Source organism: Alteromonas sp. 1_MG-2023, from assembly GCF_030547075.1.
Taxonomy (GTDB): Bacteria; Pseudomonadota; Gammaproteobacteria; order Enterobacterales; family Alteromonadaceae; genus Alteromonas.
In genome coordinates this window covers 230,686-288,356 of the sequence record NZ_JAUOQH010000005.1, presented here as the reverse complement: position 1 = coordinate 288,356, position 57,671 = coordinate 230,686, and the positions used below count along the sequence as shown (strand labels likewise).

General features: G+C 42.9%; 54 protein-coding genes (2 of these 54 only partly in view). 32 read left to right on the top strand and 22 right to left on the bottom strand.

Annotated elements, in window-relative coordinates; genetic code table 11:
* The 5 genes from Q4561_RS07910 to Q4561_RS07890 all read right to left on the bottom strand — a co-directional run.
* Positions 1 to 775 carry the 5' portion of a GTP-binding protein gene (locus Q4561_RS07910; RefSeq protein WP_303458939.1) on the bottom strand. 386 nt of this gene lie to the left of the window's left edge, so 775 of the gene's 1,161 nt are visible here — the first part of the coding sequence; the start codon lies at positions 773 to 775; its stop codon lies off the left edge, out of view.
* A 33-nt stretch (positions 776 to 808) separates the two neighbouring features.
* On the bottom strand, positions 809 to 1,228 hold the full coding sequence (locus Q4561_RS07905) for a MerC domain-containing protein (RefSeq protein WP_303458937.1): 420 nt from the start codon (positions 1,226 to 1,228) through the stop codon (positions 809 to 811).
* Positions 1,229 to 1,252: 24 nt separating this feature from the next.
* Positions 1,253 to 1,852, bottom strand: coding sequence for a DUF2796 domain-containing protein (locus tag Q4561_RS07900; RefSeq protein WP_303458934.1), 600 nt, complete (start codon positions 1,850 to 1,852; stop codon positions 1,253 to 1,255).
* A gap of 284 nt (positions 1,853 to 2,136) precedes the next feature.
* Positions 2,137 to 2,781, bottom strand: coding sequence for a 4'-phosphopantetheinyl transferase superfamily protein (locus Q4561_RS07895; protein WP_303458931.1), 645 nt, complete (start codon positions 2,779 to 2,781; stop codon positions 2,137 to 2,139).
* Complete coding sequence (locus tag Q4561_RS07890) at positions 2,771 to 3,211, bottom strand: excinuclease ATPase subunit (RefSeq protein ID WP_303458929.1); 441 nt, start codon at positions 3,209 to 3,211, stop codon at positions 2,771 to 2,773. Before Q4561_RS07890 ends, Q4561_RS07895 begins: the two co-directional genes overlap by 11 nt.
* 215 nt (positions 3,212 to 3,426) lie before the next feature.
* Between Q4561_RS07890 and Q4561_RS07885 the strand changes: the two genes are divergently transcribed.
* From Q4561_RS07885 to Q4561_RS07805, 17 genes are read left to right on the top strand one after another with little or no spacing between them, the layout of a single operon-like run.
* Positions 3,427 to 4,170 carry a beta-ketoacyl synthase chain length factor gene (locus tag Q4561_RS07885; RefSeq protein ID WP_303458928.1) on the top strand — a complete coding sequence of 248 codons (744 nt, stop codon included), beginning with the start codon at positions 3,427 to 3,429 and terminating at the stop codon, positions 4,168 to 4,170.
* Complete coding sequence (locus Q4561_RS07880; RefSeq protein ID WP_303458926.1) at positions 4,160 to 4,939, top strand: 1-acyl-sn-glycerol-3-phosphate acyltransferase; 780 nt, start codon at positions 4,160 to 4,162, stop codon at positions 4,937 to 4,939. Before Q4561_RS07885 ends, Q4561_RS07880 begins: the two co-directional genes overlap by 11 nt.
* Complete coding sequence (locus Q4561_RS07875) at positions 4,920 to 5,180, top strand: phosphopantetheine-binding protein (protein ID WP_303458924.1); 261 nt, start codon at positions 4,920 to 4,922, stop codon at positions 5,178 to 5,180. Before Q4561_RS07880 ends, Q4561_RS07875 begins: the two co-directional genes overlap by 20 nt.
* A gap of 15 nt (positions 5,181 to 5,195) precedes the next feature.
* Entirely contained in the window at positions 5,196 to 5,444 is a 249-nt protein-coding gene (locus Q4561_RS07870) for an acyl carrier protein (protein ID WP_303458921.1), read from the top strand.
* A 3-nt stretch (positions 5,445 to 5,447) separates the two neighbouring features.
* Entirely contained in the window at positions 5,448 to 5,990 is a 543-nt protein-coding gene (locus tag Q4561_RS07865; RefSeq protein ID WP_303458919.1) for a hypothetical protein, read from the top strand.
* A 1-nt stretch (position 5,991) separates the two neighbouring features.
* Positions 5,992 to 7,716: an AMP-binding protein gene (locus tag Q4561_RS07860; protein ID WP_303458916.1), complete on the top strand. Its 1,725-nt coding sequence runs from the start codon at positions 5,992 to 5,994 to the stop codon at positions 7,714 to 7,716.
* Positions 7,694 to 8,455 (top strand): glycosyltransferase family 2 protein, encoded by a 762-nt coding sequence (locus Q4561_RS07855; protein ID WP_303458913.1) that lies wholly within the window; start codon positions 7,694 to 7,696, stop codon positions 8,453 to 8,455. Before Q4561_RS07860 ends, Q4561_RS07855 begins: the two co-directional genes overlap by 23 nt.
* A complete protein-coding gene (locus tag Q4561_RS07850; protein ID WP_303458911.1) occupies positions 8,456 to 9,424 on the top strand; it encodes a lipid A biosynthesis acyltransferase in 969 nt (322 codons plus the stop codon).
* 38 nt (positions 9,425 to 9,462) lie between these two features.
* Positions 9,463 to 9,870, top strand: coding sequence for a thioesterase family protein (locus Q4561_RS07845; RefSeq protein ID WP_303458910.1), 408 nt, complete (start codon positions 9,463 to 9,465; stop codon positions 9,868 to 9,870).
* Positions 9,867 to 10,550, top strand: a complete 684-nt coding sequence (locus Q4561_RS07840; protein ID WP_303458907.1) for an outer membrane lipoprotein carrier protein LolA — start codon at positions 9,867 to 9,869, stop codon at positions 10,548 to 10,550. Before Q4561_RS07845 ends, Q4561_RS07840 begins: the two co-directional genes overlap by 4 nt.
* Positions 10,547 to 12,868, top strand: a complete 2,322-nt coding sequence (locus Q4561_RS07835) for an MMPL family transporter (RefSeq protein WP_303458905.1) — start codon at positions 10,547 to 10,549, stop codon at positions 12,866 to 12,868. The genes Q4561_RS07840 and Q4561_RS07835 overlap by 4 nt, the downstream gene beginning before the upstream one ends.
* A 52-nt stretch (positions 12,869 to 12,920) precedes the next feature.
* On the top strand, positions 12,921 to 14,156 hold the full coding sequence (locus tag Q4561_RS07830; RefSeq protein WP_303458903.1) for an NAD(P)/FAD-dependent oxidoreductase: 1,236 nt from the start codon (positions 12,921 to 12,923) through the stop codon (positions 14,154 to 14,156).
* Positions 14,141 to 14,689, top strand: a complete 549-nt coding sequence (locus tag Q4561_RS07825) for a DUF3261 domain-containing protein (protein WP_303458900.1) — start codon at positions 14,141 to 14,143, stop codon at positions 14,687 to 14,689. Before Q4561_RS07830 ends, Q4561_RS07825 begins: the two co-directional genes overlap by 16 nt.
* Positions 14,686 to 15,882, top strand: a complete 1,197-nt coding sequence (locus tag Q4561_RS07820) for a beta-ketoacyl-[acyl-carrier-protein] synthase family protein (RefSeq protein WP_303458898.1) — start codon at positions 14,686 to 14,688, stop codon at positions 15,880 to 15,882. The genes Q4561_RS07825 and Q4561_RS07820 overlap by 4 nt, the downstream gene beginning before the upstream one ends.
* A gap of 2 nt (positions 15,883 to 15,884) precedes the next feature.
* Positions 15,885 to 16,334, top strand: coding sequence for a hypothetical protein (locus tag Q4561_RS07815; RefSeq protein ID WP_303458896.1), 450 nt, complete (start codon positions 15,885 to 15,887; stop codon positions 16,332 to 16,334).
* Complete coding sequence (locus Q4561_RS07810) at positions 16,331 to 17,056, top strand: 3-ketoacyl-ACP reductase FabG2 (protein WP_303458895.1); 726 nt, start codon at positions 16,331 to 16,333, stop codon at positions 17,054 to 17,056. The genes Q4561_RS07815 and Q4561_RS07810 overlap by 4 nt, the downstream gene beginning before the upstream one ends.
* On the top strand, positions 17,056 to 18,282 hold the full coding sequence (locus Q4561_RS07805; protein ID WP_303458893.1) for a beta-ketoacyl-ACP synthase: 1,227 nt from the start codon (positions 17,056 to 17,058) through the stop codon (positions 18,280 to 18,282). Before Q4561_RS07810 ends, Q4561_RS07805 begins: the two co-directional genes overlap by 1 nt.
* A gap of 178 nt (positions 18,283 to 18,460) precedes the next feature.
* Here Q4561_RS07805 and Q4561_RS07800 read toward each other — a convergent pair whose 3' ends face one another.
* Positions 18,461 to 18,886, bottom strand: coding sequence for a TraR/DksA C4-type zinc finger protein (locus Q4561_RS07800; protein WP_303458892.1), 426 nt, complete (start codon positions 18,884 to 18,886; stop codon positions 18,461 to 18,463).
* Positions 18,883 to 19,101 carry a hypothetical protein gene (locus Q4561_RS07795; protein WP_303458890.1) on the bottom strand — a complete coding sequence of 73 codons (219 nt, stop codon included), beginning with the start codon at positions 19,099 to 19,101 and terminating at the stop codon, positions 18,883 to 18,885. The genes Q4561_RS07800 and Q4561_RS07795 overlap by 4 nt, the downstream gene beginning before the upstream one ends.
* Positions 19,102 to 19,441: 340 nt before the next feature.
* Here Q4561_RS07795 and Q4561_RS07790 point away from each other — a divergent pair, with 340 nt between their 5' ends.
* The 5 genes from Q4561_RS07790 (at position 19,442) to Q4561_RS07770 (ending at position 26,446) form a co-directional block, all read left to right on the top strand.
* A complete protein-coding gene (locus tag Q4561_RS07790; RefSeq protein ID WP_303458888.1) occupies positions 19,442 to 21,082 on the top strand; it encodes a methyl-accepting chemotaxis protein in 1,641 nt (546 codons plus the stop codon).
* A 264-nt stretch (positions 21,083 to 21,346) separates the two neighbouring features.
* Complete coding sequence (locus Q4561_RS07785; protein WP_303458885.1) at positions 21,347 to 22,888, top strand: S10 family peptidase; 1,542 nt, start codon at positions 21,347 to 21,349, stop codon at positions 22,886 to 22,888.
* Positions 22,889 to 23,617: 729 nt separating this feature from the next.
* The gene (locus Q4561_RS07780) at positions 23,618 to 24,031 is read left to right on the top strand and encodes a phosphate ABC transporter substrate-binding protein (protein ID WP_303458884.1); all 414 of its coding nucleotides are present in this window, start codon (positions 23,618 to 23,620) and stop codon (positions 24,029 to 24,031) included.
* A gap of 10 nt (positions 24,032 to 24,041) precedes the next feature.
* Complete coding sequence (locus Q4561_RS07775) at positions 24,042 to 25,184, top strand: topoisomerase IV (protein ID WP_303458882.1); 1,143 nt, start codon at positions 24,042 to 24,044, stop codon at positions 25,182 to 25,184.
* A 155-nt stretch (positions 25,185 to 25,339) separates the two neighbouring features.
* Entirely contained in the window at positions 25,340 to 26,446 is a 1,107-nt protein-coding gene (locus tag Q4561_RS07770) for a hypothetical protein (RefSeq protein ID WP_303458880.1), read from the top strand.
* Between the two features lie 635 nt (positions 26,447 to 27,081).
* On the opposite strand, the gene Q4561_RS07765 is transcribed toward Q4561_RS07770, so the two are convergent.
* Entirely contained in the window at positions 27,082 to 30,363 is a 3,282-nt protein-coding gene (locus tag Q4561_RS07765) for a hypothetical protein (protein WP_303458878.1), read from the bottom strand.
* 684 nt (positions 30,364 to 31,047) lie between these two features.
* Here Q4561_RS07765 and Q4561_RS07760 point away from each other — a divergent pair.
* A complete protein-coding gene (locus Q4561_RS07760) occupies positions 31,048 to 33,024 on the top strand; it encodes a S9 family peptidase (RefSeq protein WP_303458875.1) in 1,977 nt (658 codons plus the stop codon).
* Between the two features lie 240 nt (positions 33,025 to 33,264).
* The gene (locus Q4561_RS07755; RefSeq protein WP_303458872.1) at positions 33,265 to 33,945 is read left to right on the top strand and encodes a spermidine synthase; all 681 of its coding nucleotides are present in this window, start codon (positions 33,265 to 33,267) and stop codon (positions 33,943 to 33,945) included.
* Between the two features lie 63 nt (positions 33,946 to 34,008).
* Here the strand turns inward: Q4561_RS07755 and Q4561_RS07750 are convergent, their stop codons facing one another.
* Complete coding sequence (locus Q4561_RS07750) at positions 34,009 to 34,644, bottom strand: hypothetical protein (RefSeq protein WP_303458869.1); 636 nt, start codon at positions 34,642 to 34,644, stop codon at positions 34,009 to 34,011.
* Positions 34,645 to 34,948: 304 nt separating this feature from the next.
* Between Q4561_RS07750 and Q4561_RS07745 the strand changes: the two genes are divergently transcribed.
* Positions 34,949 to 35,551 carry a hypothetical protein gene (locus Q4561_RS07745; RefSeq protein ID WP_303458866.1) on the top strand — a complete coding sequence of 201 codons (603 nt, stop codon included), beginning with the start codon at positions 34,949 to 34,951 and terminating at the stop codon, positions 35,549 to 35,551.
* A 63-nt stretch (positions 35,552 to 35,614) separates the two neighbouring features.
* On the opposite strand, the gene glmS is transcribed toward Q4561_RS07745, so the two are convergent.
* The 3 genes from glmS to glmU all read right to left on the bottom strand — a co-directional run bounded on the left by glmS (position 35,615) and on the right by glmU (position 39,826).
* On the bottom strand, positions 35,615 to 37,447 hold the full coding sequence (gene glmS, locus Q4561_RS07740; RefSeq protein ID WP_211070192.1) for a glutamine--fructose-6-phosphate transaminase (isomerizing): 1,833 nt from the start codon (positions 37,445 to 37,447) through the stop codon (positions 35,615 to 35,617).
* A 2-nt stretch (positions 37,448 to 37,449) separates the two neighbouring features.
* Complete coding sequence (locus tag Q4561_RS07735) at positions 37,450 to 38,229, bottom strand: DeoR/GlpR family DNA-binding transcription regulator (RefSeq protein ID WP_303458863.1); 780 nt, start codon at positions 38,227 to 38,229, stop codon at positions 37,450 to 37,452.
* Between the two features lie 238 nt (positions 38,230 to 38,467).
* Positions 38,468 to 39,826, bottom strand: coding sequence for a bifunctional UDP-N-acetylglucosamine diphosphorylase/glucosamine-1-phosphate N-acetyltransferase GlmU (gene glmU, locus Q4561_RS07730; RefSeq protein ID WP_303458861.1), 1,359 nt, complete (start codon positions 39,824 to 39,826; stop codon positions 38,468 to 38,470).
* A gap of 199 nt (positions 39,827 to 40,025) precedes the next feature.
* Between glmU and Q4561_RS07725 the strand changes: the two genes are divergently transcribed.
* Positions 40,026 to 41,447 carry a diguanylate cyclase gene (locus Q4561_RS07725; protein WP_303458859.1) on the top strand — a complete coding sequence of 474 codons (1,422 nt, stop codon included), beginning with the start codon at positions 40,026 to 40,028 and terminating at the stop codon, positions 41,445 to 41,447.
* Between the two features lie 145 nt (positions 41,448 to 41,592).
* On the opposite strand, the gene Q4561_RS07720 is transcribed toward Q4561_RS07725, so the two are convergent.
* From Q4561_RS07720 to Q4561_RS07710, 3 genes are read right to left on the bottom strand one after another with little or no spacing between them, the layout of a single operon-like run.
* A complete protein-coding gene (locus Q4561_RS07720) occupies positions 41,593 to 42,483 on the bottom strand; it encodes a DMT family transporter (protein WP_303458857.1) in 891 nt (296 codons plus the stop codon).
* Complete coding sequence (locus Q4561_RS07715) at positions 42,474 to 42,950, bottom strand: methylated-DNA--[protein]-cysteine S-methyltransferase (protein WP_303458855.1); 477 nt, start codon at positions 42,948 to 42,950, stop codon at positions 42,474 to 42,476. Before Q4561_RS07715 ends, Q4561_RS07720 begins: the two co-directional genes overlap by 10 nt.
* A 31-nt stretch (positions 42,951 to 42,981) precedes the next feature.
* A complete protein-coding gene (locus tag Q4561_RS07710) occupies positions 42,982 to 44,505 on the bottom strand; it encodes an Ada metal-binding domain-containing protein (protein ID WP_303458852.1) in 1,524 nt (507 codons plus the stop codon).
* Positions 44,506 to 44,760: 255 nt separating this feature from the next.
* On the opposite strand from Q4561_RS07710, the gene Q4561_RS07705 reads away from it, so the two are divergent.
* Entirely contained in the window at positions 44,761 to 45,909 is a 1,149-nt protein-coding gene (locus Q4561_RS07705) for a serine hydrolase (protein WP_303458850.1), read from the top strand.
* 62 nt (positions 45,910 to 45,971) lie between these two features.
* Here the strand turns inward: Q4561_RS07705 and speA are convergent, their stop codons facing one another.
* From speA to Q4561_RS07680, 5 genes are all read right to left on the bottom strand, one after another.
* Positions 45,972 to 47,882 carry a biosynthetic arginine decarboxylase gene (gene speA / locus Q4561_RS07700; RefSeq protein ID WP_303458846.1) on the bottom strand — a complete coding sequence of 637 codons (1,911 nt, stop codon included), beginning with the start codon at positions 47,880 to 47,882 and terminating at the stop codon, positions 45,972 to 45,974.
* 116 nt (positions 47,883 to 47,998) lie between these two features.
* The gene (locus Q4561_RS07695) at positions 47,999 to 48,454 is read right to left on the bottom strand and encodes an arginine decarboxylase (RefSeq protein WP_303458844.1); all 456 of its coding nucleotides are present in this window, start codon (positions 48,452 to 48,454) and stop codon (positions 47,999 to 48,001) included.
* 243 nt (positions 48,455 to 48,697) lie between these two features.
* The gene (locus tag Q4561_RS07690; RefSeq protein ID WP_303458841.1) at positions 48,698 to 50,086 is read right to left on the bottom strand and encodes an NAD(P)(+) transhydrogenase (Re/Si-specific) subunit beta; all 1,389 of its coding nucleotides are present in this window, start codon (positions 50,084 to 50,086) and stop codon (positions 48,698 to 48,700) included.
* A gap of 11 nt (positions 50,087 to 50,097) precedes the next feature.
* Positions 50,098 to 50,382: an NAD(P) transhydrogenase subunit alpha gene (locus Q4561_RS07685; protein ID WP_013786518.1), complete on the bottom strand. Its 285-nt coding sequence runs from the start codon at positions 50,380 to 50,382 to the stop codon at positions 50,098 to 50,100.
* 2 nt (positions 50,383 to 50,384) lie between these two features.
* Entirely contained in the window at positions 50,385 to 51,542 is a 1,158-nt protein-coding gene (locus tag Q4561_RS07680; protein WP_303458837.1) for an NAD(P) transhydrogenase subunit alpha, read from the bottom strand.
* A 431-nt stretch (positions 51,543 to 51,973) separates the two neighbouring features.
* Here Q4561_RS07680 and Q4561_RS07675 point away from each other — a divergent pair, with 431 nt between their 5' ends.
* Positions 51,974 to 52,147: a DUF6435 family protein gene (locus Q4561_RS07675; RefSeq protein ID WP_303458835.1), complete on the top strand. Its 174-nt coding sequence runs from the start codon at positions 51,974 to 51,976 to the stop codon at positions 52,145 to 52,147.
* 146 nt (positions 52,148 to 52,293) lie between these two features.
* The gene (locus tag Q4561_RS07670; protein ID WP_303458832.1) at positions 52,294 to 52,992 is read left to right on the top strand and encodes a hypothetical protein; all 699 of its coding nucleotides are present in this window, start codon (positions 52,294 to 52,296) and stop codon (positions 52,990 to 52,992) included.
* Positions 52,993 to 53,136: 144 nt separating this feature from the next.
* Here Q4561_RS07670 and ppiC read toward each other — a convergent pair whose 3' ends face one another.
* Complete coding sequence (gene ppiC / locus Q4561_RS07665; protein WP_303458829.1) at positions 53,137 to 53,415, bottom strand: peptidylprolyl isomerase PpiC; 279 nt, start codon at positions 53,413 to 53,415, stop codon at positions 53,137 to 53,139.
* 240 nt (positions 53,416 to 53,655) lie between these two features.
* On the opposite strand from ppiC, the gene Q4561_RS07660 reads away from it, so the two are divergent.
* The 3 genes from Q4561_RS07660 (at position 53,656) to Q4561_RS07650 (ending at position 56,075) form a co-directional block, all read left to right on the top strand.
* Positions 53,656 to 53,976 (top strand): hypothetical protein, encoded by a 321-nt coding sequence (locus Q4561_RS07660; RefSeq protein WP_303458827.1) that lies wholly within the window; start codon positions 53,656 to 53,658, stop codon positions 53,974 to 53,976.
* A gap of 168 nt (positions 53,977 to 54,144) precedes the next feature.
* On the top strand, positions 54,145 to 55,347 hold the full coding sequence (zigA, locus tag Q4561_RS07655; RefSeq protein WP_303458826.1) for a zinc metallochaperone GTPase ZigA: 1,203 nt from the start codon (positions 54,145 to 54,147) through the stop codon (positions 55,345 to 55,347).
* Positions 55,347 to 56,075, top strand: a complete 729-nt coding sequence (locus tag Q4561_RS07650; protein WP_303458823.1) for a DUF1826 domain-containing protein — start codon at positions 55,347 to 55,349, stop codon at positions 56,073 to 56,075. Before zigA ends, Q4561_RS07650 begins: the two co-directional genes overlap by 1 nt.
* Positions 56,076 to 56,132: 57 nt before the next feature.
* On the opposite strand, the gene Q4561_RS07645 is transcribed toward Q4561_RS07650, so the two are convergent.
* Positions 56,133 to 57,671, bottom strand: partial view of a bifunctional diguanylate cyclase/phosphodiesterase gene (locus Q4561_RS07645; protein ID WP_303458820.1) — the 3' portion only. It continues 396 nt past the right edge of the window; the window shows 1,539 of its 1,935 coding nt (coding positions 397–1,935); its start codon lies beyond the right edge, outside the window; its stop codon occupies positions 56,133 to 56,135.

Sequence of the window (57,671 nt, the reverse complement as noted above, 5' to 3'; positions counted from 1 at the left end):
TATCATCATGGAAATGGCTATGATGAACGTGATGCTCGCCTCCAGTATGAACGTGATGCTCACTATCATCGGTTGCATGAGTATTTTCATGAGCATTTGCATGAGCATGGTGGGTTACAGGTTGTTTCATCGCTTTAACTACATCAGACGCACCTTCTAACAACGCTGGCGCTAGCTTCCCATGCTGCGCAAAAACAATATCAGGCATGGGGTTGCGACGGTTACTCACATAATCAACGAGCAACTGTTTTGAATTAACATCATATAAATCTACTTTATTTCCTACTACGATATCCGCAACATCAATTTGCTGATTGAATGTTTCATGAAGGGTATAGCGAATATCAGTAAGCTTTCTGGCATCTACCAAGGTGATATTCTTTTGAATATTGAGCACTTCCTCGTAATGCTCGGCAGATAACACCTCTAAAACTTCTCTAGGGTGCCCAAGCCCCGTAGGCTCTATTAGCAAACGGTGTGGTCGAGACTTGGCCAGTAATTGGTTAAGGGCAATTTGCATCGATAAGCCTGATGAGCAGCACATGCAGCCACCCGGCACTTCGCGTACGAACACCCCGCTATTCTCGGTGTGCACGCCTTTAAAAAAGCCACCATCAATACCAATTTCACCAAACTCATTAACTAAAACCGCCCACCGTTCATTCTCGGGTTTAGCCTCTAGCAAAGATAGAATGGCGCTTGTTTTACCCACACCTAAAAATCCACTGATGATATTGGTAGGGATAGCGCTTAGTTTTTCAGGCTTACCTTTCATACGAGAACATCCTGCATGCCACTATTTATGCGACTATTTATGCGTAATAATGTGAGGATAATCAGAGTCACTTTCAGTTTGTCGACGCAGTCTAAGATTGCGAATGTGGCTAAATGCTATAAAGCTTGACCCTATTACGGTCAATACTACTTCTCCGTATTCGCCCAATATATCGTGCCCTAACACTACAGCAAGAATAAGTAAGGATAGCCCTACTCCGCCGATTAGTAGCATAGTGTGATTTCGATGATAAAAATAACCCATCATTAGCGCGACAACGCTGATAGGTACCACAAAGAAAAGCAGCGTTTTATGAAATAACGCATCGTCAAAGGCTAACGCGCCCGCTAGCGCAGGAAGTAGAAGGAGTAAAACAGGCAATAATAAGCAATGCACTACACATAACATAGACAGTGCTATGGCAGCTTTATCGCTTATTTTTTGAAGGTTCATTCAGTATGTTTCCTTATTTTTTACCTACCAACTTACAGAAGGGCGACTGGCAGACAACTCAGTAAGACCTTGCCCATTCTCGGTTACCCACTGTGCTTGAATTGAACTTAACGAAGGCATTGATTCAAATAGCGACACAGAAATGCGTGATACAGCTTCATCGCAATGAAACTGATACTCTACTTCGATATTTTGGTGATTTTCTTCTTCATGTTCATCATGATCGCCATGCTTTTCATGCGAAGCAAGCTCACTATCATGGTCATCATCTTCGTGGTCTTTGTCATGTTCTTCATGGCGTCCGTAGTCGCTGGCATGTTCGTCATGCGCTTCTAGCGTATGTTCCACTCCAACTAATTCACATTGCCCTTCTACATCAATCACATCCGTGTTTGTTTCAAACCTTTCAGCAAGCTGATCATGAATTTTATGTTGCTCGCTAGTTTCTGGTTCGTGCTCAAAACCAAGAGCATCCGCGGCAGGAAGTACAAGTTGTACATTGAGTTCGCTTCCCTCTTGCACGATTAATAGCTCACCTTGACCATGCACGTGCTGTTGGGCATTCACAGTAAGACCTAAGCTAAAAAAAAGAAGTGAAGAGACCGCTAAATAGGGCTTATTCATGAATCTACCTTTTTATAAATTCTTTAATCATGATTGAAGTTGCGTGAAAACACTAAAAACGAATTAACACAGATCGCTATTCGAACCAGATATCAATTTGCACTAACATCACTACCAATCTTAAATATGATACATTATAACATAACAGCAAGGCGGTTTAAATTTTAACTTTTCACAGTCAGATATTCGGTTGGGTAAACATAGTAGGCACCCATAATTACCTAAAGTATCGATAACAAGCGGACTAATGGGGGCAAATTCATTAACTCGATACAACAATATGGCTAATTTGGGGTATTTAAAGCAATAACTCGAGAAAATTCTGTATCGCTTTTATTAATAAAACGCCAACCCTTCTGATTTTTTCCTGTTTCTAGCGTATCGAACTCATCGTATTTAAATACCTGCTGGGTTTCTGCGTCTAGTGCTTTGAAGTACGCTTCTTTTTCGCTCCATGTTTGGTAAAAGTAAGAAAGCCTATTTTTAGTCTGCATCGACTCAAAACCGCTATATTCTTTTTCAGTCATAAAAAGCTTAGCCAGTTTTTGCATGTTAGCTCTGTGCTTTATTTTTTCTACGTCTACGCCGACTGGAAACAAAGAAGTGGCAAACGTGATTAACTTATTGCTGTGTGACAAACTAAATTTTAGGGATGATGGTAAGTTTTCTACCATAGGAGAGGAATTAGGTACTTCTCGTATTACCCAAAACTTAGTGGGTAAATCGTAAATTTGACTTAGCGCGTGGCGAATTAAGGCACGACTGTATACATATTCTCGTCGTTTGTTTTCGTGCCCAATCGTATTAAGCTTTTGATGCTCAACCTTAGATAATAAGGCACTAAGCGCTACTTCAACATGCTGTGCATCATTTTCAACTTTGGTTTCCCAAAGTTGAAAATCAACATAGTTGTTGTGGTTAATCTGCAAGCTTTACTACTTCGCCCATTAAAGCAACGCCTGCAACAAAAGCACCCGCGTGGCACTCATATTCAGTGTCGCTAACCACGGTATTCTTTTTATAATAGCTAGCGATATTAATAACCGCATTGCCACCTTCTTTCACTGCGCGCTCTTGTAATGTTAGCAATGCAGACAACAATACCCACTCGCACGCTTCTTCATCAGTTTTATTAAAGGCATTGGTTTTTTTATTTGTTGGGTAGCTTCCTAAGCGTTTTTCTACTTCACCATGGGTTTGTTCACCGAAAAACAATGGAATGTTGGGATCTAATCTATCCTGAAAATTGGCCGATGCTAATGCATCTTCAATTGAATACATGTATTTAGTGTCACGTGCAAAAGTGTTTGATGCCATTAGTATTAATGACAAACCAACTATTATTTTTATTGCCTTCATACTGCCCTTTTCTCCCTATGAGTCTGCGTGGGTTACGCCTTTACTATCACTGTAATTATCGCCATTTACCGCCAAGAGATTAATTAGAAAGGATTTCTTCGTCAACCATTTCAGGGTAACAAACTTCCTTCATTACATTGCCAACAATAGGTCAGTAAAGTAAAGTACGTGTAAAAATTACAATTTCATTAAATTGAAAGGATACGGAGTTTTCATTGGCGAGTTTTATGTTAGAAGCATGGACAGCACTAGCACCCTCACTAAACCAAAAAGAAGATTGGTCTACGTGGCTAACTGAACCTAGTGAAATTTCCGAACAACCGTTAAACGTTAGCTTAAAGCATGTACCTATGATGCTAAGAAGACGCTTTAATGTATTAGGAAAATGCGCAATGGGCGCAATAAGCCAATTGGCGATAGAAGAGCCTAATATCCCCTGCATTTTTGCTTCACAGCATGGCGACACCACTCTCACTTTATCCTTATTAGAATCTATAGGTAGACAAGAAGATATGTCGCCTACAGGGTTTAGTTTGGCTGTTCATAATGCGGTAAGTGGCTTGTATTCTATTGCCACTAAGAATACCTCTGAAATTACGGCAATTGCCGCAATGGAAGGCACTATTGCCAGTGCAATATTTGAGTCGGTTGGACAGCTACAATGTGCTGAAAAAGTACTATGCGTTATTTACGACACCCCTCTTCCTTCGGTGTATCAACCTTATACACAGGGAAATGAATTTCCTTACGCCATTGCGATGGTGTTGAGCCGGACTAATGGTGAGGAAATATCGCTGAGTTACCAATCACCCGAAAGCCAAACTGTAAACGTAGACACAAGCTCTGAGAATGAGTTACACCAATTTCTAGCGTTCCTGTTAGGTAGAAGTAACACCTATACATGCCAATCTAACGGCTCATCATGGACACTAGAAAAGACAACTCAACATGTTAGCTAAAATTGCCTTTGCGTGGCGTTGGTTTGCCACCGCCTTTAGTTTTTTCATCTTTGGTGTGGGCGGTATGACCATTCCGCTTATTGTTGTACCCATCTTATATCTATTACCGGGTACAAAATTACAGCGTGAGGCTCGTGGGCAAAAGTTTATTCACCTTGCATTTAAGTGCTTTATTGAATTAATGCGAGTGATGGGCGTGCTAACCTATGAAATCCATGGCGAGAAAGCACTGCGAGATGCAAAATTAGTGTTAGCCAATCACCCCACCTTGCTTGATGTAGTGTTTTTAATCGCACTTATTCCTAATGCAAATTGTGTGGTGAAAGGTGCCTTATTGCGAAACCCATTTATGCGTGGCGCGATAAAAGCGGCGGGTTACACCATCAATAACGGTGCCGCCAGTGACGTTCTGGTTGCCGCTAATGATGTATTTAATAAAGACCAAATTATGATTGTGTTTCCGGAAGGTACAAGAAGTGTTCCTGGGAAATGCCATCAATTAAAGCGCGGTGCTGCAAATATTGCGCTTAGAACCGGGGTTGATATCACACCAGTCATAATAAGCTGTGAGCCTATATCGCTCACCAAACAAGGTAAGTGGCATCACATCCCTGCAAGTCCAATGCACTTTACTATATCGGCAAACCCGGTAATTGAAGTGAATACCTTTCAATCATCAAATAGCACAAAAAATGCAAGATTGCTGACTGATTATTTAACTAAGTATTTTAATACTGAGGTCGGAGTTAATGACAGCGTTACAGAATGAACTAAAATTAATGATTATTGAGTGTCTTGACCTTGAAGACATAGATGCAACAGAAATTGACGATGCAGATCCATTGTTTGTTGATGGTCTTGGCTTAGATTCTATTGACGCATTAGAAATAGGGCTAGCGTTGCAGAAGCGGTATGGGATCAAACTTGATTCTAATTCCGACGAGACACGCGCTCATTTTGCCAGCATTAATGCGTTGGCAGACTTAGTAAAAAACCATAAATCAATATAACAATAAGCCACTATTATGAATAAACAAGAAGATACTTTTCAAAAAGTTGTCTCACTTTTTGAAGAATTATTTGAGATTGACCCAGCGAAGGTCACACCAGAATCGAACCTTTATGAAGACCTTGATATTGACAGTATTGACGCTGTCGATCTCGTGGTTGAATTACGCAAAATGACTGGTATTAAAATTAAGCCTGAAGAGTTTAAATCAGTAAGAACCGTAAACGATATCGTTGTACAGGTTGATGAGTTAGTCGCTAAGTAACTAATGAAGAAATTTTTAACGCTGTTGGTCTTACTGTTAAGTGTGGGCTACCCCTTTATTGTCTATTTCGGTTTACAGAATATTGATGCTAAATGGTTAATCCCGCTTTTGATTTCTATACTTGCCTTGCGTTGGTATGTGTCGGAGCAAGCTGAACAGCGTACTATCATTGTTATAACCCTCGTCATTTTAGTTTGTATTTTGACGTTTTCAGGTTATCAGTTTGGCTTAAAATTCTATCCCGTTATGATGAATTTTAGTTTCTTTATCTTGTTTGCTGGTAGCTTGCTAACACCTACCAGCATTGTTGAAAAATTCGCACGTTTAAAAGAGCCTGACCTTCCCGTTGAAGCGAAAATCTACACACGAAAAGTCACTATGGTTTGGAGTGTCTTCTTTATCTTCAATGGTTCAATTGCCTGTTTCACCGCCCTGTACGCCTCTGACGAAACTTGGATGCTCTACAACGGGTTCATTGCTTATATTTTGATGGGCGTGCTTGGTGCTACAGAATGGGTCGTTAGGCAAAGAGTAGTAAAGGCTTAACATGTTACACCAATATTCTTTGGCAAACTGGATGGATACCCGTCCAAGCACGGCTGTCGCTATTCGCGCTGGGGTTACTTTAACCGCCGACGAATTTATAGTGAACGTGTGCCAATGGAAGCACACATTATCGCAACACAGTGGCCAGCGATGGGTGGTGTATCATAGCGATCCCTACGAGTTTTTATCTATCCTCTATGCACTATGGTATTTAGGTAGAACTGCGTGTATTCCAGGTGATAATCGCCCAGCGACTATTACCCGGTTGATCAGTGAAGCAGATGGCGGCGTAGGTGAAATGGATGCAGGCATTACCTTAGATTTATCAAAGCCAAATACCGACTTTGCCCATACCTACTGTACTAATGCCGAGCTGGCCAATTTACCCCCTATCGATAGCCAACGAGTTGCTATTGAATTGTATACTTCCGGCTCAAGCGGAAAACCTAAATCATTTGCGAAAACACTCGCCCAATTCGACAGCGAACTGCACAGTTTGCACACTCAGTTTCCGGTAGCCGAGGGGGCTACCGTGCTATCAACGGTAAGTCATCAACATTTATATGGCTTAACCTTTCGATTACTGCGCCCCTTTAGTTATGGGCAGCCATTCTTATGTGAACTGTGTGAATACACCGAAGATATTTACCATTTCGCTCAGCAGCAATCACAGTACGTATTGGTGTCTAGCCCATCTCACATTACCCGAGTAAATGAATTACTTTCGTGGTCATCGTTAGAAGCAGATTGTCTCAATATATTTTCAGCGGCAGCACCGTTAAACAAAGCTGACGCCTTGTGTATGAGCAAGCTATTAGATGCGCCACTGTGGGAAATATATGGTAGCTCAGAAACCGGTGTTATTGCTTGGCGTAAACAGGTTAACAACAACCAAGATGCTCGCTGGCGGCGCCTGCCAAACGTTACTTTTGAAATAGATAACCAGGGTAAGGTCAAAGTTTGCTCTTTGTTTGTAGATAAACATTCACCTTTTCTTAGTGACACCTTAAACATTCACAGCGATGGTAGTTTCGAGCTTCAGGGCCGGTCAGACAACATTGTAAAAATAGAAGGTAAACGGGTTTCACTAAACGCGATAGCGCAAGTATTGATGTCTCACGAGTGGGTGTTAGAGGCAAAAGCCTTTGCTATTACTCGAAAGCGCACAGAAGTCGCTAGCGTGATAATGCTAAGCAAAGAAGGCGAAAAACAATTGATGTTGGCGGGGCGCGCGGGCGTCATCAAAACCCTTCGTACGTTGTTATTGTCAAATTTTGAAACAATCGTTGTGCCTCGGCGTTGGCGATTTGTTGATACTATGCCTTATAACCAACAAAGCAAAGTCACCTTAACGGCTTTGCAAGCTTTAGTGGAGCAGCCTGCGTTGTTGAAATGGCCAGCAATTAAACACATATCAAAAGACACACTAAACGTTACCATTAGCTGCACCATTCCCCGAGATTTAGTGTACTTAGACGGACACTTTGACCAAGCCCCAATTTTACCGGGTGTAGCTCAGGTTCATTGGGCACAAAAATACGCTGATGAGTATTTTGATATTTCAGGCAAATTTAGCCACTTAGAAGTGGTTAAATTTGCCAATGTTATTCAGCCAGATGAAGATATTGATCTTTTATTAGCGTTTTCTCCTGAAAAACAAAAAGTCACATTTTCTTACCGCTCAGAAAAAGGAGTTCACTCTAGTGGACGAATTTGCTTTGCCTAATTCAGCATTTAAACCTGCGATTTTAATCCCTGTTTACAATCATGAGCATGCTATTGGCGAAACTGTGAAAGCGCTGCGGGCCTTTGGCTACCCCATTTTACTGGTAGACGATGGCAGTTACCAAGCATGTGCAGTTGTGCTAGAGGAATTAGCCCGTGTTCACAACCCTCAAGTTAGCTTACTTACATTGCCAAGCAATGGTGGTAAAGGGCACGCTGTAAAATCAGGACTACGCCATTTAGCGAAAACAGGATTCACACACGGCTTGCAAGTAGATGCAGACGGGCAACATAACCTTTCTGACATTCCGCATTTCATCAGCGCAGGAGTGCAACACCAAGACACCCTTATTGCTGGCTATCCGCAATACGATGACAGTATTTCAAAAGGTCGCTTTTATGGCCGCTACCTTACCCACGTTTGGGTATGGATAAATACGCTGTCTTTTACCATTAAAGACAGCATGTGTGGCTTCAGACTTTACCCCGTAACGGCCTTCAACCAAATGCTAGACAAAGCCCCTTGTGGCAATCGTATGGACTTTGATACAGAAGTGATTGTTCGCTGGCATTGGCGCAACGGTAGTATCATTAATATACCCACTAAGGTGAACTACCCTACCGACGGAGTTTCGCACTTTAAATTACTCCATGACAACGTGTTGATTAGTTGGATGCATACTCGGCTTTTCTTCGGCATGTTACTGCGTTTACCTAAGTTACTGTGGCGGAAGTTTTAGATGCCAAAAGACACTAAACATTGGACCCAAGTGCAAGAAGGCGGCACGGTGTTGGGCATTAAAATATTGCTGTTTATCTACCAAGTATTTGGACGAGCGGTGTTTAGCATTATTCTTATGCCTGTTATGGCTTACTATTTTGTGACTAACACAATGGCACGGCAGTCATCGAAACAATATTTGGAGAATTTAGCCCCGTTTTTACCTGCACAGCGGCAGTCTGAACTTAATTCATTCAAGCATTTTGTGGCCTTTGGCAATATGCTGCTAGATAAACTGCTGGCATGGATGGGGAAAATTGATACTAAGGCTATTGTTTTTGAGACCCCCTCAGTAGTAGATAAAATCAAAGCGTCGGGGCAAGGCGCGTTAGTGGTGGTTTCACATTTAGGCAATATTGAAGTGTGTAATGCGTTGCGGCAAAAACTAGATGAAGTGAAACTAACGATTTTAGTGAACACCGAGCACGCAGAAAAGCTAAATTCACTCATGAAGCAACTCGATAGCAATACCCACGCCGAACTCGTGCAGGTAAACGACTTATCTCCCGCTACGGCCATGATGTTGGCTGAACGGGTAACCCAAGGCGAGCTTATTATTATTGCCGGTGATAGAACCCCTGAACATGCAGGCCGAGTATCAGAAGTTGAATTTTTGGGAGAGCAAGCATTATTCCCTCAGGGCGCGTTCATATTAGCTAGCTTACTCAAGTGCCCTGTGTATTTGTTGTTTTGCTTAAAGCAAAAGAAAAATTACCATATTTACGTAGAGACGTTTTCCGAACAGCTACGGTTTGCGCGCAAAACACGCCAACAAGAACTAGACGTGGTGGTGCAAAATTATGCTTATCGGTTACAGCATTATTGTATAAAAGCCCCTTTGCAGTGGTTTAACTTTTTCCCCTTTTGGCTTTCTGATGCGCAAAAGCGTACTAAGCAAAATGATGCAGGCAATATTGATCGCCATTAATATCGATCACCACTAATGCGACACATAGGAAGATGTAAATGAGAGAAGCTCAATCAACCATTACGATCCCTTTTCATGATATTGACGTGATGCGCATTGCTTGGCATGGCCATTATGTGAAGTATTTAGAAATTGCGCGCTGCGCTTTATTTGATGACATTGGTTATAACTTTCCAGAGATGGAAGCGTCAGGCTACGCTTGGCCGGTCATCGACCTGCATATTCGCTATGCGTACCCCCTCAATTTCCAGCAAAAGATCATAGTGAAAGCGAAAGTGGTGGAGTGGGAAAACCGGTTGAAAATTAAATATGAAATTCTTGATGAAGCATCAGGAAAGCGCCTGACGAAAGCCTCGACTGTGCAAGTGGCGGTAAACATTGAAAGTAAGGAGATGCTGTTTGAATCGCCGCCTATCTTGCTTGAGAAATTAGGGGTGCTTGAATGAGAGTATTATCCTTGCCATCAGTGCTAGCGATGCCAATAGTGCTAGCGTTATCTTTAGTGCTATTACTGTTTCTACCCAGGCAAGCGTTTGCGGAATTCTCAATTCAGCAGCTAAATGCGATTACCCATTCTCCTGAATATTTACGCGGTGAGTTTACACAGAAAAAATACCTAAAAGACTTTGATGTAGACATAGTATCAACCGGAAAGTTTGATTACTCGCAAGGCCAGTATGTGCATTGGCAAACCGTAGCGCCCATTCAAAACTTAGTGACGATGACACCATCTAGCATTGTCAGTAGCCAAGGCGATGTTGAGCTAATGAGTTTACACGCTGATACCAACCCAGTAGTTACTCTATTAAGCGAAGTATTCTTTTCGGTGTTAACCGCTAAATGGCAGGAGTTAGAAACGTACTTCAGCCTATCTGGAGAAATAAGCGCGGGTGACATGAGCATAAAAGAAGCGAACTCAGAAGAAACAAGCTCAGATGAAATAAGTTCTAGTGATAAAAATCAGAAACAATGGCAGGTATCTTTGGTGCCTAATGATGCCGCCTTGGCTCAAACCATTACCCACGTTGAACTTAAAGGCGATGAGTACTTACGTTACCTTAAGTTTTATGAAGACAATGGCGACTACACTGAAATTCAATTTTCTCAATTAAGTCAGCAAAAATGAAAGGGGCTTGGTTCAGACCCGTTGGGATAGCTTGGCTACTAACCGTGGCGGCGTTAGCCTTATTCGCTGTTAGTCGGCCAGCAACGTTTGACTCCAGCATCATGTCGCTGCTACCCACATCTGAACAAGAACCTCTTGCGCAACAAGCCATTCAGCAAACCTCAGAACGGTTTTCAAAGCGTTTACTTTTATTAGTAAGCGGTAGCGATGAGAACGCAGTTAAACAATCAGTACAGGCGTTAGCAACCCGAGCACAGCAGGTATTAGCTAACGCCGATGTGCGCTGGCAAGTAGAAGCTAACCAACGAGACAGTCAACGCGAGGCCCTTTTTCCTTATCGATTTGCACTGCTTGATGATAGTAGTCGAGAGGCCTTAATATCAGGCAACTACCAAGGGTTTGAAAATAGAACTATCGCTAGCCTATTTAGCCCTATCGCAGCAGGCAAAGTAGAGCTTGTTGACGATCCTTTTGGTTTTTATGCACAGCGCAGCCAGGCTCAAACTAGCGATATTAATATTCATATCAATCATTCTTTATTAAAAGTAAACGAGAGTGAACTACCCACTTATGTACTGCTTATTACCCTAAAACAAGAGCCTTATTCGCTGGAAATCCAACGTGTGGTGATGGAATTTTTAGCCAATCAAACCCAGCTGTTAGCAGAGCAAGGTATTACCCTAAGAAGCTCTGGCATGATATTACATGCTGCCGCGGGTGCGGATCAGGCAAGAGCCGAAATATCCACTATCGGCATAGGCTCTCTGGTGGGCATTATCATTCTTTTGCTAATCGTATTTCGCCGTTTAAAACCTATTTTTCTTATGTTATTTCCTATTTCGGTAGGCTGCTTAACTGCTGTATCTGCCACCCTGCTTATCTTCGGAAAAGTGCATCTAATTACGTTAGCATTTGGCGCAGGACTTGTGGGCGTATCGATAGATTATGCCTTGCATTTTGTTTGTGAAAGGCAGCAGTCAGACAATGAAAAAGTACTGCCAAATATTCTGCCTGGTCTAATACTTGGCCTATTCTCAAGCGTATTAGCCTATGCGGTGCAAGCTTTCGCACCCTTTCCGGGGTTACAGCAGATGGCTGTGTTTTCTGTTGTCGGGCTACTGGCATCATGGTTAACCGTGGTACTAACCTTACCGCTCATCACAGCAAACGACGCTAAAATTAAACTGCCTTTGGCTGAAAAACTGTTTAGGTTACGCAATAAAATTCCACGTATTGTAGGCCGCCCTGTTCCGATTATTGCCATAATGGGAATAACCGTTGGTGCCGCCACTCTTGTTTACACTGGTACTGCGCAAGATGATATTCGCCTACTACAAACGTCACCTGAAAGGTTGTTGCAGCAAGAAAAATCAATCCAAACTCTGCTTGGCACTCAAAGCAGTACCCAGTTCATACTGGTTAAAGGCGATACCATTGAGGATGCGTTACTAAAAGAGCAGGCGCTACTTACTCAGCTTAAACCACTGCAAAAAGACAACACTATTCCACCAGCTCAGGCTGTCTCTATGCAGGTTCCAGCGCAAGCACGGCAAGCAGACAATTATGCGTTAGTTGCACGCTTATACAAGGCAAAGCTTGAAGGGCTATTTACAACGCTAAACCTGCCTGAACACAAGCGTATTGAAGCCCAAAATGTATTTTCTGAAACCCGAGGTAATACCCTAACTATTGATGAATGGCTAGGGTCAGAAAATAGCGAGGCATGGAGAGATTTAGTGGTCAGCACAAAGCTTGGTGCGAGTGCCACTACTGTGCGCTTTAAAGGCCACCTCAATCAAGACGCTAAATCGGCGATTGAGCAGCTTATTGAGGATGACTCTCAGCTGGTTTTGATAGACCAAGTAAGCAATATCTCTGCGCTAATGAAAACCTATCGAATTCAAGTAAGCCAGCTTATCGCGCTAGCCTACGCTGTAGTTTTTCTTGTATTAGCATGGCGTTACCGTCAGCAAGTCTTGCGGGTAATATTACCGCCTTTTCTAGCCTCTATTATTACCTTAGCCAGCATAAGCTTTCTTGAAGGTGGCATGAATATGTTTCACCTACTGGCTCTTATTTTAGTGTTAGGTATAGGGCTAGATATGGGTATTTTCATGGCTGAATCTGGTGAGAGTAAAAACACCTGGTTGGCCGTGTCGATGTCGACCTTCACCAGTTTATTGGCCTTTGGATTGTTGGCGTGGAGTCAAACCCCGGTGCTACACCACTTCGGCATGACAGTATTAATTGGTTTAACCTTGGTATGGGTAATGACCCCAGCCATACGATACAAAAGCAGCGATAAAACACAAAAATAAATAAAAAAGCATAAAACACAAGATAGATTTAAGGGAATGGAGATAGCTAGTAGTGCATAACACAACGGAAATTTTCGATATTGTAGTGATAGGAGCCGGCCCAGCAGGCGCAGTTTCATCTGCCCTGTTAAACAAAAAAGGGTATCGGGTCTTAGTGATAGAAAAACAGCACTTCCCGCGATTTTCGATCGGCGAAAGTATGTTGCCACAATGCATGACATACTTGGAACAAGCAGGCATGTTAGATGCCGTTGAAAAGGCGCAATTTCAATATAAAAATGGCGCCGCTTTTTGCCGAGGAAACGAGTACGAGCACTTTGACTTTAGAGAAAAATTTTCACCAGGTTGGGGCACCACGTTTCAGGTGCAACGCGATTCGTTTGATAAAATTTTAGCAGATGAATCAGCAAAACAAGGGGTAACCTTTCGCTATGGTCACACCCTGACAGACTGTGTAATGAACGATACATTGCGTGAGCTCACCGTACAAACAGAACAGCACGATACCTACAAGGTGCAAGCCCGTTTTGTATTGGATGCAAGCGGTTTTGGGCGCGTATTGCCGAAACTACTCAACCTAGAAAAGCCTTCTACCCTTGGCTCACGTAAGTCTGTTTTCACCCATGTGAAAGACAACATGGATGCCCCAGACTTCGATAGAAATAAAATACTCATAACGGTACACCCGAAAATAAGTGAAGTATGGTTTTGGTTAATTCCTTTTAGTAATGGCCGGTCATCAGTGGGCGTTGTGGCTCCACCAGCGGTATTAGAGTCGATGCAGGGTTCCCCTATAGAATGCCTTCAGCAGTTAATTACAGAAGGGGGCAAACTAGCTACCTTTTTAAAAAACGCCGAATTTGACACCCAGTGTCGCACCTTGGGAAGTTACTCTTGCGACGTGACCAGCTTGTACGGGGACGGGTACGCGCTGCTCGGTAACGCTGGCGAATTTTTAGATCCTATCTTTTCGTCAGGCGTGACCATTGCCCTCACCTCCGCGAGTTTAGCGTCTGAAGTGGTAGACAAACAGCTTTCAGGCTTACAACCCGATTGGAACGCAGAGTATGCCCAAAAGCTCAAAGTTGGGGTTAACACCTTTAAGGAATTTGTTGAAGGTTGGTATGATGAGCGCTTTCAAAACGTGGTGTTTTCGAAACAGAAAAGCGAGAATATAACCCGCATGATAAGCTCTATTTTAGCGGGCTACGCATGGGATACCGAAAACCCATATGTGCGTAATCCCAGTAGATTAACTACGTTGGCGCAACTATGTCAAAACGACTAGCTATTGGCCTTTGCTTTGGCCTTGTACTCAGCGCTTGCAGTGCATTAAATAGTGCGCGCTACCAAGCATTTCCACTGTTATTGCTGCCGCCAGTAGAGGGCCCAGCCCCAGCGGTTTACCAACAGCGTTTAGACATTGTATCTCAACGTGCTAGTCATCAGTTTTTAGTGGTGTTAAAAATTGATGAGTCTGAGATTAAATTACGGGGCCTGCTACCAACAGGGCAGTCTGCATACACCATTAATTATGACGGCAAGCAGATTGAACAGCAAAGCTTAGGCGCAGAAGCACTGCCAGCAGAAGAAATTCTAACCATGTTGCAGTTCGCACTGTGGCCGGAAGAAAGCCTACGTAAATTTTACGAGGTTGACGATGGTTGGCTAATAGAAACAGGCCCTAATTTTCGATTACTATCGTTAGATGGGCAGTCTAAGTTAAAAATTAATTATTTAGAAAACGAGCAAGTGGTTCTAGATAACCTTGCTCGTCAGTATAAAGTGAAAATTGAAACCTTGGAGTACAAGAGGTTGTGATACAAGAAAGCTGTTACCTAAACGCACTGGGCATAGTGTGTGCTGCCGGAAACAACGGGGAGCAGGTAAAAAATAACATTCAATCAGGCAATGTGAACTTGGTGCAAACTGATCAATACCACACAGGCTTTAACGTGCCGCTAGGTTTGATCAACGCGGAACTCCCCTTATTACCGCTTGAACATAAGAAATGGCAAAGCCGGAATAACCAGTGTGCCATGGCGGCTTTGCAACAAATCCGCGCAGAAGTTGATACTGCCATAGCCCAATATGGCGCGCATCGCGTGGCCGTTATCATAGGCACCAGCACCTCTGGTATTGCAGAAAGTGAGCAAGCTATTAGGCAGTGGGTGAATGATGGTACTGTGCCAGACTCCTACGATTATGGCCTTCAAGAAATGGGGGCACCTGCTCAATTTATTGCTGAAGTGGTGGGTGCGAAAGGCCCGGCATACGGTATATCAACCGCCTGTTCATCGGGTGCAAAAGCGTTGGCTACTGCCCGAAGATTGATATCTGCCGACTTGTGCGACGCCGTTATTGCTGGGGGTGTAGACACTATGTGCCAGCTTACCGTACAAGGTTTTCAATCACTACAAGCGGTAAGCGACAGTATTTGTAATCCGTTTAGCGTTAATCGCAAAGGGATTAATATTGGTGAAGGCGCTGCGCTCTTTTTAGTCAGCAAGCAAAAGCACGGAGTGAAGCTGGTAGGTACCGGGGAAAGCAGCGATGCCCATCACATATCAGCCCCTGATCCCGAGGGAAAAGGCGCCATTAAGTGTATTGAAAATGCCCTTCAAGATGGGCAATTGCAACCACATCAAATTGATTACATTAACCTGCACGGCACAGCCACAGAGTTAAATGACCAGATGGAATCTACCGCCGTAAACACGGTATTTGGTGCTGACGTATTATGCAGTTCCACCAAACCTTTTACTGGGCATACCCTTGGTGCAGCCGGCGCGGTTGAAGCGGGCATATGTTGGTTGATGTTAGTCGATGATACTACGCAACCTTTCATGCCTTTGCATATATGGGATAGTCAGAGTGACCCTGCGTTGGCACCACTCAATTTCGTTGACACTGTTGAATCGAGTAGGGCGACGAATAGCGCGCCTAATTATGTGTTAAGCAACTCTTTCGCGTTTGGTGGTAACAACATTTCATTGATATTAGGGCGAATTTAGCTATGGAAAACGTTAATATCGACGAATTTGTTCCCCATTCAGGTAAAATGAGCTTACTGGATGAAGTAGTTGATTATGGTGATGACTGGTTAAAAGCCCTAGTGTTAATTAGGCCAGACTCCATGTTCGTTGAGAAGCAGGGCGTGTCAGCCATAGTGGGCATCGAATACTTAGCCCAAGCGGTAGCCGCCTATGCAGGCACAAAAGAAAGAAAGTCTGGGCACAAACCTAAATTAGGTTTTTTGCTAGGGTGCCGAAAATATCAATCTAATGTCGATTATTTTCCAGTAGGCAGCGTAATTACGGTTGAAGTGCATTTAGAAATGGAAGCCGAAAATGGCTTGAATGTGTTTAACACCACTCTAACTGGAAATGGTGTTGAGGCATCGGCAAAGCTCAATGTTTTTCAACCCACCGATGCTGAAGCGTTTTTAAAAGGAGTAAGCCAATGACCGGCACCATATTAGTAACAGGTTCAAGTCGTGGTATTGGAAAAGCGATAGCGCTAAGGCTAGCAAAGCAAGGTTTCGACATTGTTGTACATTGCAGAAGCAACCAACAGCTTGGCGAAGAAGTGGTTGATGAGATTAAAGCAATAGGGCGCAATGCTAGGCTGATTAGCTTTGATATAGCAGATAGACAACAAGCCCAACAAGCATTAGAACACGACGTTGAAACCCACGGCGCTTATTATGGCGTTGTGTGTAACGCGTCTATCGCTATGGACAATGCCTTTCCTGCCATTCCTGGGGAGGAGTGGGACTTAGTGGTACACACCAATTTAGATGGTTTCTACAACGTACTACACCCCATTATTATGCCTATGATACGTCGTCGTAAACCAGGTCGTATTGTCACCTTATCCTCAGTGTCAGGAGAAATGGGAAATCGTGGGCAGGTTAACTATAGCGCGTCGAAGGCAGGTATTATCGGCGCCACTAAAGCCTTGGCTGTAGAATTAGCGAAAAGAAAGATAACCGTAAACTGCGTAGCCCCTGGTGTTATTGATACAGAAATGACCGAAGGCTTAGCTATGGAAGAAGCAATGAAATTAATCCCAATGCAACGCATGGGAAAAGTGGAAGAAGTAGCCGCAACGGTCGGATTTTTAATGTCTGAAGATGCCGGTTATGTCACAAGACAGGTTATTTCTGTCAATGGTGGAATGTATTAATGAATCGAGTAGTCGTTACAGGGATCGCAGGTTTTTCTCCTATTGGAAATGATTGGGAAAGCATTTTTAGTCGATTAAAATCAGGCCAAACTGGCATCGTCCAAATGCCTGAATGGGATAAATATGAAGGGTTAAATACCCGACTTGGCGCTAAAGTAGATTTCTCAGTGCCCGCACATTATTCAAGAAAAGATCTCCGCAGTATGGGCAGGGTTGCCCAACTTGCCGTAGTCAGTGCCGAAAATGCGTTAATTGATGCCGATTTGCTTGGCGCAGATATCTTAAAGAGCGGCCAAGCCGGAGTTGCTTTCGGTTCTTCTGCCGGTGATACCGGTGCTATTGCAGACTTTGGCAATATGTTGCTACATGACAACTGTGACGGTTTGAACGCCAACACCTATATCAAAATGATGTCGCACACTGCGCCCGTGAATATTGGTATTTATTTTGGGCTTAAAGGCCGCGTTTATACTACCTCCAGCGCATGTACCTCGGCCAGTATGGGAATAGGTCAAGGATACGAAGCCATTAAGTGTGGACAGCAAAAAGTGATGTTAGCCGGTGGTTGTGAGCACTTATGTGCCACGGAAGCCGCCGTATTCGACACCCTCTATGCTACAAGCACGAAAAACGATAGCCCGAATCTAACACCGAAACCTTTCGATGAAGGCCGCGACGGTTTAGTGATAGGCGAAGGTGCCTGTACATTAGTGCTAGAAGAATACGAACACGCCGTTGAGCGTGGCGCTAAGATTTATGCAGAATTAGTGGGCTTCGGTACAAACTCCGATGGCCGACACATTACTCAGCCCTCAGCTGAAACAATGGAACAAGTTATCCGCTTGTCGCTGAAAGATGCTGGCCTGTCACATGAACAAATTGGTTATGTAAGTGCCCATGGCACGGCTACTGATCGTGGAGATATTGCTGAAACTCAAGCTACGTCTGCCGTTTTCGGCGAGCAAATGCCGATAAGCTCATTGAAAAGTTATACTGGCCACACACTAGGTGCTTGCGGTGCCTTAGAAGCTTGGGTAGCCATTGAGATGATGCGTAATAATTGGTTCCACCCCACGGCAAACCTAACCCACGTTGATAGCAAATGCGGCCAGCTAGATTATATTATTCAGCAAGGTCGCGAGTTAGAAACCGATTATATTATGAGTAATAACTTTGCCTTTGGCGGCATTAATACTTCACTAATATTTAAACGCTGGGATAGTTAATTCGACGCCCCCTTAAGATGGCTGTATTCAACTTACAGCCCATATTTAAGGCTAGCGCGCGAGTTATACCGTACAACTCATACCCTACTTACCCACAGCGTGTTTCACTGCGCACATTCACCACTTGATCAACTATGGGTTAATGTGCGCACTTACATCTATTGCCAATCGGCACTTTTTAATATTTACGCTCTGATTGAAAGTGACGCTCTTTCCCTTCATTAACTTGTTTAACGTCTGCACAATATTCTGAAATTGGCCTAATTAAAAGTCGAGGTATACCGATGGGTTCGCCTGTTTCTTTGCAGTAGCCAAAATCACCCTCCGTGATACGCCTAAGTGACTTGTCTATTTTAAGTATAAGCTTGCGTTCTCTATCAAGAATACGTAAGCGAATACGTGAATCTTCTTCGTATTGCGCCCTATCTACATCATCGTTTATCTCTGGGGGATTACTAAGCTGCACTTTCTTTTCTTCAATGTGCAACATGGTTTTTGTTTTTAAGTCCGTTAATAAGGTTTTAAAAAATTCGAGCTGGGCATCACTCATGTAGTCTTCAGCTGGAGCGTCCAGAAGCTGTTGCTTGTCGAGTATTTGGTTCATAACAAACTTTCCTTAGCTTGTTCCATCCAGCCCATCGTCTTCTGATAATGGCTTTTGCCGTAACAATTCAAAAATTGTCGCGTGTATTCATTATTTACGTTACTCATCGCCTCTATTCGAGCTTCGATAAAAGACACCGTCAGAGAAATACCACACTCTTTTACGATGCAATGTTTCCACTCATCGTAATTTGTTGGAATGATCGGAATTTTCATTCGATTACCTTATTCGCATTAACATTTAGCATGTAAAAAATTCAAAAGGTGAAATCACGCCGGTAAGAATATGTTATAACATCACTGCAACAAGCTTTACAAGGAGGCTATGAATTAACTGTTTTTTTGATGAAACAGTTAATAGCGACTACATTAAAATTTAACTTTCACTAAAATTAGATTTTCTTTATATATTTCATTTTAATGAAATATGTTTTAGCTATCTCGGGTCTTTTCCAGATTAACAGAGATGACGTAGTATTTGTTCATGTTAGCGCATTCTGTTCAACCGCTAACATTTACTCAAAATCAAACACTTACATACTTTTATAGGCGTTACATGCAAAACATGACGATTCGACACAAATTATTTGTGGGCTTTGGTTTGGTCTTATTGATGATGGTAACGTTAGTCATAATCGGCATCCAAAAAGTTAACTTTATCGATGCTACGTTAACGGAAATATCTGATGTTAATTCAGTCAAACAACGCTATGCCATAAACTATCGCGGAAGTGTGCACGACCGAGCAATTGATATCCGTGATATTGTATTGGCAACCAATAATGCCGAGATAGCAGCATTGGAAAATAATGTAAAAAAGCTGGAGTCTTTTTATCGTGAGTCTGAACAAGCGATGGAAGATATGATTGACTCAGGTGTGATATTTACTGCTGAAGAAACCCGTATTTTAAATAGAATTGCGGCCATTCAAGAAACAACGAGCCCGCTGATGCAGCACATTATTTCGTTAATGCAGCAAGGAAACACAATACAGGCTAAGTCTCTTTTGTCCAGCGACGTTGGGGGTAATATAAAACAATGGTTAGCTGCAATTAATGCATTTATAGATTATCAAGAAGAGGCGAATAAAATTGCCACACCAAAAGCAAGAGATGTAGCAGGCGATTTTCAGTACCTTATGATCGTTATTACCAGCATCGCTGGTATCATCGGAATCAGTGTTACCTTATTTATTAGCCGTAATTTAACCAATCAGCTAGGCGCTGAACCCTCCTTAGCCGCTAGTACGTTGGTAAATATGACTTCAGGTGATTTAACGACCCCTATTAACAATTGTTTCCCCGATAGTTTGATGGGTTCGGTGGTTACTATGCGTGAAAAGCTACGGGCTATTGTGACCAGCATTTTTAGTAGCGCGACTGAACTGGCTAAGCAGGCTAACCGATTATCCACAGATTCAAAACAAGCATATGACGCTGCTCAAGTACAAGCTGCATTGACAAACGAAACGACTGATAGCCTGAATACTATGCGTCAAGGGATGACCTCAATGTCTGAATCTATGTCCCAGTCAGAAGTCAATTCTGCGAAAACCTCAGAATTAACCAAATTGGGCAAAGACAAAATAGAAGAAAGTGCGCGGGAAATGAATTTGATCTCAAGCACCGTCAGTAAAACGGTTGGCCAGATAAAACAGCTTCAAGACCGAACAAAAGAAATCGGCAGTATTGTTAGTGTTATTGGCAGTATCTCAGATCAAACTAACCTGTTGGCGCTAAATGCGGCTATAGAAGCTGCAAGAGCAGGGGAAAGCGGTCGTGGGTTCGCGGTTGTGGCAGATGAAGTAAGAAATCTATCACTGCGTACAGGTGAAGCTACTCAACAAATTGCAAAAATGATAAACGAAGTACAATCGGAAACTGCGGCTTCGGTTTTAGCCATGGAAGAAACACAACCGCTTGTTGAAAATGGCCATGCTTTGACAATTGAAACCATTGCCCTACTCCTGAATATCGAACAACAAGCCAATGACACACTACTTAACGTTCAAGAGGTTGCCAGTGCGACCATTCGACAAGTTGAGCTTATTGAAAAAATATCAAATTCAATGTCAGAAATTAACACGATGACAGTAGAATCAATTTCCGCTCTACAGAGAAATAACGAAGCAACCCAATCACTGGATGCCTTATCACAAGAACTAAAATCCACGGTAAGTTTCTTTAAAATTAGCTAAACAGCATTTCTCAAAACCGATTACTCCTACCCTATCTACAATATAAACAAAGATAGGGCAAAGTAATAATAGCAGTATCATCATAACGCCGCGTTTCGCCACATCCAGTAATACCAAAGCCCACAATTTCGCTAAACTAACTTCAGACCGACATAAGTCGAAAATATTGGTTGTTCCGTCGTGCAAAGTTATATGAATCGGTAAGGCGGGGTATAGTTAAGTAGACGACTGTTATTCAATTCAAAACAACGAAAAGAAAACCCGATGAATACAATAAACTCAACATTTAAAAGCAAGGCGTTATGGTTTGTTTTAGTGGCGCTGTTCACTGTAACTCCCCAGGCGGAAGAAACCCATAGACGCACTATTGATATCGATAGCAATGTAGTGACAGAGCACGAAACCAAAATACTCGGCAAGCGCGTAAAGTACAGCGCAACCACAGGCACGCAGCCAGTATGGAATAGCAAAGACGACGCTATCGCTACGTTATTTTACACCTATTACCAACGCACTGACTTGAAAGACAACGCTTCACGCCCGTTGGTTATTTCTTTTAATGGAGGCCCTGGCTCAGCATCGGTTTGGATGCATGTGGCCTATACAGGCCCACGCATTTTAAACATCGACGATGAAGGCTACCCCGTGCAGCCGTATGGGGTTCAAACAAACCCTTATTCAATATTAGATGTGGCAGATATTGTATTCGTTAACCCAGTAAATACGGGTTACAGCCGCATACTTGAAAACGAAGAAGGCGAAATGCCTTCACAAAAAGAACAGCAGGATATGTTTTTCGGCGTTAATGCCGATATTAGCTATCTAGCAGATTGGGTGAATACCTTTGTCACTCGCCATAATCGCTGGCGCTCACCTAAGTACTTAATTGGCGAAAGCTATGGCACCACTCGCGTATCAGGTTTGGCGCTTGAACTGCAAAACCGCCAGTGGATGTATTTAAATGGTGTGGTACTGGTATCACCCACCGACATTGGTATTGAACGTAATGGCCCAGTAAAAGCCGCCAATCGCCTACCTTACTTTGCCGCGACTGCCTGGTACCATAAAAAGCTAGATACAGAGCTTCAAAACAAAGATTTGACCGAGCTACTACCTGAAGTAGAAGACTTTACCATTAATAAACTTATTCCAGCCTTAGCCAAGGGCGGGTTTATTAGCGCCGCAGAAAAACGTGAGGTGCTGACACAAATGGCGCGCTACTCAGGGTTGTCGGAAGAAGCAATATCACAAAACAACCTTGACGTTAGCACAGCCTATTTTTGGAAATCGCTACTTCGTGATGAAGGTAAAACCCTTGGCCGGTTAGACAGTCGCTATTTGGGCATAGATGAAAAACAAACTGGCGATCGCCCAGATTATTGGGCAGAACTTACCTCTTGGCTGCATTCGTTTACGCCCGCTATCAACTACTACATACACGAAGAACTGAACTACAAAACGGACACTAAATACAACATGTTTGGTAATGTTCATCCGTGGGATAGAAGTGATAATAAAACGGGTGAAAACCTTCGCCTTGCTATGGCACAAAACCCCTATTTAAATGTGATGATCCAGTCGGGCTATTACGACGGCGCAACCAACTATTTTGACGCAAAATATACTATGTGGCAGCTCGACGTAAGTGGCAATATGCAAGACCGCTTAAGCTTTAAGGGCTATAGAAGTGGGCATATGATGTATTTACGACGAGATGACTTAAAACAGTCTAATCAAGACTTGCGAGAGTTTATTAATAGCAGCACGCCTAAAAAAGGTGAACCAGCGATGTACCGCCGCAAATAACAAAAAACGTGGGGGTGAGTGACTTTTTGTTGAAGAAAGTCTTCGCCCTCGTTTTTAACCTTTCCTTCCCTTATTGTTTAAAAGCTTTTCCTTAAATTTTTTAACCTGACTATTTACCTTCTTTTTTAGCTTCTTTTTTACCTTAAATCGCTCTCTTACAAACTTACCTTAATTTTTGATCTTGATTTTGACCCTAATTTTGGCCTTAAAGATCTGGTTTCGGCTGCTTATTTAGCTTTCAAAAATCTGAACCGCGCCGTTAACAGACCCGCACAAACCCTACATAAACTCCGCATAAAGCTTCAATAGGACGGGACATAAGAACTTGCATAGTTATGCAAAAATATAACGAGTGATAAATTCACAAATCGCCTTTTTAAGTATTTCATCGTAGTTTTTTGTACCTTCACCTACGTCCTAATTTAGTAAGGAGCTACGACTTAGGTATAAAAATAACTAAGTTATATGTAAATTGGATACGCTAACCATCTATTAAATATTGACATTTTTTATACAACGAGACACTCTAACACTGTTTTTGGGAAGCCTGTTCCGAAAGGCAAAGTAAACCTAGTAGGTCCACATACCTATTAGGCAAAAACGCTGACTAAAAATAAGAATAAATCGAATACTAGATTAATTATGCTGTTTACACACTACAACACGGTTCTTTGAATCGGGTTGATGCACATCTGTATTTGATAATAACGATTCAAGGAAACGATCATAATGAAACGCACAATTGGCGCAACTTTAATTGGCGCCTTATTTAGCTTGCAAGCCCTTGCAGATGTGGTTGTTGTAGTTAATCCAGACAATCAAGCAACCATTACGAAGCAAGATGTTCAACGGATTTTCTTAGGTAAAAAAACTGAGTTCTCTTCTGGTGAAGAGGCAACGGTCATTACACAAACACCTACCAATAAATTACGCTCAGAATTCGACCGTGACGTACTAGGACGCAGCACTGCCCAAGTTTCAGCAATGTGGGCAAAGTTAGTGTTCACAGGGCGCGCTATCGCACCTCAGGAAATTGAAACTGACGCTAATGTAATCGAGTTTATCAAGGGCGAGAAAAACGCCATTGGATTTATCGACTCGGCCTCAGTAACCGGTGACGTAAAAGTCGTAAACTTAGACTAAGGAATTTGTCATGAAAAAAGCACTATTAGCAGCGGCATTGACTGTAGCCCTTGTCAATACAGCACAGGCCGACATAAGAATAAACGGTTTCGCTAACTTCATTGGCGGTATGACAAGTGATGACAGAGCGGTAGCAGAGACGCAAGACCCGCTTTATGGATATGATGATACGATTAGCTTCCGTGAAGAAAGCTTGTTCGCACTTCAAGCAAGTGGCGATGTTAACGACCGTATGTCGGCAACAGTTCAAGTATTAGCACGTGGCGAGAACGACTTTGAAGTTGACTTCGAATGGGCATACTTAACTTATCGTGCTACGAACAACATGGCGATTTCTGCAGGGCGCTTCCGTCTGCCGTTATTCCGTCTTTCTGACTCATTGGATGTTGGTTACTCGCACCACTGGATTTCAGCACCACAGAGTGTTTACGATGTACCGTTCAACAACTTAGACGGTTTCCGTATAGATTACTCTGACTTTGCTGGTGACTGGGAATATAAACTAGGTGCAGCTGTTGGTACTTTCGAAAACGAAATTTCTGACGGTACCATCGAAGGTGATAACACTTACATGGTAAGTGCTGAGATTGCTAACGATTGGTTAAGTCTTCGTAGTGTTTACGGTTCGGCTAAAACCACCTTCGACCAGCCTGAACTTAACAGTCAGATTGAGGCAACATTACGTGCCCCTGCTCCTGAGTTAGCAGACTTCCTTCTAATGGAAGAAGATACTGCCCGCTTCTTAGGTATAGGCATTGAAGTTGATACCTTCGATTGGTTCATTGGTGGTGAATACACCACTATCGACATCGAAGAATCATACACGCCAGAAGATATCGCATGGTACGTAACTGCTGGTATGCGTATTGGCAAATGGACGCCTTCTGTCACTTATCAGTCATTTGAAGGTGATGAAGTAAAAGGTTTGGATGAAGTAGCAGCATTGGGTGAACCTTTGCAGTCTGCCATCACGCCAAGTTTGTATTTAATTAGTGATGTATTCGCACAGAACTACACCGTAGCTTCAGCGACAATTCGTTACGACTACGATGCAAACATTGCGATTAAAGCCGAAATTAGCCGTTACTCAGACGACCTAAACGAAGATGCAGATGCGACAATGGGTCGTATTGCAATCAACTACGTTTTCTAAGCTAAGTTCTATGTAAAGGCCCACTTTTACGTGGGCTTTTTTATGCAAACAACAGATAAGACCTGTTAGAATAACTAAATCAGATCAGATACATAGGCATAAGGTGTTATTTACACTTTGCATCTATCCAAACGTAGCGAGGATTGATTAACTATATGGAAAGAGTAGTGCAACATGCAGCAAAATACCTTGCCGCCGCGATTGGATTCTTGGTGATATTGGCGATTTATTTTTTCTTTAAAATGAATCAGTCTCTTTCAGCCGACCAATCCTATATTGATAATATTATTGAAGAAAACGAAGCACTGACTGTTCAGTCGGCGGAACTAGAATCAAAACTATCTACGTTTTCAGAAAAAGTCGCTCAACTTGAAGAAAATATAACTGAGAAACAGTCTACCATCGAGCGTATTCAGCAAGAAGGCGATGGCGAAGATTTGTTTGCCAAGTGTGAAGCCCTTCCCCCTTCTAATGAGCTTGTTTCCGCACAAGAAAAACTTCAGAAAATGCGCGAAAGACAGCAATCTTGTAGCATCGCATTAGATAAACGAAACGATGATATTCGTTCTTTAGAAACCACGGTTAAAAACCTGCGTAACTCGAGTTCTGATTTAGAAGATGCTGAATCGGCAACCCAAGAACTTAGAGATCAACTCGCAGAAGTTCGAGAAGAAAATGAGCGTTTATTAGCATTAAGTGAACAAGGCTCTGCCGATGATGAAGCCGACTCTGAACTTCAGGCCCAAATTGCGCAAACTCAAACCCGCAACGAAGAGCTAACAGCGCAGCTAAATCAGCTAGAAACTGAAATCAGCCGACTGCAAAATAGTAATACATCGAGTATGCAAGCGTTGGAATCTGAGCTAGCCCAAGCGAATACTGACAACTCTCGTCTTAAATCTTTACTAGAAGAGCTTCAAGGAGAGTCTGAAGGCTCAAGCACTATCTCAGGCGAGCTGAAAATTGTTGAGTTCAAGCCTAAAATTAACTACTGCAGTGACAGCCCAATGTGCGTTGACACTGTAGATATCTCGGTGAAATTTAATTTCCGTCCTGGTGGTTTTATCACTATTCGCGTTGTTGGCCCTGCTGGCAATACTATTGATAGACAATCAATTTCTGGCCGCGTTGAAACGCAAATTACTGTGGACTTCGATTCAGAAGATGCAGTGGTGGGAGATTACACTATGGAGTTTTCGACAAACGATGTACTTAATCCACTTAAGGTAAACGAAACTTTCGTTATTACCCCAGGCAATTAAGTACACGGTTTAAAAAACCGTTAAAAGCCGCTTATTCATTGTGAATAAGCGGCTTTTTTGTTTGTGTTCACACCGTCTCCCTTACCAGATGCAATATTCCACACAAGTAATGCTAGGTTCATGAAGACTAATCAAAGCTGCCGAGCTTATCTTTTTAAACTTGGCTTTCTAATTTGGCTTTCTAGCTTAACTTCCTAGAATAGTTACGCCAGCTTAGAAATGTGAGTTATTTAAGACTGCTTGGTTAGAGGGTCTTAATTAAGGCAGTTGATTAACGAAGAATGCTTAACGTAAGCAGGCGCGAGTGCAATTCCCTTCTCCCCCGCTAAAAGACTTCTCTAATAAGCGCTTTTAGGTACTTCACAATAAGCACGACTGAAAGCACACTGCGTGTCGATTTACCTAGGCCTACGCTAGCGCTGTGAAGCCTACAAATTCGAACGATAGTTGTAACACTGGGTTTGCGCACTGTATTCACGCAATGTGTTTAAGGGGTTTGTTTGAGCGGTGTGATTAAGCGATATGATTGCGCAATACATTTACACAAGATAGTAAAACATTAAAAAAGCCGGAAATTGGCATTTCCGGCTTGTTAAGCGTGAAGGTAAATTTTAGCCGTTGTGTTATAACAGCTGTTATATACGCTGCAAATGGTCGTAAACCACTCTCAAGCTCTTCTGAAGGCCTAATTTTGTGGGATATAAACGTATCAACGCATTATCCACAAGACCTTGCCTACAATCGCTATCTAAGCTTTGCGCTAAATCAGTTAATGGCGCAGCATTCATCGATTGTGATAACAATAACAGCTTATGAGACATACTGATCAAGTCGCCTACTTTCTCTGTCTCTCCAGCGTTATCACTTAGTTCGATAACCTTCTCAATTTTCACTAGCAAATCTTGAAGAGATGAGGTCAGTGTGACGCCCTCTTTTTGAATAGACCAATAGTGATTTAGGTCAAAGAAAGTCGTCGGTTTATCAGGAACCGGTAACTTCTCTATATCGGGTCTAGGCGCAATACTCGTAGCAACCGGGGCAGCGGGTACTTTTGATTGCTCTGACGCTTGCTTTAACTTCTCTTCTACCAATTTCTCAGCAGCGGCAAGCTTATCTTGTAGCGCTTGTTGCTGTTGGCTAGCCTGTTCAAACTTGGACATATAGTCTTGCGCTTTTTGCTTATGCTCTAACAATTCCGACTCAACTGACTGCTTTTCATCTGCAACCTGTTTCAACGCATTCAAGTTCGACTGTGTTTCTTCTAACTTTTTCTCTAGCTCAGCTTTATCGGTTTCAATTTGCTTTACCATAGACTCAGCATCTGTCATGGCATCAGAGTCATTTTTAAGCTTATCTTGTAAAGAAGCGTTTTCCTTCCTAAGGTGCTTAAGCTCACTTTCTAGCTGACCCAATTTAGCTTTTGCAGCAGTGCTAAGCTCAGCTAATTTAGATTCATTGCTACTCAATGCCGACTGCTTTTGCTCAGACTCTGATTGTAGCTGCGCTATTTTTTCCTGTAGTTCAGAAATTTGCTCACCAAACTGCTTGTTCTCAGCCTCTTTCTCTTCTGTGGCTTGCTTTAAGGCAAACAACGATGCTTCCGTATTTTCTAATTCAACCTGAAGCTTGGCTTTTGAGCGCTCAATTTCTTTTACTTGAGAATCGGCTTCAGTGTTAGCACTCGATTCGTTCTTAAGCCTTTCTTGCAAGGTTACATTTTCAACTTTCACTTCATTAAGCTCTTGCTCTAAAGTGCGAAGTTTCGCGGCAGTCTCAGATTGCGTAGACGATAATGTCGTTTCTTTATCTTCCAATGCTGCTTTGTGTTGGCTTAGGGCTTGTTGTTGTTCGTTTATGACTTCTTTTTGCTGATTGAAGGCTTTTGCTTGCTGGCTAAAGGCTTCTTCTTTCTGGCTAAGCGTTTTTGCTTGCTGGCTAAAGGCTTCTTTCTGCTCGCTTAAAGCTTCTTCCTGTTCGCTTAAGGCTTTTTGTTGTTTGCTAAAGGCCTCTTCTTGCTCACTTAACGCTGCTTGCAACTGTTTTAGCTCGTCTTGAAGAGTAGTGATTTGTTGATTGTGCGCTTCGTTCTTAGCGTCTTTAGACTCAGCGAGTTGTGACGTTTCTTGTAAACGAGACTCTAGCTCGCTTAACTCCATTTGGGTAAGTTCAAGCTCTTCTTCAATTGACGTTTGCGCTTCAAGCAAACGTGCTTTTTCAGCAGACGACTCAGACTCCAAAGCGTCTATTTTAGCTTGTAACTTGGTAATGACGTCGGCTTGTTCTTTCTCTACTTCAGCCAGTTGATTGCGCTGCGCCTCTTTCATTTCTTGTGCTTGAAGCTCAATCAAAGCTTCATATTCCGCTATGGCTTCTTTCGACTTCCCTTGCTGCGCTTCAAGCTCTGCAACCTTACTTTCCACGTCTGAAATTAAAGCTTCTTTTTCGCTAATGCTTGTTTTCAACGAAGCAACTTCAGTGTCTTTATCTGACATTTCAGCTTGTAGTGCGTTAAGTGCAGAATCTTTTTCTGCAATATCAGTTCTAAGTGAAGACACTTCTGTATCTTTACCTGTCATACCAGATTTCAACGCGTTAAGTTCGCCGTCTTTATCTGCTATGTCGGTTCTAAGCGCAACGAGCTCTTTTTCTTTATCGTCTATCAAAGTTTCCAGCGACTGTAGTTCGCTTTCCTTCTCATCTAAGCGTGATTTGATAGCCGCCGCTTCGCTTTCGTTCTCACCTAAGCTTGATTTAACAGCATCCAGCTCTTTTGAAATACTCGAAGCATTATCTTTATGTAATTGAAATTCCTGTTTAAGCGACGCGAGTTCGCTATCTGCGTTTTCCAGTTTGCTTTGGTAACTTTCCACTTCACGCTGAGCGCTACTCAGTTCATCGTTAAGTGTTTGTTTCTGAGTTGATAGTTCAGACACTTTACTGTCTAAAGAAGTTATCTCATCACGAAGCTTCGCTTCTTTTTCTTTAACATCACTTAAAGCATCTTGCTGTTGTTTCAGTGCCACTTGGAGATCGCTTGCTTCCCCCTGTGTGCTTTGTTGCTGTTCAGAAAGACGCTTCACCTCTGCTTCTTTCTCGGCGATGTCATCTTTAGCTTTTTTAAGGGAGGTTTGTGTCTCGTCTAGGCTAGCTGATGTTGATTTCAACTCGCTTTGCACTTTATCCCACTCAGTCTGCTTCTGTTCATACTCACCGGTAACTTTATCAAGCTCTGCGCGCAGGCCACTTATCTCTGCATCGAACTGTGCTTCTTTATGCTCAATTAACTTTTCAGAGGCTTTCAGTGCTTTTTTGGTAAGAGATAGTTCTGATGACAGCTGAACATTTTTACCTTTATCGCCACCTGAACTGTTATCGGCAGAGTGCAAGGTAACAATTCTAAGCGTCTTCTTACCCTGCTTTAACAATTCGCCAAAGTTAACCGTAACCTTGTTATTTGAACTCTGAAGCTTTGCTTTAACAACCGCAGTATCACTATCAGATGCTTGCTTAAGCTGACTGCTATCTTTACTTGAAAATAGCGATAGAAATTCTTTGCTTACTAATGCGTCTTGCTGAGTTTCAAATAACGAAGAGGCAGTTTCGTTTGCACAGACAATTTTTCCGGTAGGATCGATATATACCGCACCTGTTTCAAACGTATCAAGAATATTATTATGCGCGTCACGCTCTTGTTTTAGCTTTAATGACTGAGTTGCATTTAAGTACAATTGATACAATGGTGTGATTAACAATACGCAAGAAACGCACAACAACAGGTAAATAAATGCTGAAACGTTATTCGGATTGCTTTCTTTTACGAAATCACTGAAAGCAAATACATCTGCAGATTGGAAGATGAAAAAGCAAAATATACTTGCGGTACGGATACTACGTGGTGCAACTAAGCGAAAATCCATTTATCTAGCTCTACTCAATAAATGTAAAAAGGAAATATGACGCCATAAGGCAAATCAAATTATTGTTATTCTTTGAGATACTAATATATCTAGAACTTGAGGTAGGGTAAAGCACGATAAGCAATTTAGAAAACCAACTGCGGACAGTGTAAATCTCATTAGGCACAAACTTTGCTTACTTTGTTTAAATGCTAATTTAGTACACGTTGTTTTAATATTTTGCCATTTAAAGGTGATAAACGTGTGGTGGGTAGAAGTTAAGACCTAGAAAACTACCAACCCAAAAAAGTACAGAAAAAGAAACAGCGCAATACACTGAAAAACGAGTGCAACCCAGTATTCACCATTATCATCTCGATATAACCAACGACCTCTCATAAGAATTCTTCCAGATAAAATCCCATAAATGACAGAGGTGGCAAGTACGATCTGTACAATTAAAATAATCCAATCAATAACATCCATTTTCACTACTTCCTTTATTTAGCACTATCTACACGAAAGGTAAGTACTACGTCAGTACGCGACCTGCATCTAGTATTCAAACGGCCTTAACTCGCTAACTTTACTTAGAATAGCCCCATATTAAATATGCTTGCCCTCTTATATACAATATTGAAAAACACATAACGGTAATGTAGGTTACGGCTAGTGAAGTACCCTACCTATAATTAAAGGACAATTATGAAACGGATTTTAGTGGCCATGCTGGCCGTCTATTCTTTATTCATTTCTGCAAATGAAGAGTTACCTCTCGAATATTTTATTAAACATGGTGACTACCTCGATTTGCAGCTTTCTCCTGATGGCCAACATCTAGCAGCGCGGGTTCGTGCAGATAATAAAGTAATACTGGCTATCCTTTCTACTAGCGATATGAAAGTAGTCGGCGGTGTTCGCCCGAATAATAACGATTTTATTCACACTGTGACTTGGGTGACGAATGAACGTCTTGTTTTTGAGTATGCGGAGAAATATTCGTCTTTTGATATGCCCGTACCTACCGGTGAACTCTATGCCATCAATTACGATGGTAGTGGCAGAAAAATGCTATACGGTTATCGCGCAAGTGATGCAAGATCAGATAGCCGAATTAGCAATAAAGAAGATGACCGTGCCAGTCAACAAGTAATAAGCCTATTAGAAAGTGACGATAAATATATTCTCATTAGCGAATACCCTTGGGACAAAAAGGGCAACACTTATTATGACAACCGAATTAAGCCTGCGATTATAAGTAAGCTAAATGTTATGACGGGCAAAAAGCGGAAAATAGGTATATTGCCTTACCAGCGCAGCAGCGCTTTAGCGACAAAAAATGGCCAAGTTATCTTTATGAAATGGCAAGATGAAGAAGGTGACTATCATGCCGCTTACAGAGACGACAATGAGAGTGAATGGAAAAATCTGGAAGATGTTTTCAATGTAGATAGAAACCTTATACCACGAGGCTTGAGTGAAGACGAAAAGTTCGTTTATATGTCGGGGTTTACCGGTGAAGAAGGTATTTATACCTATTTTAAATTAGATCTTTCCACTGGACAGTACGTTGAGATTTTCGAACCCCACGATACCGATATAGAGCAAATAGTTCGTGATAATAACGGCCTTCCTGCCGTGGGGATCACCTATCCCGGTAAGTCTGAATACGTTTATGCAAAAGAAGAAACCCGCACGAGTAAACTTCACAAGATGTTAGCCAGCGCCTTTGAAGGGCAAACCGTGACTATTGCCAGCCACACCAGAGATTGGAAAACCTTACTTGTACATGTACGCAGTGATGTTAACCCCGGAGAGTATTATTTATTCGATAGCGAAAGCCTCGCAGCTCGCTTCATATGGGCAAATAGTTCATGGATAGACCCTCGACTGCTTGCCACAATGAAACCTGTCAGCGTAGAAGTTGCAGACGGCGAATCCATTAACGGATATCTGACACTGCCTAAGCAACAAAGCGACGCAAAACCACCTCTTGTAGTTATGATCCATGGCGGCCCTCATCAAACAGGTACGAGAGATTTTTGGGACTACAATAATGAAACTCAGCTGTTAGCGAGTCGTGGTTATGCCGTGTTACAAATGAACTTCCGAGGAAGTGACGGTTACGGTGAGCGATATAAGAAATTAGGTTATCGCGAATGGGGCGGTAAGATGATTGATGACATCAATGACTCTGTTAAATGGGCCATAGAGCAGAATTATGTTGATGGTGATAATGTATGTGCTTACGGCGCAAGCTACGGTGGATACGCCGCGCTTATGTCAGCAGTGAAAGAACCTGACCTGTACAAATGCACGATAGGGTATGTGGGTATTTACGATTTACAGTATATGTTTACTGAAAGTGATATTCCCAATAACTGGGGCGGCGAAGCTTATTTGGAGCGCGTACTAGGTAACGATAAAGCGCAACTTAAGGCTTATTCTCCCATTTATCACGCAGACAAAATAAAGGCGAAAGTCATGCTAATCCACGGCTCTGAAGATAGACGCGTGCCAGAAATAAACTCTGAAGCATTATCTAAAGCGCTTATAAAATTAGGAAATCCGCCAGTGTATTTACAATATTCTCAAGCAGGTCATGGGGTTTTTGATGAAGAAGATAGACGAGAACTTTATCAGGGACTAATTGAATTTCTTGATGAAAATTTGAAGCACTAAAAAATAAAATGGGGTCAGTGTATTTTCAGGCTTAATTAGCACTGACCCTATCTCCTCTATTGACGCATTGCTCTTTACTTACGCTCCCTTCCTGTTATCGCTTTGCCTAGTTAATTCCTAACCCCCTAAACACTTAGGGCCTATCAAGGTGCTAAGCCCATCAATGCTCGGCAAATGTGCTATTCTGCGCGCCTAAATTCAGTAAAAGCAAAACATTCTGTTAAAAGGATAAACCTTCAGATGGTTCCATGGGTTAAATTAGGTACAGCTCAAATTCCAAATAATGGTGGCGAACTAACGTTCTCTCAGCGGGATGAAGAGTTCAGTATTCGACTTTCCGGTATTCGTGGCGAGTTGATGAATAGCCGTGTGTACAACTCAGAAAAAGAGCTGTCACAAATGGGCTGCGAACATCTTAAATCCACACCTAACGCACACGTGTTAGTGGGCGGTTTAGGGATGGGATACACCCTTGCAGCGGCGCTAAAAGAAGTGACTCCTAGTTCGCAAGTAACGGTGGCTGAGTTAATTCCTGAGGTTGTGGAATGGAACAAAGGGCCATTAGGTAATTGCGCTAAAAACCCACTTCAAGACCCTAGAACGAATGTTAAAGTTGGTGATGTAAAACATCTTCTAAATACTAAAACGCCAACTTACGACGCCATATTACTCGATGTAGACAATGGCCCTGAAGGCTTAACCCATTCTGACAATAATTGGATTTATTCAATCGACGGTTTAGAAGATATCTATAAGGTGCTTAAACCCAATGGCATGTTAGCCATTTGGTCTGCGGGGCCTGATTACTTGTTTTCCGTTCGCTTAAAAAATGCAGGCTACGTAGTGAGTACTCGTATTGCCAGAGCACGCAAGGGTAAAGGAAGTAAGCACACCATTTTTTTGGCTAAAAAGCCCGGTTAACTCACCTATGTAATTAGCCCCTTTAATTAACTCTGACCCCATTATTTTATGTAATTAGCCCCTTTAATTAACTCTGACCCCATTATTTTTGATTTTATTCATTTGAATCAGCAAGCCGCCACGGGTAATCACGCTGGCCCCATTAAGTAAAATAAGGGGCCAAGCTACTGCAAACGGCATGGTAAACGCGAACGCGAGTGTAGTGATGTCTTTAATCAGGATACTGCGGAATAAGGCTGGCGACAGCGCGCCTATAACCCTACTACGCCTTAGCACCATTATTTGGTGCAGCGTGCCTTGTACTAATAGCACGGTTACTACCAACATTAAGCTGTTTGCTCCAATCTTGGCAAGATTAGGGTAAGGCCGAAAACCTATAGAGCATAGCCCTATCACCAAGGCAACGGCACACAAGCTAACGACAAAACTCGTTGATATTGACCGCCTGTCTCGCCAAATTTGATAAAGGATTGCCAATATCAGAAGAAGCGCACCGAAACGAGTCCACACTAGATAATGACTAAGCGGCTCTATCGCAATACCGAAAATAAAATTGGCATAAAACGCAAAAAAGCTTGAGGCAAACTGGTTTACCGACAAGCTCTGGGTAGTGGGCCGATGACTTTTTCGAAGCGCCTCAATATTGATGATTTGCTTTGCCAACCCATACCATGTCAGCAAAAAAGCGACTGCGCTCACGGTACCTAAAATATGGTAAATCAGAAGAGATCCCTACAAACTGCTTATAAAATGGGAAGAAAAGCCAAATTTTGTATAAATAAAGATATATCTTTTAAACACACAATTGGAACGTAATTGGCATTTTAAGACAATAATAGCTTTGAGCACTTATCGTTTTAGTAACACTGCCCTACCAAGCCAACACAGCCCCTCATCCTCATATATTATTTTACTTTTTTTTCTTTTTTAGTAAAACTCGTCGATGGCGTGTATTAACACGCTAATTTTGGAGAAGGGCATAGACCCCAATAAAGGATGAAAAATGAGAATAATTAAAATAGCTTTAATTTTTATTGCTGTCATGTTGACAGGTTGCGCTTCAAACCCTATGAAGTTGACGCAAGACAAACCACTTTTAACACCATCGCAGGAACAGGTTCAAGTTGTCTTCATGCGAGATTCATTTTTAGGACATGCTATAAATGGGTCGTTATATGATGTAACAAACGGCGAGCCGGAATTTTTAGGCATCATAGCCAACGACACTAAGGTTACTCAAATGACGCAGCCAGGAAAACACGTTTATATGGTTGTTTCTGAAGCTGCCGATTTCTTAGAGGCTGAGTTAGAAGGAGGCAAAACATACTTTAGCGTTGTTACACCACGAATGGGCGCTTGGAAAGCACGCTTTTCGCTTTGGCCATATAAACAAGACACATCTGCGGAGTATGTTTTAGATGGCAGTGAGTTCAAATCTGTCCTGAAAGGAACAAAGTACGCAGAGCTTACAGCTAAAGCAAATGCTTGGTATAGCGCTAATAAAGATAGTGTGAAGGCGAAGCAGGCAAAGTATTGGCCCGTGTGGGAGAAGAAATCTCCTGAAGATATTCTTAAACGTACGCTCCAGCCACAAGATGGTAAATGATAGCTAGAAGGAAGTTGGGGCAGAGTTAATTTTCTAACTAAAAAACTCTGCCACCTTAACTTTTTATTCCACCGTGACCGACTTCGCCAAGTTACGAGGCTGATCAACATCGGTACCTTTAATTAACGCTACATAGTACGACAACAACTGTAGCGGCAAGGTATAGATGATAGGGGCAATAGGTGCTTCGCAGTGCGGTACATTGATTACGCGCATGGTGTCATCACCTTTGAACGCGGCGTCTTTATCCGCGAACACATACATAATGCCGCCACGAGCGCGTACTTCTTCCACATTCGATTTTAGCTTTTCTAGCAGCTCGTTATTGGGCGCAACCACAATAACCGGCATTTCATCATCGATAAGTGCCAATGGGCCGTGCTTTAATTCGCCCGAAGCATAAGCTTCTGCGTGAATGTAAGAAATCTCTTTTAGTTTAAGTGCTCCTTCCATGGCAATCGGATATTGATCGCCACGGCCTAAGAATAAGCTGTGTTGTTTATCGGCAAATTCTTCGGCTAAATCTTCAATACCTTGGGTAATGGTAAGAGTTTCTTCTAATTTAGCTGGCAAGCTCTGAAGCGCGCTAATGATGTCTTTGCTATCACTTTCTGCCATACCGTTTTTCTCACCTAACGCTAAGGTGAGCATTAAGAATGCAGCTAGCTGCGTTGTAAATGCTTTGGTAGATGCCACACCTATTTCAGCGCCAGCGCGTGTCATAAACGCTAAATCTGATTCGCGCACTAGCGATGAGCCTGGTACGTTACAAATAGCTAAACTTGCGCTATACCCAATTTCTTTGGCTAAACGTAGTGCCGCTAATGTATCCGCTGTTTCGCCAGACTGTGAAATAGTGATAAGCAGGCTATTCGGGTGAACCACTGACTTGCGGTAACGAAACTCTGAAGCGATTTCGATATTGCACGACACATTCGCGTATTGCTCTAACCAATATCGTGCTGTCATACCTGAATGGTAACTGGTGCCACAAGCCACAATTTGAACGTGTTTTATTTTACTGAAAATATCATCGGCACCGTTTCCAAAAACATCTGCCGCTAACCCGTTTTCGGTTAGTCTGTCTTTTAGTGTATTACGTACCACCACTGGCTGCTCGTGAATTTCTTTAAGCATATAGTGGCGATAGGCGCCTTTATCACCAGCGTCGTGTTCAACGTTCGACTCTATAATTTCACGTTCAACGGCATTGCCGTCTTTATCGTAAATAGCAATAGTACGGCGGGTAATATCAGCAACATCACCTTCTTCTAAAAAGATAAAGCGGCGAGTTACTGGCAATAAAGCCATTTGGTCAGATGCGACAAAATTTTCGCCTAAGCCTAAACCAATCACTAATGGGCTACCTGAGCGCGCCACGACCATACGGCCTGCATCTTCTTTATCTATAACCACAGTGCCGTACGCACCATGGAAGGTTTTTACTGACGTTTGAACCGCTTCTAATAAGTCTTTGCCAGCATCTAATGCTTCATGCACCGTGTGGGCAATGGTTTCGGTGTCGGTGTCGCTGCTGAACACGTAGCCTTTTGCTGAAAGCTGTTCACGTAGGGCTTGGTAGTTTTCAATAATACCGTTGTGCACTACTGCAACGCGGTCGCTTGAAAAGTGTGGGTGAGCATTGGCGACAGTAACACCGCCATGAGTAGCCCAACGGGTATGCGCAATACCGGTAGTACCTAGCGCTTCGTCGTTAGCTATTATATCGACCAACTCTTGTACTTTGCCGGTACTTCTTATGCGATTTAGTGTGCCATCTTGCTGCAACAAGGCCACACCTGAAGAGTCGTAACCACGATACTCTAGGCGCTTTAAGCCTTCTAATAGAATTTCGACAACATTGCGCTCACCAACAGCACCTACAATTCCACACATAATTACTCTCCGTTTTGCGCAGCGACCAGCACCGTTACGCCTTGTTGTTCAATTAGGTATTTATCCTCGTCACTAATGCCATTATCAGTCACGAGGGTAGAAATATTGTTCCAGCCCAACTCTAAATTAGGCATTTTGTTCGATAGTTTATTTGAAGTGGCCATTACCACCACTTCATGAGCGGCTCGTGCCATCGCTCGAGTTAGCCCCGTTAATTCATTAAAGGTAGTCGTTCCACGACTTACATCAATACCTGCCGCGCCAATAAACGCCATATCAAAACTATAGGCCGATACCAATTGTTCAGCCATTGCACCTTGGAATGAGCGAGACGCTGGATCCCAGGTACCACCTGTCATCAAAATAGTGGGTTCATTGTTGCTTTTGGTCAGCTGACTGGCTGCATCAAGTGCATTTGTCATGACAACTAAATTCGGTATATCGCGTAAGCAGGGCAATAACGCTGCGGTTGTACTGCCACAATCTAAGGCTATTTTGGAACCTTGTTGAATACGGCTAGCGGCAAGCTTGCCAATACTTTGCTTTATCGAAGACGGTAAATTCACCACGTTGGTTTCAACGTTCGACTGTGGAATTGGTGCAGCACCGCCGAATTGGCGAATAAGTTTCTTTTCATCTGCCAGCGCAGTTAAATCTTTTCGGATAGTCACTTCAGACGTATTGAACTGGGCTGCGAGCAATTCAACTTGCGCGTACCCATGAGTATTTACCCATTTAACAATGCCAGCGCGGCGCTGATCTACAGAACGGCTCGTTTTCAAAACGAATTCAACTCCAAAAAGACGAAAACTGTATTAGCTTAACTTACACATAACTTTCAAAACGAAAGCCATGCTTTACAAAGTGAAAGAAATGTAAGCTATATAGTAAGATTTCGCAAGTTAATCCCTTACTTATTGCTAAATAATTAAGCAATTTTCAAAATTTAAAAACAAAAAAGGACAACATATGTTGTCCTTATTCTGTGCTTAATTGCTTTTCAGTTTTAGAAACTGACCGCTATTTTTTGGTAGGTCGAGGCCAATTAGCAATATTACGTTGCTTTCCTCGCGCTACAGCAAGTGCCGCACTTTCTACTTCGGTGGTAATTACTGAACCAGCACCTACCGTGGCATTGTCACCAATTTTAACCGGTGCCACCAGCGAAGAGTTAGAACCTACAAATGCATTCTGACCTATTACCGTTTTAGACTTATTCACACCATCATAATTACACGTAATGGTGCCTGCTCCTATGTTGGCGTTAGCGCCCACTTCTGCATCACCTAGGTAGGTAAGATGATTAACCTTAGCGCCTTCGCCTAGCACGGTTTTCTTCATTTCAACGAAGTTACCCACTTTAGATTTCGCGTGCATGACAGCGCCTGGGCGTAAACGACCAAATGGCCCTACAGTGCAGCTTTCACCAACAATCGCTTCTTCAACAATAGAATTAGCTTCAATTACCGCGTTATCGGCAATTTCACAATTCCTTAATATGCAGTTTGGCCCAATAATCACGTTATTACCTAAAATAACGTTACCTTCTACCACTGCATTAATATCAATGGTGACGTCCTGCCCCGTGGTTAATGTGCCTCTTAGGTCAAAACGCTGAGGGTCGGCCAGTGCCACACCATTGGTCATTAGTTCGTTCGCTTGGCGAAGCTGCAATGCGCGTTCTAGATGCGCCAATTGAATGCGGTTATTTACCCCTTCAACCTCAACCACCTCTTGTGGCTGTGCCGATTGAATGCGTTTGCCTTCATTGGCTGCCATTTCAATTACGTCGGTAAGGTAATATTCGCCTTGTGCATTGCTGTTACTAAGTGCACCTAGCCAACGTTTTAAATCGCTTCCGGCCATCATCATCATGCCCGTATTAATTTCACGAATTTGCTTTTGCGCATCGGTAGCATCTTTGTGTTCAACAATGGCGGTAATGTTGTCGTCTTTACGAATAATACGGCCCATTCCTGTAGGGTCGTCTAGCTCAACAGTAAGTAACGCTAAATCGCACTTTGCTTTTACCGCTTTAAGTTCAGCCAGTGTTTCTTGGCGAATAAGAGGGGCATCGCCCACTAAGATAAGTACGTCTTCATCGTCTTTAATGTGTGGCGCTGCTTGCTGAACCGCATGCCCAGTGCCTAGCTGCTCTTTTTGTAAGCACCAATTTAAATTTTCACCCGATAGTGTGGCCTGAAGCTTATCGCCACCGTGGCCGTACACTAGGTGAATATTATCGGCTTCGAGTGCCTGAACGGTATTAATAATGCGCTGCACCATGGGCACTCCGCCCACTTTATGAAGTACTTTGGGTAACGAAGACTTCATGCGCGTGCCTTTACCTGCGGCTAAAACTACCACTGAAAATGCCATGCTATTCCTTTACGTAAATCGATAATACGAATTTTGCGCCTAGTGTATCTAAGCCGTGATCATATGTCAGCGATTGATTTTTACAGACTTATTCTTAAGTCTACTGTGAGGTAAACAGCCTAGCAGTTCAATAAATCTACGGGTATACTTTACGATTGAACCGATCTGGATTGTAGCAGCAAAGGAGCTTGCGTAGTCAGTGAATACATTTCGTACACTTCACCGAAGTATATTGGTGCTGTTTGCCGTTGTTGTATTAGCTATTGTTACCCTAGTACATTTTAGTATTTCTAAAATTGTAGCGGAGCAAAGCAGAGCACAGCAACAGTCACTATCGCCAGCGGTATCGCTTATCGTTGAGCATTTACTGAAGCCTCTTCATACCTCTGAAGCATTAGGCCGTTCAACCGAATTAGTAACCTTACTAGAAGGTGAAGAGGTTGACGAAACCGCCATATTCACTACCTTAACTCGGCTTGAAAAAGAGTTTGGTTTATCATTCTTTATTGCCAGTGAAGCCGCAAAACGCCAATTTAACTCAGATGGCAGCACCATCGACTTAGTTGAGGGTGAAGTAAGTTGGTATTTTAAATACCGAGATGGCCCTCATGATGCAGTCGCAGATATCGGCAAGTGGGAAGACACCCATTTCTATATCGATCTTAAAATTTTCGATGACGATGGCCGTTTCTTAGGCTTCTTCGGCGTAGGTAAAAGCTTACGCAGCTTCATTAGCGTTTTCGATTCGTACAAAGAGCAATATGGTTACGACTTTCTTTTTGTAGACGGGAAAGGCGATATTATGCTTTCTTCTGACCCTTCACTTGTAGCCTCATATTCTGACTTTACCAACCTTTCTGAGTTACCTTGGTATGCTAGCTTGCCTGTCGCAGTGCAAGACGAACAAGCGCTTAACAATAAGTTGGTCACCATTGATCAAAAAGACTTCCTAATTGCCGAAGTTAAGCTGAACCAGTTTGGATGGACCGTATTTCTACTTAGTCCGTTAGAAGACAGGCAAACTGAAATTTCTCAAGCCTTCATTTTCAGTGTAGTCACACTGTTGGTGGTAGTGTTCTCGTTATTCTTACTTATTTATAATTTGTTGTATTACTTTAGACGAGACATGCAACCAGATTTAATCGTGCGCCATGCTAATAGATTGCCTGACCGCACTAACCTAGAACTTATCTATCAATCGTTATTAAAAGAGCAGCGTTCTATTAGCGTGATCTTAATCAGCGTAGACGACTTTGGCCATATTATTGATGCCCATGGGCGAAATGCCGGTGATGATGTATTAGATAAAGTGGTGGCATACCTTTCTGATCATCTGCGTGAGCAAGATGTGCTGGGCCGTTGGAGCAGTGAAGAGTTTATTGTATTGCTGCCACAAACCGGGCCGCATGAAGCCTTCGATACCGCACAAAATTTACGTCATGGCATAGCAACGCTAACACCATTAAGTGAATCTCCGCAGCTTCAATTGACTGCGTCGTTTGGGGTGTCTTTTACCGCCACAACGCGCAGTATGAATGAAGTGACGGCGCATGCAGAAGATGCGCTCTATCAAGCGAAAAGAGATGGGCACAACCTAGTTCGCATGCAGCTTATTGAATAAGTAAGCTGGTGAAGCTTTTATTTTTTCTATTTGAAATTAACGAACAGATTTTAAACATATAACGTTTAGCATCACCACCGTATTTGGCCGCTCTTAGCTAAAGGTGAGTGATGCTAACGGCTTTCTGCCAAGTCAAACGAAGTCGTTACGCAGCTTTTGCAGCCCTACTCCGTTTTATTATTCCTATCACCCCGGTAGTCAGCGCCACCCCAGTTAGTATCATTACCCCACCAATTATGGTTTGTAACGACAAGTGTTCTTGTAAGAACAATACGCCCCATATAATGCCAAACAACGGCACCATATAAGCCACCGATATTGCTTTTGCAGGGCCTACATTCGCGATTAATTTAAAATATAGAATATAAGCAATGGCAGTACCTATGATGGCAAGTGCTATAGCATTTGCCCATGCATTCGTACTTGGCATAGTGGCTGGAAGGGTACTTAGCGCGAACGGCGCTAACATGATAGATGCCATGGCCTGACTGCCCGTTGCCACCACTAATGGCCGCACACCTTGTAGCCACTTTTTCATCATACTGGCCGCAATTCCGTAACAGGTAGTAGCAAGCAACGCTGTAAGAATAGGCACAAAACTAATGTCACCTTCCCCTAGCTTTTGCTGGCTAATTACCGTTACCCCCAAAAAACCAAGTGCTAAGCCTGCAATGGCAGTCGGGGTAAGCTTATCGCCTAGCCACAACCACGCTACAAGGGCACCGAACATGGGGGCGGTAGCGTTTAGAATGGCATTAACCCCAGCTTCTAAATGCAAACTGCTGTAATTGAATAGTACGAAGGGCACTGCGGTATTCGCCAATCCCACTAATGCTATGGGAAACCAGTGGCGGAAAATTTGGCTCACGCCCCCCGTCATCATCAAAATAGGCAGCAACACACAGGTAGCAAGCACGGTACGAATTGCTACCAGCACATAAATGCCAAATTCTGGCGCCGCCACACGCATGAAAATAAACGAGCCGCCCCAAATAGACGCTAACAATAATAGTGCAGCAATATCTCTTAAGCCCATAGTACGCCTTGCGCCCTTTCTAATTTAAGTAAGTATTGCTTACGTTCAAGTCCACCTGCGTACCCAGTTAGGGTTTTATTACTTCCAATCACTCGGTGGCACGGTACTACAATGGCGATAGGATTACGCCCATTGGCCATACCCACCGCACGCACGGCTTTGGGGTTATTTAGCTTATTGGCGATATCTGCATAGCTGGCTGTTTCACCATAAGGAATATCGCACAACGCTTTCCACACTGCGTGCTGAAAATCTGTTCCTTTTGCATCAAAAGGTAAGTCAAACTGGGTAAGCGTACCGTTAAAATAAGCCGCTAGCTGCGTTTTTGCGGTTTCAGTAAGCTCGCTACTACTAACAGAATCAGTACTACGAGCATCTACGAAGGTGATAGCACTAATACCCTTCGCCGTTGCGATTATTTCTAACAAACCTTGTGGTGATACTAAGTAGCTTTTACTTAATGTCATGACTAATCCCTACTGTATTGTATACCGCACACTAATTATTGCTTAGCTGCCAAAGTTGCAGTGTTAAATAGCTTTGCCATGGCGCAGCCTCTTGGGGCGAAACAGGGTGTTTCCCCGCCATTTTTCTTACAATAAGATCGCCTGCCAAATACACATCAGGATCACGTTCACCTCGCATCTTAAGGTAATCTAATGTCCATTGGCCAACACCTTTAATTGACAATATCTCATCATGAGAAGGCAGGTTGCCGTTTTTAAACAGTTCGGCAAAATCACGCAAAGCATTTTTACGGGCGTTCGGCATGCGTAAAAATGCCAAATCGCTACTCGCGACAGCTTCCGGCTCGGGGAAACAATAATGTTTACCACCTTCAAAGTCGGCTTGCTCAACTGTTGCTGTCGCCCCTAAATGCTGAGCTAACAACCCAGCTTGGTTAATCGCGGCTTTCACACTAACTTGCTGACCCACTATGGCTCTACATCCACTTTCGAATACTGTCCATGTACCTGGAAGCCGTAAGCCTTTTGTGAGCAGACTATCGGCTAAACCTGCCGCCTGTAGCGATTTTTCTATTAGCTCTGGCGCAGCATGAAGGTCGAGTAACTGCTTTATTTGCTCAACGGTTTTATACACATAGGCTAAGTTTGGCAAACGTATTTTCACATCAAAACCGTTTGCGCGCTCATTAAACGTAGCACTAATAAACCCCGACTCTCCCCCTACACAAATGTAACGAGAATAAGTATCTTCAGTAATCGTTTCTACGCCACCAATAGCCCTCAAGGCTAGGAACTCTCTAACTTGTCCCCAATGGTAAGGGGGCCTAAAGTATAACCTTAGTGATATTTCGGGCAGTGAAACATTCCGTTTACTACGCAATTCACTTGGGGTTTTCTTGCAATAAGTTTGCACTGCCCTTTGAAGCTGCCTTATAGATGCGTAACCCGCGCTAAATGCGATGTCGATTAGGGGCAAGGTAGATTGCTGAAGCAACTGCTTAGCAAATAACACTCTTTGTAAATCTTGATATTGTTTAGGCGACAATCCAGTATGCGATACCATCAATTTATTTAAGTATCGCTCACTTATTCCCAACCGATCCGAAATGGTTGAAATAGACTGTACGGGAATATCGCTTAACAGTGTTAACGCCCTTGCCACTGTGGTGCCCACACCTAACCATGCAAAGGAAGACGGCGCGCTATCGGGTCGACATCGCAAGCATGGCCGAAAACCATCATTCATAGCTTGTGCAGCATGATTATAATAAGCAACGTTCTTCTCTGCGGGTAGCTTTGCAGGGCAAATAGGCCGGCAGAATATACCAGTGGTTTTCACCGCCACAAAAAAGCGTCCATCGAAGCGAGCATCTCTACTTACTCTGGCTTTAGCGTATGCATGGTGGTGTTTGCCTGTAACCGCTTCACCTTCAACAGCATCACCGACAGGAGGGTGCTCTACAAAAGGGTGCTCTACAAAAGGGTGCTCTATAATAGAATCGTCATGAGGATGTGCGTCATTACTATGATCTGAAGCTGGTTTGTCAGTATTCATGTTAGGCTCGGGTCTGTTTCCACATTATTTGTCAGGCTGATGCCTGCCGTATAAAGCTTCTCTGTCATGCATTGTCATGCTGGGCTGTACGCGTCTATATATTAATTGTATCGCGTTACTTCTACATAGGTGCGACAAAATCGGAACTGACAGTAAAATACTACTTAAGTTGATAATCGGCACCAGCAACCGCATAATGACCTAAAAATAATAGTGCCTGCCACCTTTGGGGTGCGCCCACAAAGAGCCCAATTCATGTTGCAAACCACGCGCAATCTAGTACCGCGCCTGATTAGAATTAGCCTGTTCTTTGTCACGCTTGCCGTGACTTTTCCCGCATTAAGTGCCACCTGGCTTTCTGAATACGCAAACTATGTGCAGCGCCAAGCCGAAAAATACAACGTTCCAGGCTACACCTTTGTGTATTACGAACAAGGTAAAGCACCACAAGTATATGTTTATGGCAGAACACATAAAGGTGGAACGCGCATTACCGAAGACACGGTTTTTCGCTTAGCATCGGTATCAAAGACCTTCACAGCATTACTTTCAGCCAAGCTGGTTGAGCAACAACGTCTTCGTTGGGACACTCCCATCTCAACCCTATTACCGGACATTCCGTTTGATGTAGAGGGAATGGAAACCTTACAACTTCAGCATATTGTGGGGCAATCTAGTGGCTTTATGCCAAATGCCTACGACAACTTAATTGAAGCAGATTATTCGCTGCAGCGAGTATTAACTTCACTCAGTGAGTTAGCGCCTTTGTGCACACCGGGTGAATGCTACACCTATCAAAATGCGCTTTTTGGAGCGCTGGAATATTACCTTACCAATAACTACACCTCTTATTCTCGCGAAGTGCAAACGCAACTATTCACCCCACTGGGTATGAATACCGCCAGTGTAGGAAAAGGCGGGCTGCTAGCCTCTGCGTCATGGGCACACCCACATATTGCGATAGCGAGAGACAAATGGCGGGAAGGCGCGGTAGAAAGTAACTACTACCGATTTTCTCCCGCAGCAGGGGTGAACGCTAGCATTACTGACATGACTATTTACTTGCAGGCCTTACTTGGTGAATTCCCTACGGTGATCTCGCCAGAAATGATTAAAGAGGTGACCACACCCCGGGTTAAAACTCAGCGTGAAACAAGGCGTAGAGGCTGGCGGGGCATGTTAAAAGATGCCCATTATGGGCTAGGCTGGCGCGTTTATGACTTTGACGGCAAACGCATTAATTATCACGGTGGCTGGGTAAAAGGGTATCGTGCCGATGTGGCTTTTGCGCCGGATTATAAAACCGGATATGTGATGCTGATGAATGCCGAATCGAATATGATTAATTCCACTACAGCTGAGTTTTGGAAGCGTTATTTTAAGCAGGCTGATGCTAAAAAGTAGACTGACGCTAATAACGAGTTCTTCATATTACTGGTTATTAACGTCAGCTTTGTCTTCTTAGCTTACGGCTTTAAGTAGGTATAACCGCTTAAGCAATTTTCGTAAAAATCGGTCCAGCGAACCCCTTCTTTCGGGTTAATCTTTCCACCCGACACTTGTCTATCGATAAGACGTTTCACATCAGATGCCATAGCACGTGGGTTGTACTGCATAATGTTCAGAACATCTTCTACAGAAGAACCTTTCACCACTTCTTCAATGTAAAAATCTTCTGGATCGTCATCGTAGCTAAAGATATGCACTTCGTTCAAACGACCAAACAAGTTGTGCATGTCACCCATTACATCTTGATATGCTCCGGTTAAGAACAAGCCAATATAATAAGGCTCATCTTTCTTAAGCGGGTGCATTGGCAGTACATCGGTAATTTCACGGCCAATTGAAAACTGATCAATTTTTCCGTCACTGTCACAGGTAATATCAACCAATGAACAGTTAACTGTAGGCTTTTCGTTCATGCGCGTAAGTGGCACTACTGGCAGCAATTGGTCGATGGCCCATGTATCCGCAGCCGATTGAAATACCGAAAAATTACATAAGTACTGCGACGACAAGCTGTAATCTAATTCTTGCAGCTCTTCCGGTACGTATTCTTCTTTGCGATACCACACTTGCAAACGCGCCATGATATCCCAGTAAAGGGTTTCAATTTTTGCCAACTCTTCTAACGACAATACACGCAATTTAAAGGCGCCTAGTGCTTGTTCTTTGTATTGCGATGCATCGTTATACACTTCGTGCATATTCGTTTGGCTTTCAAAATCTTCAGATAACTCGCGCATATTTTTCAAAAATACATGTTCGTTTTCACTTTCTGAGGTATCGATTTGCGCAGCATTCGACTTAATTTCACCGACGATTTCTGTCACTACACAACTGTGATGTGCGGTGATGGCGCGACCACTTTCACTCACTAAATTAGGGTGCGGTACGCCTTCTAGGTCACACATTTCTTTCATGCCGTAAACCACATCAGCTACGTACTCTTGCATGCTGTAGTTGCGTGAAGACTCGTTGGTAGAATTACTCCCGTCGTAATCGATACCTAAGCCGCCACCTACATCAACATAATCTAGTGGGAAGCCCATTTTATGTAAGTCGGCATAAATACGTGCGCCTTCTGTCATGGCCTCTTTTACTGCACGAATATCGGTAAGTTGGCTACCAATGTGGAAGTGCAACAATTTCAGACAGTGCGACATACCTTGCTCTTCAAGGTAACGGGCAGTTTTAATAATTTCGGTAATGGTAAGCCCAAATTTGGCGCGTTCGCCACCCGAGCTTTCCCATTTACCACGGCCTTTCACCGTCATTTTAGCGCGCACGCCAATGATAGGGTCTATTTTTAGCTCTTTCGATACTTTAACCAACAGCAGTAGTTCACTGTACTTTTCTACTACTACAACAATTTTGCGACCAAGCTTTCTACCTAACAATGCTAGGCGCATAAACTCGTCGTCTTTGTAGCCGTTTAAGATAGTTAGAGAATCTTCATTAGTATTCATTGCAAGTACGGTAAGCAACTCAGCTTTTGAGCCCGCTTCTAAACCGTAATTAAAAGGTGCACCTGCCTCTACAATTTCTTCAACCACTTCGCGCATCTGGTTTACTTTTACCGGATATACTCCTTGGTAAAGGCCTTTGTATTCAGCTTCTTCAATAGCGCTGCGAAATGCTTTGTTCAGACTAGCAACCTGAGAGCGCAGAATATCGTGAAAACGCACCACTACAGGGAATTGAACCCCTTCTTTTCGAATCTCTTCAACAACCGATTTAAAATCGATGCGAATACTGGGATCATCAGGAACTGGAGTAACATGCACGTTACCATTTTCACCAACTTGAAAATAGCCGCCACCCCATTGAGACACGCCGTAGACGCGCTCTGCTTCTTCAATGCTCCAATCTGACAATGTAGTCACCTTTTAAAAAACTATGCCGAACGCAAGTGTTCAGTAATTAATACGAAATAGGGCGGTATTATAGACAACGTATAGTGTGGTGCTACGTAAAATATCGATTGTTTCGACTAAAATTGTTTATCGTCGGACAAATTTTCTTTATCGACGGCATGAGCTGCCTGCCAATCAAAAATATGAGCCTTTGTTTTAGCACCAAACATCGAATCAACTTGTTGCATAAATGACTCGATGTCTTTCGTACGTTGCAAGGTAAAGTTTTGCTCATTAAAGAATTTGTTGGCTATGTGGTCGGCTACCGTTTCGCCATCTTCAAGCCATGTTTCACTAAGTTGATTGCGCCTATCTAATTGTATGGGCGCTTTCATTTTCGCAAAAGACACTGAATCAGGTACTTTCCACGTACGCATATCCACAAGAACATGAAAGGCTTTGCCCCGTCGAGACTTCAGCGTGTCTGCAAAAAATGCTAAGTACTGAATATTGGTATTCATGTCCCAGTCACCGCGCAAAGTGACCAAGATAACATCTTTGAACACCTCAATTTGATAATGCTTATTCGACATTTAACTAACTACATCCCCTATTAAAAAACTCAATCAAAGCAGCAGGGGCAATGGTAAAGGTGATTATTGTGGTTGTACAAGAAATGTCTCACCTTTTTTATACGTAAAAAACCGTGAGTGGCAGGAAAATAACTGGCAAGAAATTGAAAATGAGAATTAAATCAGAAAGTTGATGATAGGGAGGATGATAAAGCTCAGGAAAAGCAGCAGGTATTTTCATACCTGCTACTAATATAATATACCTTAATCGTCGCCAAACTCTCTAACGATGCTATTAATGGTTTCTTTTGCATCACCCAATACCATACGGGTATTGTCTTTGAAGAAAAGTGGGTTATCTACCCCAGCAAAACCAGCATTTGCAGAACGTTTAAGTACGAATACGGTTTTGGCACGATACGCTTCAATAACCGGCATGCCGTAAATAGGGCTACCTTTCATCTCTTTAGCCGCAGGGTTAACCACGTCATTCGCACCAATAACGATAACCACGTCGTAATTTTCCATACGCGGGTTCACATCATCCATCTCATACAGTTGGTCATACGGAACATCAGCTTCTGCTAACAGTACATTCATGTGACCAGGCATACGCCCTGCTACTGCGTGAATAGCGTAGTCTACCGTACAGCCATTCTCTTCCAACAACGACTGCATTTCACGTACTGCATGCTGTGCTTGCGCTACCGCCATGCCGTAACCTGGCACAACCAATACCGATTGGGCCGCTTCAAGTACGTAGAATGCATCTTGTGCAGACAAAATTTTGATTTCGCCCTCAATTTTCTCACCCGCTTCCACAGGTTTTGAAAACCCAGATAAAAGCACGTTCATTAGCGAACGATTCATCGCCTTACACATAATGTTAGTGAGAATAAGCCCTGAAGCACCAACCAGTAGACCAGTAACGATAAGAATTGTGTTGCCGGTTGCTAAACCTGCCGCTGTAGCCGCCACCCCTGAATAACTGTTCAGTAAGGCAATAACCACAGGCATATCGGCACCACCAATTGAGATAGTTGCCCACAAACCAAAGCTTAGTGCTAATGCTATCGCGCAATATAACCATAGGGTGTTTTGAGGGTCGGTCGCAAAAAAGTAGCCCACTACTACCATGGCAATTAAATGTAGAACACTAAGTTCACGAAGGCCGGTAAAAATAACCGCTTTAGACGACATTTTTCCAGACAACTTGCCCCATGCTACCACTGAGCCAGAGAAGGTGACGCCCCCCACCAAGATAGTGAAAAACAAAGTAATGTAGGTAAACGCGGTAGCGGTTTGAAGCGCAACCATACTCATGCCAGACAGGGTAGCCCAACCAAGTAGTAATGAAGCCGCACCACCAAAGCCGTTAAACAGCGATACCATTTCTGGCATAGCAGTCATTTCAACCGACTTAGCTTTCCATGCCCCAAACGCACCACCTATAACAACGCCTAACACTATCCATTGATAAGTAATAATTTGTTGATCGAGCAAGGTCACTACAACGGCGATTAACATGCCCACAGCAGAGATAAAGTTGCCTCGCTTTGCTGAATCGGGGTGACTAAGTAATTTTAAGCCAAGTATAAATAACGCTGCTGCGACAACGTACGCAAGATTGATTATGGTTTCGATATCATTCACTTGCATACTCCTTATTTTTTATCTTTCTTTTTGAACATGCTAAGCATGCGATCGGTTACCAAGTAACCACCTACAACGTTAATGCTAGCCAGTGCCACTGCGGCAGTGCCTAGTACTGTGGTAAGCACGTTGTTGTCGCCACCAGAAGCTGCTAATGCGCCTACCAGCGTTATGCCTGATATTGCGTTAGAACCCGACATTAACGGCGTGTGCAAGGTAGCGGGTACTTTGCGAATTAACTCAAACCCGAGAAATCCCGCAAGCAGCACAATAAATAGTAAATAGATAATTTCCATAATTACGCTCCTTTGTAGGCGTTGGTTAGCATGTCGTTGGTAATAGCACCGTCGTGCGCAATCACACAACCACTTAAAATATCGTCCTCAAGATTCAAACCAAAGGTATTGGTTTCACTGTCATAGAACTCATCTACCAAGTTATAAATATTATTGGCGTACATGTCGGTAGCCGCTCGCGCTACCGCTTGGCTCCAGTTGCCAGTACCTATAACCGTTACGCCATTAACTTGGGCAACTTCGCCTGCCACAGAGCCTTCAACGTTTCCGCCCGATTGAGCAGCCATGTCTACCACCACGCTGCCAGGCTTCATGAGTGCCAAGGTATCTTTGCTAATTAATACCGGAGGTTTGCGACCGAATAGCTGTGCTGTGGTAATAACAATATCGGAGTCAGCAATAGCATCGCGCTGCGCTTCTTGCTGCTTCGCTTTTTGTTCATCGGTGAGTTCTTTGGCATAGCCATCTTTTGTTTGGCCAGTTTCACCAATATCGATTTTAAGGAACTTGCCGCCCAAAGATTCCACTTGCTCTGCCACCACTGGGCGAGTGTCGTAAGCCAACACATTTGCGCCTAAGCGTTTTGCCGTAGCTATGGCTTGAAGTCCAGCAACACCAGCACCAATAATAAAGACCTTAGCTGGCTTTATCGTGCCCGACGGCGTCATCATCATAGGTAATATAGAAGGCAGATAATTCGCTGCTTGCATCACCATTACATAGCCTGCAAGGCTGGCTTGTGAACTGAGTGCATCCATTTTTTGGGCACGGGAAGAACGGGGGATCATTTCAACCGAAATTGCGGTTAACCCTTTGCTTGCTATTGACTCAACCAGCGGTTGCTCAAAGAAAGGGTCAAGATGGCCAACCACGATGGCCCCTTTTTTCATCACCGACAATTGAGACTCAACAGGTTTATTCACGCTAACCAACATATCGGCAGTTGATAATGCACTATTCACATCATCAATAATAACTGCACCCACATCTACATATTCTTTATCAGCATACCCTGCTAACAAACCTGCACCACTTTCAATATGAAGCTCAGCACCTTTTTTCACTAAGCGTTGCACGCTTGATGGGGTTACTGCACAGCGCTTCTCCACATTTGATAGTGGCATCGGTATTTTCGATTCATTTAATACTATGATTTTCACACGCTTCTCCTCACTTTCTGGCTCACCGAGAATGACATTCTTTCTAGATAAACAAGCCATTTTATTTACTTATGCTTAACATACCGTCAGGGAATCAAATCTATATCCGGTCTAAAAACTTTCCCTAAGTACGTTAAAATTTCTCATTAAAAGTAAGTTTAAAAGCCACTCGCTTTATCACTCAGCAACCGAATTTACGTCAAATTAACATGCTTAACTAGTACCATTTAGATACGACTCATAACTTTAATTTATATGGAGTTGGCACAGAGTGGTAAATAACGAAACGGAAAAGTATTAATACTGTGAATTGTAATACATTAATACCAAACCATTTATGGGGAATATTACAATAATTTAAACCTAAGTGGGTGAACACGGATCAGTCTGCTAGTGTATATATGGCTAGTAAATATAAAGAGGTTTTTAATATGTTCGGAATGTTCAAATCCAGCCCGACTAAGAAGATGCGAAAGCAGTACGATACCTTACTAGAAAAAGCCATGCATGCTCAGCGCAACGGTGATATGAAAAGTTATGCGCAACTAACTGAAGCGTCGGAAACCTTATGGAAAGAGATACAAACTATTGAGAAGAATGCTTAAGCGATAAAGTCTTACCTAATTAATGCAAAGCCACTTTATAAGCCAGTAAGTATTAGCACTCGCAGGCACAAAGGTTATACTGCCCACCATCACTCTTAGTAGTTTGGGGTTTGCATCTACAAATTCCCATATCGCGGACGTATGTTATGAGTAAGTGGCTTCTTTATTCTTCGGTTTTATTGGCGGGGATGTTTGTACATCACCCCACTGTGTTCGCGATGAGCGCAGGCCAATATTATTATTTCATCTCTGACAAATGCATTCCGAAAGGCCCGCAAGCGCCTGAAGAGCGCGGCGTAGTTACCCCTGATGTGTTGCTATTTGAAGTGCTGCCCGCCGGTATTAGCGATTATATGATTACCGTCAATACCGCGGCACTGAATAATTACAACGAGGAAGGCCAAGACTACCTGACCAGCTTAGAACAAGAGCAAGCGTATACCGCAGGCCTAGTTACAGATAATGCAAAGTACACCCAACACGACTTTATGCTTCAGCGAGAAGCGATAGGCTTAAAAGAACTTATAAATGTGCTGAACGGATTTTCTCAGCACCAGGCCGACAAAGGCTACTTTTATAAAAAACTGCTGTCGGTAACCAATCCAGCCGCTCGTTTTAAAGCCGTTACCCGAGTACGTCTTACCGATGTGGCCCAAGTGGACAAAATGTACTTGTCTGAATACACGTCGCACTACTATTTATTAGATAGCCAAGGCAGCGCGTCGGATACGCCTTTTATTAAAGTAGATCACAACAAAGCCTTGCGTGGAAATATTCACGACACAAACAGCCCTTACCGCATTTATACCAAGCATGGAGTTTGTGGCGAACGCTGGGTGCCTTAGTTAGGTGTCCATCGGGTTAACCTGGCCCGATAACCTAATTGGTCTTATAGCTCTGTTGTCCAGCATTGTTATTGAACTCTTGCATTGAGCATTAGCACTGGGCTGGTTATTGAGGCACTGTCCAATGCGTTGTTATTGAAAAGTTTAGCTACGATATAGGGTTTTTATCAGGTGGTAACCAAAGCGTGTTTTCACTGGCCCATGAACTTTCAATACTTCTTTTTTAAACACCACATCATCAAACGCTTTTACCATTTGTCCGCGACGAAACTCACCCAAATCGCCGCCTCGCTTTCCTGACGGGCAGGTAGAGTGGCGCTTGGCTAGGGTACTAAAATCCTTTCCTTTTTTAAGCTGCTCTAATATCGCAAAAGCTTCTTTTTCAGTTTTTACCAGAATGTGTAGCGCGGATGCGGATGCCATAACGTTGCCTGTTGTTAAATATAATCCGCGCAAGTATACCGCATTCAACAAAAAGCGTTAGCACTGACACAGAAGACGGCGCTATCAATGTTTGATTGCCACTTACCCGCCAACAACTAGCTAATTGGACGGACAAACTATAAATACCACGCTAATCTTATATAAAGAATAACGAGCCTAAGGCGATAATGATATTGTGACTACCTCGACTCAGCAACTCCCAAGCCGATTTATCCACTGATGCGTTTAATTGCAGTACTGATAGTGAGCCTAAGCCCTTTTGTGCCTAACGTGGCTCAAGCAGACAAGTGCGGTGCAACAAGTTGTTTAACAACCCGCCCTAACCCCGATGGAATAGAGATAAGAATTCGCCCTATAAACCCAAGCCCTCATGCCTGCTTTATTCGGTGGGAAAACTACCACTATATTGAAATGATAAGCTTGGAATCTAAGCCTTATTTGTTGAAAGATAAATATGATTTAAGTGGCGTAAGATGGCGATGCGACGACGCCAGAACCTGTCCAAACTGGATGAAAGATGCAGGTTTATGTAAGAACTAAACGTAAGAGCTTTATTGCTATACAGCACCCTGCCTAAAGCTTTCTGTTAATCCTTCCGCTTCAATAATTCATAGCAGTTTCCTTACAAAAACTATTATTTTCTAACTTGCTTCACATGATATGTTATATTATAACATTATAGATCTTGTTAATTGTAAGTGAATTCTTATGAACCACACCAAACTTCCTGTTACCGTGCTGTGTGGCTTTTTAGGCGCAGGCAAAACGACTGTTCTCAGTCACATTCTTAATAACCGCGAAGACAAACGTGTAGCCGTTATCGTCAATGACATGAGCGAAGTGAACATAGATGCGTCTATCGTTAAAAACGGTGTTTCCCTGAATCACAGTGAAGAAAAGCTGGTTGAAATGAGCAACGGCTGTATTTGCTGTACATTGCGCGAAGACCTGCTGCTAGAGGTTAATCGCTTAGCGGCAACTGGCAGCTTTGATTATTTATTAATAGAATCCACAGGCATTTCAGAGCCGCTTCCCGTAGCCGAAACCTTCACCTTTGCCGATGAAGACGGCGTGTCGTTATCAGATATTGCTAGTTTAGATACCATGGTGACGGTGGTTGATGCGGTCAACTTCAGTAAAGACTACGAAGAAGCCAAATATTTACAAGAAACGGGGGAATCTCTTGGCGAAGAAGACGAAAGAAGCGTAGCAGACTTGCTCGTCGACCAAGTGGAGTTTGCTGACGTAATCCTTATTAGCAAAACAGATTTGGTTGACGAAAATCATGTAGCGAATCTAACCGCCATTTTGAAAAGCTTAAATACGTCGGCCAAAATTATCCCTATTAATAAGGGCAACATTGATATTGATGCCGTATTGGGCACTCAGTTGTTCGACTTCGAGAAAGCTCAACTAGCCCCTGGTTGGCTTAAAGAAATGCGCGGTGAACATACACCAGAAACCGAAGAATATGGCATCAGTAGTTTTAGCTATCACGCTAGGCGCCCGTTTCACCCAGAAAAGTTTTATAACTTCTTACACACCACTGAAAACCATGGCAAGTTGCTGCGTTCTAAAGGCTACTTTTGGTTAGCCTCGCGCCCTGAGTGCGCAGGCCAGTGGAGTCAAGCTGGCGGCATTGCCCATTACGGTTACGGCGGCATGTTTTACAAAGCACTTCCAAGGTCCGAATGGCCTGAAGATGAAGAGTATCTAGCCTCGATTGAAAAGCAATGGATGGAGCCTTTTGGCGATATGCGTCAAGAGTTGGTGTTTATTGGCCAAAATCTAGATGAAGCTGCCATTACCAGAACTCTTGATACTTGCCTGTTAGACGATGAAAGCCTGATTAAAGGGGCAAGTTATTGGCGTACCCTTCCCGATCCGTTCCCGCGCTGGGAGGAAGCATAATGGCACATGCATTAGCTGATACTTCTATAAGTGACACCATTGAGCATGAAAGTGTAAATGGCTTTGAAAAAAAGTATGAAGCAACACAAACTGCGAGAATAAAAAAATCTAGCACATCGGAAGCACCCATTGTGCTTACCGATATTTACAAAGATGAATGCAACATTGCTATATGGCAACGACGGTTGAACGATGATTTTTTAATCTCGTTAACCCAGTATGTGCAAACCGGTGGCAAAATAACGGCGGCCCGACAGTTAAGTTCAGATTCAGCCGAGGCCTATATTCGCACCTTAGTCGATGACCAACCTTTTGCGCCTCAATTACATGCCTATATAGCAGAGCTAGTAGATATGTTTATCTGCCTGTTTGAAGCTAAAACCGTTGGCTTTAGATTATCAACGTTAGACAAAGCCATGTGCCCTCGTTTTCATGTTGATAGAGTTCCGTGCCGATTGGTTACCACTTTTTTAGGCTCTGGCAGTCAATGGTTAGAACACGATAATTCAGATCGCAATAAACTGGGACACAAAAGCGGCGCAACAAGTAACGCCGAATCGGGTCTGTACAGCACAGCGCAAGATATACAAACATTGAACACTGGTGATGTAGCTATTTTAAAAGGAGAGTTGTGGCATGGTAATGAGAACGCTGGAATAGTGCACCGCTCACCACCTGTATCTAGCAGCCAGCCGCGCATAGTGATGACATTAGATTTAGTTGGTTGATGCAATACATAGATGTTTAAAATTAGCATAGATAGATAGCCGATTTAGCCTATATACCTATGCAGAGGCAGTACATTCGTAGTGTTTGTAAATATCAAATTCCGTGGCTGGAACGGGCTTTTGAAATAAATATCCTTGCCCATATTGGCAGTTAAGCTTTTTCAGTAAGGCGTAACACATATTAGTTTCAATGCCTTCGGCAACGACCTCCATATCAAGTTCGTGCCCCATCGCTATGATAGTAGTAGCAATAGTATTGTTGGCAGGCATAAAACTTTTATCTATTTTTAATACATCGAACGGTAAATTCTTAAGGTAACTTAAGCACGAGTAACCCGTACCAAAATCATCTAACAATAGTTGAACACCAAGTTCAGAAAGCTTGTGTAGCGACGCAACACAAGCCTGTTCATCCATAATCGCGATATTTTCAGTCACTTCGATATGAATACAGTGTGCAGGCAACGCCATGCTCACCAAAATATCTTCTAACCTTTGTGCAAAACTTGGGTCTTTTAGCTGATGAGAAGAGACATTTATTGCCATGGCATGATGCGTAGCGCCTTCATCGTGCCACGCTTTGCACTGTTTACAGGCTTGCTGCAATACCCAGTTTCCGATATCAATAATTTGCCCAGAGTGCTCAGCAATAGGAATGAACTCATCAGGTCCTATCGATTCATTGTCTATGTTTGTCCATCGAAGCAGTGCCTCACTACCTACCGTAGCACCGTCGACAAGCCTAATAATCGGCTGATAAACCAAACTAAACTCATTGTTTGCGATGGCATGGTGCAGTTGACTGACTAGTTTTAGTTTACGGTTTTGCTTAAGAGCGGATATTTTATCGAAGGCTTGATATTGATTTTTACCCGCATTTTTAGCTTGATACATTGCAGTATCAGCATGCTTTAGTAGAAGTGACGAATTCGCGCCATTTTGGGGGTAGCAGGCCACTCCAATACTACCAGTAATATACGATTCGTTATTTCCTAACCTAACCGGTTTTTCAATAGCTTTAAGAATTCTATGCGCTATGAAGTCAATAGTTTCTATTGCTTCGAAGCAATCAGTTACCGCCACAAACTCATCACCACCGAATCGGACCACAACATCTGTTGCCCTTATTGCTTCAGAAATTCGCTGTGCCATTGTCACTAAAAGCCTATCTCCCATCGTATGGCCTAAACTATCGTTTATGTCTTTGAAGTGGTCTAAATCAATAAACATTACGGCGAAAGGTAAACTATTTCGATCCGAGCGGCTAATAGCACTATCTATAGTGAGATCCAATAAATTTCTATTAGGTAATCCCGTAAGTGTATCTGTATGCGCTAACTCTTTATTACGCTTTTCGCTTTCCTCGAGGGCATTCATTGCCTCTTCCCGACTAGTTAAGCCTGCAGATACAGCACGTGAAATAAATACAGCGAAAAGTAACACCACTACCGACGATAGGATAATAATCGACAACGTAATATTGGCTACAAATTTTACGGTTTTTTCAACTGGTAGCTCGAAATCAGTAGAGTTACTCCGAAATTCCTTTAGTGATGCTATGACCTGCTCTTGTAGAAGCTGTCTACTCAATATACC

Excerpts from the sequence above, each read along its gene's own strand:
- Q4561_RS07720 (WP_303458857.1), bottom strand. The coding sequence starts at position 42,483 with ATGGGCTTAAGAGATATTGCTGCACTATTATTGTTAGCGTCTATTTGG.
- Q4561_RS07880 (WP_303458926.1), top strand. The coding sequence starts at position 4,160 with ATGTTAGCTAAAATTGCCTTTGCGTGGCGTTGGTTTGCCACCGCCTTT.
- zigA (WP_303458826.1), top strand. The coding sequence starts at position 54,145 with ATGAACCACACCAAACTTCCTGTTACCGTGCTGTGTGGCTTTTTAGGC.
- Q4561_RS07875 (WP_303458924.1), top strand. The coding sequence starts at position 4,920 with ATGACAGCGTTACAGAATGAACTAAAATTAATGATTATTGAGTGTCTT.
- glmS (WP_211070192.1), bottom strand. The coding sequence starts at position 37,447 with ATGTGTGGAATTGTAGGTGCTGTTGGTGAGCGCAATGTTGTCGAAATT.
- Q4561_RS07890 (WP_303458929.1), bottom strand. The coding sequence starts at position 3,211 with ATGAAGGCAATAAAAATAATAGTTGGTTTGTCATTAATACTAATGGCA.
- Q4561_RS07835 (WP_303458905.1), top strand. The coding sequence starts at position 10,547 with ATGAAAGGGGCTTGGTTCAGACCCGTTGGGATAGCTTGGCTACTAACC.
- Q4561_RS07840 (WP_303458907.1), top strand. The coding sequence starts at position 9,867 with ATGAGAGTATTATCCTTGCCATCAGTGCTAGCGATGCCAATAGTGCTA.
- Q4561_RS07755 (WP_303458872.1), top strand. The coding sequence starts at position 33,265 with ATGGTTCCATGGGTTAAATTAGGTACAGCTCAAATTCCAAATAATGGT.
- Q4561_RS07785 (WP_303458885.1), top strand. The coding sequence starts at position 21,347 with ATGAATACAATAAACTCAACATTTAAAAGCAAGGCGTTATGGTTTGTT.
- Q4561_RS07770 (WP_303458880.1), top strand. The coding sequence starts at position 25,340 with ATGGAAAGAGTAGTGCAACATGCAGCAAAATACCTTGCCGCCGCGATT.
- Q4561_RS07845 (WP_303458910.1), top strand. The coding sequence starts at position 9,463 with ATGAGAGAAGCTCAATCAACCATTACGATCCCTTTTCATGATATTGAC.
- Q4561_RS07765 (WP_303458878.1), bottom strand. The coding sequence starts at position 30,363 with ATGGATTTTCGCTTAGTTGCACCACGTAGTATCCGTACCGCAAGTATA.
- Q4561_RS07810 (WP_303458895.1), top strand. The coding sequence starts at position 16,331 with ATGACCGGCACCATATTAGTAACAGGTTCAAGTCGTGGTATTGGAAAA.
- glmU (WP_303458861.1), bottom strand. The coding sequence starts at position 39,826 with ATGGCATTTTCAGTGGTAGTTTTAGCCGCAGGTAAAGGCACGCGCATG.
- Q4561_RS07660 (WP_303458827.1), top strand. The coding sequence starts at position 53,656 with ATGCGTTTAATTGCAGTACTGATAGTGAGCCTAAGCCCTTTTGTGCCT.
- Q4561_RS07825 (WP_303458900.1), top strand. The coding sequence starts at position 14,141 with ATGTCAAAACGACTAGCTATTGGCCTTTGCTTTGGCCTTGTACTCAGC.
- Q4561_RS07850 (WP_303458911.1), top strand. The coding sequence starts at position 8,456 with ATGCCAAAAGACACTAAACATTGGACCCAAGTGCAAGAAGGCGGCACG.
- Q4561_RS07710 (WP_303458852.1), bottom strand. The coding sequence starts at position 44,505 with ATGAATACTGACAAACCAGCTTCAGATCATAGTAATGACGCACATCCT.
- Q4561_RS07715 (WP_303458855.1), bottom strand. The coding sequence starts at position 42,950 with ATGACATTAAGTAAAAGCTACTTAGTATCACCACAAGGTTTGTTAGAA.
- Q4561_RS07745 (WP_303458866.1), top strand. The coding sequence starts at position 34,949 with ATGAGAATAATTAAAATAGCTTTAATTTTTATTGCTGTCATGTTGACA.
- Q4561_RS07860 (WP_303458916.1), top strand. The coding sequence starts at position 5,992 with ATGTTACACCAATATTCTTTGGCAAACTGGATGGATACCCGTCCAAGC.
- Q4561_RS07695 (WP_303458844.1), bottom strand. The coding sequence starts at position 48,454 with ATGTCGAATAAGCATTATCAAATTGAGGTGTTCAAAGATGTTATCTTG.
- Q4561_RS07705 (WP_303458850.1), top strand. The coding sequence starts at position 44,761 with ATGTTGCAAACCACGCGCAATCTAGTACCGCGCCTGATTAGAATTAGC.
- Q4561_RS07865 (WP_303458919.1), top strand. The coding sequence starts at position 5,448 with ATGAAGAAATTTTTAACGCTGTTGGTCTTACTGTTAAGTGTGGGCTAC.
- Q4561_RS07870 (WP_303458921.1), top strand. The coding sequence starts at position 5,196 with ATGAATAAACAAGAAGATACTTTTCAAAAAGTTGTCTCACTTTTTGAA.
- Q4561_RS07900 (WP_303458934.1), bottom strand. The coding sequence starts at position 1,852 with ATGAATAAGCCCTATTTAGCGGTCTCTTCACTTCTTTTTTTTAGCTTA.
- ppiC (WP_303458829.1), bottom strand. The coding sequence starts at position 53,415 with ATGGCATCCGCATCCGCGCTACACATTCTGGTAAAAACTGAAAAAGAA.
- Q4561_RS07905 (WP_303458937.1), bottom strand. The coding sequence starts at position 1,228 with ATGAACCTTCAAAAAATAAGCGATAAAGCTGCCATAGCACTGTCTATG.
- Q4561_RS07675 (WP_303458835.1), top strand. The coding sequence starts at position 51,974 with ATGTTCGGAATGTTCAAATCCAGCCCGACTAAGAAGATGCGAAAGCAG.
- Q4561_RS07780 (WP_303458884.1), top strand. The coding sequence starts at position 23,618 with ATGAAACGCACAATTGGCGCAACTTTAATTGGCGCCTTATTTAGCTTG.
- Q4561_RS07685 (WP_013786518.1), bottom strand. The coding sequence starts at position 50,382 with ATGGAAATTATCTATTTACTATTTATTGTGCTGCTTGCGGGATTTCTC.
- Q4561_RS07805 (WP_303458893.1), top strand. The coding sequence starts at position 17,056 with ATGAATCGAGTAGTCGTTACAGGGATCGCAGGTTTTTCTCCTATTGGA.
- Q4561_RS07795 (WP_303458890.1), bottom strand. The coding sequence starts at position 19,101 with ATGAAAATTCCGATCATTCCAACAAATTACGATGAGTGGAAACATTGC.
- Q4561_RS07760 (WP_303458875.1), top strand. The coding sequence starts at position 31,048 with ATGAAACGGATTTTAGTGGCCATGCTGGCCGTCTATTCTTTATTCATT.
- Q4561_RS07670 (WP_303458832.1), top strand. The coding sequence starts at position 52,294 with ATGAGTAAGTGGCTTCTTTATTCTTCGGTTTTATTGGCGGGGATGTTT.
- Q4561_RS07815 (WP_303458896.1), top strand. The coding sequence starts at position 15,885 with ATGGAAAACGTTAATATCGACGAATTTGTTCCCCATTCAGGTAAAATG.
- Q4561_RS07775 (WP_303458882.1), top strand. The coding sequence starts at position 24,042 with ATGAAAAAAGCACTATTAGCAGCGGCATTGACTGTAGCCCTTGTCAAT.
- Q4561_RS07800 (WP_303458892.1), bottom strand. The coding sequence starts at position 18,886 with ATGAACCAAATACTCGACAAGCAACAGCTTCTGGACGCTCCAGCTGAA.
- Q4561_RS07790 (WP_303458888.1), top strand. The coding sequence starts at position 19,442 with ATGCAAAACATGACGATTCGACACAAATTATTTGTGGGCTTTGGTTTG.
- Q4561_RS07650 (WP_303458823.1), top strand. The coding sequence starts at position 55,347 with ATGGCACATGCATTAGCTGATACTTCTATAAGTGACACCATTGAGCAT.